This is a genomic window from Methylobacillus gramineus (assembly GCF_020532675.1).
In the GTDB taxonomy this organism is placed as follows: domain Bacteria; phylum Pseudomonadota; class Gammaproteobacteria; order Burkholderiales; family Methylophilaceae; genus Methylobacillus; species Methylobacillus gramineus.
Genome location: NZ_JAJAVE010000001.1, coordinates 1610780 through 1668450, shown reverse-complemented (window position 1 = coordinate 1668450; position 57671 = coordinate 1610780). Strand labels below are relative to the sequence as shown.

Below are 57671 nucleotides of genomic sequence, written 5' to 3'. Positions count from 1 at the left end.
GGCTGGTTGTTGCCACTCGTGAGTTTTATCCTGCTCCTATTCTTGTTGGCTTTGCCTTTCCAGGGCCTTGCGTTGCTCTGGAAGACAGGCTATGCCACCAGCCTGATGCTGAGCTTACTGGCCTGGACCGTATTTTTGTTCAATGCAGCCTGGCAGGATGCTTCAGGGGAGCAACGTTTTCCCAGATGGCTATTGCGTTTTATAGGCCTAAGTTTGCTGGTAATGCCAGTGTATATCGCATTGTGTGTGTATTCCCTGGGTTTGCGTGTTACCCAATATGGTTGGACCATTGATCGCGTCTGGGCCGCCCTGGTGATTGTCGTCATGGCGATTTATGCGCTGGGTTATGCCTGGGTGGTGTTGCGTCGGCAACCGATCTGGATGGCATCTGCCAGCCGGGTGAATATCGGTGCGGCCCTGATCACCGTGGCACTGGCGATCCTGACTTGTAGCCCGGTGCTGGATCCGGCCAGGATTGCCGTGAATAGTCAGGTGGCGCGTTTGTTGCAACAAAAGGTGGATATCAGCAGTTTTGATTTTGAGTATCTGCGCCTGGAAGCTGGGCGTTATGGTAACCAAGCATTGTTGAGTCTCAGTCGCGAGCAATCTCACCCACAAGCGGCCTTGCTCCGGAAAAAAGCGACCGATGCGAGTAAGGTGACCTACCGTACTTTTAAGCCAGGGAATGGTCCAGAACAGAGTGACGAATCAGTGCGGCAACAGCTCAAGATATATCCGCATGATGCCGAGCTTCCAGCGGCATTTCTTCAGGAGGTACGTGAGCAGTTGAATCGGCAGGCTTTGTACCTTAATTGCCAGAAAGACAAGCCTTGCCCAGTGCTTAAATTGGATCTGAATCACGATGGCATGGATGAACTGATTTTACTCAATGGCTATTCGAGCCTTATTTTTGAATTGAGCCAGGGGCGATGGAAGTCGAGTGGCAGGTTAAGCGGAGTGGATCTACATAAATTGAACACGCAGGAAACCCTGCAAGCATTGGATAGCCAGGACTTTGCCAGCAAGCCAGCGCGCTGGGGCGAATTGTGGATAGGTGATATGAAGTATGGGGTTCAGGGCGAATAGGGCTGTAGCAAGGTAATACCTGGCTACAGCTCCGGGAGCTAGAGGTCTATGGATGCGGACAAGACAAACGTTCTGGGGATTGCTGGAGACACAGCTCCCCAGGATGTGATGCCAGACCAGTAATCGCGATCAGCAAGATTCTGGATGGTGGCGCGTAAAGTGGTATTCCTTCCAGCAATGCTGGTTTGATAACGGCCACCAATATCGATTCTTGTCCATGATGGGATGCTCAGCGTATTGGCCTGATTAACATATTGCTTGCCTGTATAAATTAAGTCAGTGGAAAGCGTCAGGCCTGAAATCCCGCTAACATCCCATTCCAGCCCTAAGTTGGCTTGCTGTTTGCTGGTGCCGATAGGACGATTCCCTGCAACGTTGGATAAGGCAGAGCTGGTAATTTCACTATCCAGAAGCGTGATGCCGCCTATGGCACGTAATGCTGGCGAGATTGTGCCATAGCCATAAAGCTCCAACCCTCTGTTGCGTTGTTCACTATTGGAAGAAAACACGCCGTTACTCAAACCCCCGCTAGGTTTTTCAATCTGGAACAGGGCGGCCGTAGTCATGAAATGTCCGGTGTCATACTTGATACCCGCTTCATATTGCTTGCTCTTGTATGGGGCTAATACCTCGCCATAGTTCACCGCTGCAGGCGGGGCAATATCCCCTTTGCTGAGGCCCTCAATATAGTTGGCATAAAGAGACAGGTTCTTGACGGGCTGTATCACAATCCCTACTGCAGGCGTCGAAACACTACGGTCATAACGATTGTTGCTGCTGAGTCCTAGCGCATTGTAATTGGTGGTTTTGATCCGCTGGTGGCGCAGACCCAGTGAAAGCTGCAGCTTATCATCCAATATCGACATCGTATCGACGAGCGCAAAGCTAGTGTTTTGGTTGTCGTAAATACGCGGGATATTGCCTGGCCTGGAAATCTGCTGCTCGGCATAATCTGTAGTGTCATAGATGTTGGATGTGACTGTTGTTCCTGCACGCAGGGCACGATCCAGTCGGTCTCGATAGACGCTGGTCTGGAAAGTCACGGAGTGCGCGATAAAACCAGTCTGGAATTTGCTGCGTAAGCCGGCATCATAGGTGGTCCGAGCTACGTCAAATACTCCGTAGGTTGGGGTTACCTGGGTTGTACCACTTTCGTTCACCAATCGTGGTGCTGAGTCGTAAACCCGAGACACCTTGGCTGAGGATGTACCAGCGTTGGCAAATAACGAAAGATGCTGGTTGATATCGTATTCCGTGCGCAGCAAGACGGATTGCTCTTTGTTTTCTGACCACTCCCAGGGTTGGGTTACATTGCGCTTGCCGTCTGGTGCGCTGGGCATGCGGCTAATGCCTGATGGCATCAATGGGCGGCTAGGGGCATTGATATCTTCTTTCTGCAGGATGATGTCTAGCGTAGAACGGAAGCGCTCGCCCTCAAAATCCAGTGCCAGTGCGCCGGTGTGGCCTTCAGTGGATTGCTTGTCCACCGCGGTGTCGCCGTTGTAATAACTACCGTTGAAACGAACCCCAAGCTGGGCATCAGAGCCAAAGCGCCTGCCTATATCCAGGTGACCACCAGCCTGATTATTGCTGATCAGTGTTGTGGTCAAGTTCGTTACATCACGATTGGCTCTCTTGGGAGCAATATTAATAACACCGCCGACCGAGCCATTAGGGGAAATGCCAAACAATAAGGCGCCTGGCCCCTTGATGACTTCAATGCGTTCCACATACTCTGTCCGTACTCGGTAATTGGGTGCAATACCATAAATACCATCAAAAGCGATTTCGCCGGAGTTACCCTCCCAAATTGGGAAACCGCGGATATAGAGATTATCCACATTACCTCCAGGTAATACCGTGTAGCGTACTGAGGGATCACGATTGATTGATTCAGCGATGGTTCTGGCCTGCTGATTCTGTATGGATATCGCGGTGTAACTGGTGGTGCTGAAAGGTGCGCGCATATTAGATGTGTTGCCCAACACACCTAGCCTGACGCCTTTAGCGACCTGTTCGCCAGCATATGCCGAGGGTAATAGGTTGATGTTTTGGTCGCCTGCGCTGACTTTAATCTCAGGGAGTATTTCGGCTCTATGTTCTCGTGGGATGATGGTATAGCGCTGATTGTCTTGCCGTTTGACACTTAGGCCAGAACCTACCAGCAATTTCTCAAAACCAGATTCCACTGTATATCGGCCATTGAGGCCTGTGCTGGTTTTTCCGTCTGCCAACGATGCATCGGCAGAAAGCAGGATGCCTGATTCGGCAGCAAAGTGGCTGAGTGCCTGGCTCAAAGGGCCTGCCGGGATATGGTATTCGTGCAGTGGGGTGCTGGTTTCAGCAGCGTGGACCATGTTCATGCTGCTGAGTGTGCTGCCAAGTGAAAGTGCGAGTATGGCTGCACGCCATTGACGCGCCAGCGGCTTGATGGAAATCTGAGGTGTATGCATGAGGCTCCCTGATTCTGTATTTAGAAATGAATGGCTTTATCTCTAAACCGAAGCACTGTTAAAAAAGGGAACCCTGGCGCTGAAATTTTGCTGGATTAAGGTCGTGGTACCAGTTCAATCGTATTGGAGGTGGAGTGTTGCAGCTTAAGCGGCAGCGTGTTGGCAATCTCGTCCAGTACAAGCGGTACATTGCTGAAAGGATAAGCACCCATCAGTCTTAGGTGGGCTATTTCGGGCGCAACGCTGAGTTTGCCTGGAAAGTAATTTCCCAGCTCGGCAATAAAGTCATCAAGCCTGCGGTTATCTGCGATCAGAGTGCCACGGGTCCAGGCTTCTCGTGCAAGAGAGGCTGGCTGGGGATGCTCAATATGGCTGGCATCAAACCGTGCTTGCCACCCCGCAACAATGATGAAGGACTTGCCTTGTTTGGGGCTAATCGCAACCTGACCATCATAAACGGCGAGCAGGGTATGCTGCGCTTGCTGCTGCACGCTGAAGCGGGTGCCCAATGCGGTCAGACGTCCATGGGGAGTATCTACCACCAATGGGCGGGAGGGCTGGTCAGTATCTTTGCCTGACTGCAGCAAAATCTCACCGGCAATCAAGCGAATGCGGCGTAATGTCATGCCATATTCCACCTTGACCTGACTATGCGTGTTGAGCCATAGCTTGCCACCATCGGCCAGGGGGAGCATCCCAGTTTTTCCTAGCATGGTGCTATGTGTCTCGGCGCTTGCGGTCAGAGTGGTAGCCCAATCCTGCCAGGGGCTATAGCGTTTCAGTAACATGCCGCTAATCAAGGCGGTGCCTGCAAATCCCAGCAGTTTTAATGCCTGGCGGCGTGATGTGGGACGGTTCAAGGCATTGAGCGCGGCGGGCTTGATGGCAATGTCTGATAGCTGGTGGAATGGCGAGTTGATGGCCTCGACTTCTTGCCAGGCGGTCTGGTGCAATGGGCTGGCGTTAAACCAGGTCTGCCAGGCATGTCGATCATGCTCACGTACCTGGTCATCGCGCAATACAGCAAACCATTCTGCTGCCTGCTGCAAGGCCGTGAGTTCAGCGTTATGGCTCATGTCCGTGCTTCGTTGAGTTCACGCCTCAATAGCAGGCAATGCAGCATGGCCGTGGCCATGTATTTTTTCACCATGCGTTCCGAGACTCCAATGATATCTGCAATTTCCTGATAGGTCAGGCCGTCGATCTGGGCAAGCAGAAATGCCTGTTTGGCCTTGGGGTTCAGGCGGTTCAGCATGGCATCAACTTCGAGCAGGGTTTCGAGGATGATAGCTTGCAACTCTTGCGAAGCCGAAGATGGCTGGTCATGCAGGCTTAATGCATCCAGATAACGCTGCTCCAGCTCCTGGCGACGCCACTGATCAATCAGCAGCCCCTTGGCAATCCTGACCAGATAGGCACGCGGTGTTGTTAGATCCTTTAGCGCTTCATGCTTGAGCAACAGCCGCATAAATGCATCCTGGGTAATATCCGCAGCATTGTGTGGACACCCCAGTTTTTTGCTGAGCCAGCCTGACAGCCAGCCATGGTGCTCATGATAGAGCTGGCCGACCTGATTGGATTTTAGACTGTCTGAAATGGACATGGTGGAGTAGTTGGTTCTGATAATTATTCTCATTCTATCGCTTGGCAGAATGCACAGGCAATAATATTTATCGGCAGCTGGTGCGGGATTAATTTAGGATTGGCAGACAATAGGATCGTCGCCAACAGGGAGATAAAAATGAAATGGGATGGATTTCGGCGTTCTGGCAATGTTGAAGACAGGCGTGGCGGTGGAGGCGGGCGAAGTGTTGGGCTTGGTGCCGTGGTAATTGCATTACTGGCAGGCTGGATATTTGGCGTGAATCCGCTGACGATACTCGGCTTGCTGGATGGAGGCAGCAGCCCTTCTGTGCAACAAGGCACTGCACCGGCAGGGGGTGACAGGCAGGCCATGTTTGTTTCCACCGTGCTGGCCAGTACCGAGGATGTCTGGGGCAAGTTGTTCAGTGATGCAGGCAAGCGCTACCAGGAACCAAAGCTGGTGCTGTTTGGCGGGCGTATCAACACCACACAAACCGGCTGTGGAGTGGGGGAGAGTGCAATGGGGCCTTTCTATTGTTCTGCCGATCATACGGTGTATATCGATCTTGGATTTTATGAAACCCTGGAACGGCAACTGGGTGCTCCAGGGGAGTTTGCCCGGGCCTATGTGATTGCGCATGAAGTTGGCCATCATGTGCAGAATCTGCTGGGAGTATTGCCCAAAGTTGATCAATTGCGTGCACGTGCCACTGAGGTGGAAGCCAATCGACTGTCTGTGCTGCAGGAGTTACAGGCGGATTGCCTGGCGGGCGTCTGGGCACATCATGCCGATAGCCAGTACAACATGGTGGAAGCTGGAGATATTGAGTCTGCGCTCAATGCCGCTGCCCAGATTGGCGATGATAACCTGCAAAAACGCGGTCAAGGCTATGTAGTGCCGGAGAGTTTTACCCATGGCAGCAGTGAGCAACGCATGCAGTGGTTTAATACAGGTTATAAGGATGGAAAAGTGGAGGCTTGCGATACTTTCAGCAAGAGATAATTACAAAGGCAGTTCAATACTGTTATTTGTTAAATGATTCATAAAGTGCAGGCTTAATGAAAAAGCTGGGGGCATTCATGATCCTGGATTTCTTCCATGGAGGCATGAGGCAGCAGGCCGGATTGTTGACTGGCGAGCAGGATAAAACGGCCATCCTGCATGGTGGCTAACCCAAGGCCGAATTCTTCCATATGGCCTTGTGCTTGTGGCAAGCCCTGATTCAGCAGTTGAAAGGGATTGCGATCGGTCAGCTCGCTTTGGCTCATGGTCCTTGCCCAGTATGGATGCTGATTCATGCCATTGTTGATGCGTTGCCATTGCTCATTCAGCCCGGGTGTCAGGCTATCCAAATGCTTCCTGAATGCAGGCTTAAGGCAGGATATATGAATATGGAGCTGGTTTTGTGTGCGTGCGCGTCTAGCGTTAATGGTGAGGGAAAGGGCTTGGTCAGGGATCGCTTGTCCGTACAGCTGGTTCAGCCAGCTACGTTCCTGCCAGGCGTGGGCAACAAGATGGTGCCCCGTTGGGCCTAGCAGCATAGCTGACTCAATGCCGCTGATTTTCTCAGTGGGAATCAGCAAGTGTTGTAAAGGGCCGACTCTGTCCTTGAGGATGACATATTGATCAGCCAGATTGACCTTGGCACAAGGCGTGGGTGCGTGCTCGGTAAGCTGGTGCGGCACACATTGTTCATGGGTGATGCGCCATAATGCATCGGCGGTGTTAACACGATGTGCGGCTGCAAGTGGCGACGCCGAGGAATTACAGCCGATGAGCATGATTATGCTTAAGAGCAAGCTGGCATAGCGAATCAAGCAGGAACAAGCTGAAATAGTAGATTTCATGGTGGGCAGGCAGAGTTGGGGTGCCAGCAGAGTAGCCTGTGATTAATACGGCAGTATGATCATGGGCTTTGTCTTCGCGCTAACTTGCGCGGTACTCGGAAGCTTAATTCTCTAAAGAAAACTCGATGTTATCTATCAGCCTTGTTTTACCCTGTTTGGCGGCCCCCAGCACGACCAGCGCCGTGTCCTCAGCGCTGGCTGGTGCGAGGGTGGTCGCAGAGCGGATTGAAATGTAATCAACGATCCAGCCCAGTTGCGTCAAGTATTGGCTGGATTGTGTCTCGATCAATGCATAGTCCCGGTTGCCTTTTTTTACATTGTCGACCACCATCTGCAGGGTGCGGTACAGGCGCTGCGCTTCCAGCTTCTGTGCTGGAGTCAGGTAACCATTGCGCGAGCTGAGCGCGAGGCCACTATCTTCGCGCTGGGTATCCCCTGCGATAATGTTGATTGGCAGGTTGAACTGCCTGACCAGTTCACGAATGATGAATAGCTGCTGGAAGTCCTTGCTACCAAAGATGGCGCTATGCGGTTGCACGATGTTGAACAGTTTCATGACAACGGTAGCCACGCCTCTGAAATGGCCTGGCCGGTTTGCGCCACAGAGCTCATTGGCAATCGGTGGCGGTTCGATCAACATGGTTTGTGCCACGGGGTAAAGTGTTTGCTCAGTGGGCGTGAAGACAACGTCAGCGCCTGCTGCGATTAGTTGTTCGCAATCTTCCTTCAAGGTGCGCGGATAGCTGGTGAGGTCTTCATTGGCACCAAATTGCAGTGGATTCACAAAGATACTGACCACTACACACTGTCCGTGCTTCCGGGCTTGTTCTACCAGATGAATATGGCCTGCGTGCAGGTTGCCCATGGTGGGGACAAAGGCAATCGCTGCTTCTTGCGCCAGGCACTCACGCAATACATCGATTTTGGCAATAATTTCCAACTCAGATCTCACTCAAAACTATGTTCTGCTGCCGGAAAAGACTTGTTTTTTACGGCCGCCACATAAGCCGTTACGGCTTCCTGAATGCTGGAATTATCTTGCATGAAATTGCGCACGAAACGCGGTGATTTTCCTGCATAAATTCCCAGCATATCCTGTAACACCAAGACCTGTCCGTCACAGTCCACCCCCGCGCCAATCCCTATGGTCGGGATCGTGAGCGCTTCACTGATGGTGCGGGCGAGGCTACTCGGTACCATTTCCAGTACCAATAGCCCAGCACCAGCTTCCTCCAGTATCTTGGCATCTTCCAGCAGCTGTTTTGCAGCGGCTTCACTGCGACCTTGTACCCGGTAACCACCTAATTGGTGCACCGATTGGGGCGTCAGGCCCAAATGACCGCATACAGGAATGCCACGTTCAACCAGAAACTTCACGGTTGAGCGCATGATGGTGCCGCCTTCGACCTTGACCATGTGCGCGCCAGCGGTCATCAATACCGCGGCATTTTCAAATGCCTGCTCCGGCGTTTGCTGGTAGCTGCCGAAAGGCATGTCGGTCACGATCAAGACATTGCTGGTGCCATTGGCTACACAGCGTGTGTGATATTGCATATCCGTCATGGATACCGGCAAGGTACTACTGTGGCCTTGTATTGTCATGCCAAGGGAGTCGCCTACCAAGAGGACATCTACACCGGATTTTTCAGATAATGCGGCAAAACTTGCATCGTAGCTGGTGAGTACGGCGATTTTCTCGCGGTTCTGTTTCTTTTGCTGCAAGGAAAGCAGATTCATGCCCACTTACTCCATATTGGGGTTGAAGAATTCGCGCCTGCTGCGTATTTGCATCACTCTCTCAAGCAGCATATTCATTGCGGATTCTTGTTCCGTAATGTCGAGTTTTTCATTGTTGACGATGAGTACCGGCGCCCCGTCGTATTGGTGGAAGAAGTTGCTGTAAGCATCGGCAAGTCTGCCAAGGTATTCCTTGGGGATTTCCTGCTCATAGCTGGTGTGGCGCTGGTTCACACGCTCATGCAGTGTATCGACCGGGGTTTGCAGATAGATCACCAGGTCTGGTGTTGGCACCTGAACATGCAGATGTTTGTACATCTGGCGATAAAGCGCATATTCCTCATCGTTGAGATTCATCTGGGCAAATAACGGGTCTTTTTCAAGAAAGAAGTCAGCTATCGTATGTTGACTAAACATGTCGCGCTGGTTGAGGCTACGTATTTGTTCTACTCGCTGAAACAGGAAGAACATCTGGGTGGACAAGGCATAGCGTGGGGCATCCTGGTAAAACTTGGGCAGAAACGGATTGGCATCTGCATTTTCCAGTAGCAGGTTTACCGGAAACATATCACCCAGCTTGCGCGCAAGCGTACTCTTGCCACTGCCAATAGGGCCTTCAATGACGATGTAATGAAAACGGTCAAAAATACTCATCACGCTCTTCTAGTCCACTATTCTTTCAACGCCCTGGTCCATACAGTGCTGTGCCAGCTCAACCACCTTGCCATGACCGGGAATGTCTAGTTCTGCAGCAATTTCAGCCAGTGGCAACAGTACAAATCCACGTTCATGCATGCGTGGGTGAGGTACCGTCAGTTCTGGCGTCTGCAGCGATGCACCTTCATAAAATAGAAGGTCTAGGTCCAGCACCCGGGGTGCATTGGGAAACGGACGCTCACGACCATGTAGTGTTTCCAGTGCCAATATGGCATGCAGCAACTCCAGTGGGGCAAGACCGGTCTCTATCTCGGCAACCGCATTGATGAAGTCTGGCTGATTATCGTAGCCAACCGGTGCGGTGCGGTAAAGCGATGAGGCCTTGACCAAGGTGGTCTGTGGTAATGAGGACAGCTCGCTTAATGCACGCGTCACTTGAATGTCGGGCTGCTGCAGGTTGCTGCCGAGGGCGATATATGCACGTGCCACGGCTTAATCTCCAGCGTTGGCGCTTGGCTTGCTCGGGCTGCGACGACGTCTGCGTTTTTTCGGCGTGGTATCAGGCTGCAACATCGTAAGGCGTTGCTCGCCATCTGCCAGCGCAAAGGCTGTCCACCACTGCCCAAGCTCTTCAGGTAATTCGCCAGACTCGCAACGGAGCAGCAGAAAATCATAGGCAGCACGATAGCGCGGGTTTTCCAGCAGGCTGTATGGCCGCTTGCCAGAGCGCTGTTCAAAGCGTGGTTGCAATCCCCAGATTTCTTTCATCGTGATACTGAAACGCTTATGGATAGCCATTTTTTCTGACTGAATGTCAGACACTTCATCCATGGCCATATGCAATGCTGGAATCGGTCGCTGACCTTGCTTCTCAAATTTCTTCCAGGCGAGCAATACCTCGTGCCATAGCAAGGTGGCAAAGAGAAAGCCTGGAGAAACCGGCTTCTCTGCCAATACACGGTCATCGGTATTTTTCAGCGCAATCTTGACGAAGCGCTCACCCATGGGTTGTTCCAGCACAACATCCAGCAAAGGCAGCAAGCCATGATGCAGCCCATGCTGGCGTAAGGCACTGGCGCTTTCCAGCGCATGCCCGGACAGGAATAGTTTAAGCATCTCGTCAAACAGCCGAGAGGGCGGTACATCATGTAGCAGATCAGCCAATTGTGAAATGGGCTTTTCCGTGGCGGCATCTAACTTGAGCCCTAGTTTTGCTGAAAGCCTGACGCCTCGGAGCATGCGCACCGGGTCTTCACGGTAACGTGTGGCAGGGTCACCAATCATGCGCAGGATACCCGCCTGGATATCGGCTACGCCATTGTGGAAATCCAGCACTTCTTCGCTTGAGGGATCGTAGTAGAGGGCATTTGCCGTGAAGTCGCGACGGACAGCGTCTTCTTCCTGATTGCCAAAGACATTGTCACGCAAAATCCGACCGCTATCGGCCACCTTGGAATCACCTTCATCGCCCAGATGGCTTCCACGGAATGTGGAGACTTCAATCGTCTCATCACCAAACATCACGTGAACCAAACGAAAACGACGGCCAATAATGCGCGAACGGCGGAAGATGCGATTCACCTGTTCCGGCGTGGCATTGGTGGCGATATCAAAATCTTTGGGGCGTTTTTTCAGCAAAAGATCGCGCACTGCACCGCCGACGATAAATGCTTCAAAACCGGCTTTCTGCAACCCATCAGTGGTTTTGATCGCCGCATGACTAATCAATTTGCGATCAATACGATGTATTTTTGATGGAATGCGCTTGGCATTGCCAGTACCGGAGGCTCGTGCGTCTTTGACGACAGGGGGCGATGCGGGTTTTTTGGAGGACTGAAAAACGCGTTGCAGCAGTTTTTTGATCATTATCGGGTTTAGCCTGACGTTCTGGAGCGCTAAAGAGACCGATTATAACGTAAGCAAGTGAATCGACACACCGAGATCACTGTAATTACGTATGACTCATCACCTGGTTATTGATATTTTCTGCCTATCAATAAGCCTATCAACATGGTGATAGTGAAAATAAAAGGAGACATTCCACCACTAATCAAGGATGTCACTGCAGGGCCAGGACAATAGCCGCCCAGCCCCCAGCCTATACCGAAGATAACTGCGCCTATGGTCAATTTCCGGTCAATGGTGGTTTTTTTCGGTAACTGTATTTCATTTCCAAGCAGCGATTTGGATCGTTTTTTTGCCAGCTGGAATGCAGGAAATGCAACGAGAATAGCCCCTCCCATGACCAGTGCCAATGACGGGTCCCAGTGGCCGGACAGGTCAAGAAAGCCGATGACTTTTGCTGGATTGGTCATACCTGACAATATCAGGCCTACACCAAATAGCAGGCCGATCAGGAAAGTGCTCAGAAAATACATATGGGCTTACTCATGAAAATACATGGCGGAGCAGGAATACTGTGAGGAACCCTGAACCCATGAATAGAAGGGTGGCGATCAGTGAGCGTAATGATAAGCGAGAAAGCCCACAAACGCCGTGGCCGCTGGTGCAACCGTTACCTAGGCTGGTGCCGAATCCGACCAATAGTCCGGCAATAGCCAGTGTGGAGAGATCACCGACGTTAATGACGGATGGCAGGGTGGTGAAGCTGCCGTAAAGCAGGGGCGCCAGGATCAGGCCTGTAATAAAGGCAAGGCGCCAGCCTGTTTCTAGACTACGGAATTGCAGCAGGCCGCCAAGAATGCCGCTGATACCGGCAATCCTGCCATTCAGCAGAATAAGTGCAGCCGCTGATAGGCCGATGAGCAGCCCACCAGCCAGAGATGACCATGGGGTGAAGGCATTCCAGTCTATGCTCATGAGGCAGCGCTTTCCTGTTGAATATCAGACTTTATAACAGAGTTAATGCTTATTTAACATGGACTCCAATGTTATAGCGCCCAGGCGTAAGCAATGCCTAGTGAATCTTGATACATCTTGAGGTTAACATCGCCACCACCAAATGCAGGGTTGATGGAGTTATTCCCGTTTACCTTGTTTTCAAACGCATGCACATAACTCAGTGACAGTTCGCTCTTGTTCTCGAATTTCCAGGTTGCCCCCAGGGTGACGTGATCTTGAACAACAGCTGGTGCCAGGATATTGAACAGCGTTTCGCCGCGCGCAATAGGCTGTGTTGCATGGTTGTAGCCAGCACGTAATGTGAGTTGGTCATTCACTTGGTATAGCGTGCCAATTTTATATGCGGTGACATCGCGCCAACCAAAGCCGGCTCCGCGGTCTGAGCCAAGTTGCTGTTGTGCGAAGAAGTTGGCAATCGAGTTGCCTACAGAGTCGACATCGCTATAGCGAATGCGCTGCACATCCCCAGCTACCGTCCAGTTTGGGGTCAGCTTGATGGCGATGCCCAGGCCATAGCTGGCGGGAATGTCGAAGTCTCCCTGTTCAGCAAACAGGCCGCGATATTTGTCGAACTTGCTCATGGAGGTTTTTGTTTGATAACTGGCGCCCAATGTCACGTGATCACCAAACTGGCCAAGCCAGCCGATATGTGCGCCGATACCATAAGAGGAATCATGGCCTTTATTCGTCACATGCCCAGGTGCTTCGGAAAAGTTATTATCGAAGTTCTGCAGGCCTTTGGCCTCAAACCGTTGATAGGCAAGGTTAAGCCCCACACCTATAGACTGGGTCGGTGAGAGTTTCCATGCCAGCGCAGGTTTGATAAATACCTGGATTAGATCGATGCCCGCGCGCCTGTTGCCCAATAATGGAACCGCAGTTTTGTAATCAGTATTCATGCCGCCATTGCCGTATACAGCGACCCCCGCGTTCAGTGTTTCGCTGACCTGCTTGTTGTAGCCTATTTCCGGGATGATGAAGTTTTCTTTGTCATTGGCATCGTATTTGCCATTGATAGGCCCTGCGTTGTTTTCAATTTCAGCTTCCCGTTGGGGACGAAACCAGGTGGCCCCAATATCAAGGCGATCGCCTACCCAGGCCAATCCAGCCGGGTTGCTGGCAGAGACCAGTGCATCCTGTGGCAAGGCAATCCCTACGCCCCCCACACCTTGAGACTTCACCCCATAACCGTGGGCAAAGTAGCCGTCTGTCGCGGATGCAATGCTCGCGATGCCGATACTGATGACCGACAAAGCCAGTGTAGAAAGTGTGCTAGTTCTTAATCCCGTCATGATGATTCATCCTTGTAGGTGAGGGGCAATAAAAAAGGCCGTTACATGATTAATCTCATGTAACGGCCTCCTGTTGTCAGGTCGGCTGGGCGAACAGTGTAGTTAGCTTTGTGTAATTGCAGATTCCAGAAAAACTTGTACGTTGCGTGGCTTCAGGTACACGTGCGAGCCCTGATTGAGGGCAAGTTCGCGAAAGCGTTCACGGGTGATTTCCGCTTCTATCGTGTCGGTTTCATTGATCGGCTGCAGCTCCAGCCTGACCAGCGGACCAGCGGCATGGATATAGCTGACAATCGCTTGTAATGCAGGTTGGCCGTTTTGCTCTGTATAGACATCAATGTCGTGCGGTCTGACATAGGCCAGCGCATTGCTATTTTGCGTCGAGTGATGCGCATTTAGGGTCAATGAAATGTCGCCAATATGCGCCTGGCCTTCATTGACGCGGCTATGAAATTGGTTAACGTTGCCGAGGAATTTGTAGACAAACGGTGAGGCTGGATTATCGTAAACATCTTGTGGTGTGCCTATCTGCTCAATCTTGCCCTGGTTCATGACCACGATACGATCAGCTACTTCCAACGCTTCTTCCTGGTCATGTGTCACAAAGACGCTGGTAATGTGCAACTCATCATGCAGGCGGCGCAGCCAGCGGCGTAAATCCTTGCGTACCTTGGCATCAAGTGCGCCAAACGGCTCATCCAGCAGCAATACCTTGGGTTCTACAGCCAATGCGCGAGCTAGCGCAATACGCTGACGTTGGCCGCCTGAGAGTTGTGGTGGGTAACGGTCTGCCAACCAGTCTAGCTGAACCAGCTCCAGCAACTGGTGCACGCGTCTGTGTATTTCCGCTTCTGTCGGGCGCGTTTTCTTTGGGCGAACGCGCAGGCCGAAGGCTACATTTTCAAATACCGTCATATGGCGGAACAGCGCGTAATGCTGGAATACAAAACCTACCTGGCGTTCGCGTACATCGCGGTCTGTGGCTTCCTGCCCATGAAAGTGAATGCTGCCAGTGTCTGGTGATTCAAGACCGGCGATGATACGTAACAGGGTAGTCTTGCCGCATCCTGAGGGTCCAAGTAGGGCGACCAGTTCGCCACTCGGTACGTCCAGATTGACATTGTTCAGGGCGGTGAAACTGCCGAATTCTTTCTTGATATTGCGGATCTCGATACTCATGGGGCTATCCTTGTGCCAGGTATTCTTTAAGATGAATCTTGTTTATTCGTCTACGGGTTTTGCAGCGACAACGCTACGCGCGCTTTGCCATTCAATGTAGGACTTCAATGCCAAAGTAATCAGTGCCAGGAAAGCCAGTAACGAAGCCACAGCAAACGCAGCAGCGTAGTTGTATTCGTTGTAGAGGATTTCCACATGAAGCGGCATGGTGTTGGTCATGCCGCGGATATGCCCTGACACTACGGATACCGCACCGAATTCGCCCATGGCACGGGCATTGGTCAGGATCACGCCATAGAGCAAACCCCACTTGATATTGGGCAGTGTGATATGCCAGAGAATCTGCCAGCCAGAAGCGCCCAGCACCAGGCCAGCTTCTTCCTCATCCTTGCCTTGCGCTTGCATCAGCGGAATAAGTTCGCGCGCAATAAACGGGAAGGTGACAAAGATCGTGGCCAGCACAATGCCAGGAATGGCAAATATCACCTTGAGATCATTATCAATCAACCATTCGCCGAACCAGCCCTGTAGACCGAAAATCAGTACATAGATCAAACCGGCAATCACGGGAGACACTGCAAAAGGCAGATCAATTAGGGTGATCAGTATGCTTTTACCCTTGAACTCAAACTTGGCAATGGCCCAGGCTGCGGCTACACCGAATACCAGGTTGAGCGGTAAAGCAATGGCAGCCGCAATCAATGTCAGCTTGATCGCAGAAAGCGCATCAGGCTCTATCAATGCCGCAATATAGGTTTCAAAACCTTTGCGCAGCGCTTCTGTAAATACTGCAGCCAATGGGATAAACAGGAACAGGCTGAGGAACAGCAGCGAGACAATAATCAGGCTCCAGCGTATCCATGCAGGTTCCGAGGTGGCACGACTACGTGCTACCTTGGCATTGTAATGAGCGAGTTGGGAAACGGTTGTCGACATTTTTTCTATTCCTATCTCGATGCACTGTTACGGCGGCTACTCCACCATTGCAAGCCATTAATGGCAAACAAGAGCAGGAATGAAATTACCAGCATGACCACGGCAACAGCGGTTGCCCCGGCGTAATCGTACTGTTCCAGTTTGGTGATAATGATCAGCGGCGTGATTTCCGAGACCATGGGCATATTGCCCGCAATGAAGATGACTGAGCCATATTCACCGACCGCACGCGCAAATGCCAGGGCAAAGCCAGTGAGCAGGGCGGGCCAGAGTGCTGGAAGAATCACTCGGCTGAATGTTTGCCAACGGTTTGCACCAAGGCTGGCAGCGGCTTCTTCAGTTTCAGCTTCCAGGTCCTCAAGAACTGGTTGTACGGTGCGGACGACAAAAGGGAGTCCGATGAATGTCAGGGCGACGACGACACCCAGTGGCGTGAATGCGACCTTGATGCCATGTGGCTCTAGTAGACTGCCCAGCCAGCCATTGGTGGCATACACTGCTGTTAGCGCAATACCTGCGACTGCGGTAGGTAGTGCAAATGGCAAGTCAACCAGCGCATCCACCAGCTTTTTGCCAGGAAAGGTGTAGCGCGTCAGCACCCATGCAGTGAGCAAGCCAAAAATGGCATTGATCACGGCTGCAAATAACGAGGCGCCAAACGTCAGTTTATATGAGGCAATCACGCGTGGCGTGGTGACCGTATGCCAGAACTCGGCAAAGGTCAGTTCAGTGGTTTTGAAAAATGCAGCAGATAATGGAATCAGCACAATCAGGCTGAGGTAGAGCAGGGTGTAGCCCAAGGATAGATTGAATCCTGGTAATACGTTTTTCTGTTTATTTTTTGCCATGTTGTTCAATCAATCCAGTCTATGCAGCGAACGCGTTCAGCGGCTGCCAATGTAACAGACCGCCTGGCTTGTAAATAGAATATGTTTTTATAATGATATAGCCGTCTGTTATTTCAGGCCGCGGCTAATTAACTTACACCGTGAAAGTTAAGCCGCTGCACGTTTTTTCAGGTGCAGTGCGGGCTTGATGGCATCGGTAGGCTGCAATTCGCGTGCGGTGACGGGTTTCCCCAGGAAATAGCCTTGCAACAAGGTACTACCAGACTCGATGGCAATTTCCAGACCGGTTTGGGATTCTATGCCGGTAATGACTGGCTGCGCGCCAATGTCTCGTGCCAATTGAATCAGGCCCGGCAATATCTTGCGCAAACGAGGGTTGCGTTCTGCTTCCTTGATCAGGCTGGTGTCGAATTTGACGAACTCGGGTGACAGCTTCCACAAGCGTTCCAGATGGGAGTGCTTATTGCCAAAGTTGTCGATTGCGATCCCGTAACCACGCTCACGATAATTCTCTATGGCTTCAGCCAACTGATTTTCATGCTCCAGAACGCTTTCCTGAATCTCAATCACCACTCTGTCTGTCGGCACAGAGTTTGAATGCAATATGCGCTCAAACACTTTGCCGTGCGCATTGACGCTAATCAGCAGGTTAGGGTGCACATTGAGGAACAGCAGGCCATTTTCCGCATAGATCTGGCGGAAGTTGAGCACATGTAGAGTACGCGCAACACGGTCAAACTTCACCAGCTTGCCACCTTGTTCGGCAAAGCTGAATGCAAACTCAGGGCTGATCGCTTGTAAGCCGCCAAGAGATGGGCGTAAAAAAGCTTCGTGCCCATGCAAATCACCTGCTTCGCTATCATAAATAGGCTGGAAGGCGCTATTTAGCTGTATGCCGAGAAAGGTGCTATTAAACTCGCCGGATTGCTGCTCTTCCAGGCCGTATTCATCAAGATCCAGATAGAGCGATTCCCTTAACTGAATCTTCAACTGCTCTATATGGGCCGAGGATATTTTGGTTGCCTGTGCTGGCGTGCTTTGGTTTTCATGTGTTTTCGACATGTGCCTTCCTTACATTACTTGCTCGAGTAAATCTGATCAAATACACCGCCATCGGCAAAGTGTGTTTTCTGTGCTTTCTGCCAGCCACCAAATAACTCATCTACCGTAAACAGATCAATTGGTTTGAAATCGGCCTTGTGCTTGGTGATAACGGCGGCAGAGCGTGGACGCAAGTAATGCTGGGCGGCAATCTCCTGGCCTTCTTCCGAGTAATGGAACTCAAGGTAAGCCTGAGCGACCTGGCGCGTCTTGCGCTTGTCGACCACTTTGTCTACCAGGGAAATTGGATTCTCGGCCAGTATGCTGGCAGAAGGGTAGACCACGTCAAACTGGTCATTCCCTAGCTCTTTCTTGATCAGGAATACTTCGTTTTCAAAAGTGAGTAATACATCACCAATGCTGCGCTGGACAAAGGTAGTGGTGGCACCACGGCCGCCAGTATCCAGAACTGGTACGTTCTTGAATAAGCGGGTGACAAAATCACGTGCCTTGGCTTCGTCTCCGCCTTTTTTAATGACGGCACCCCATGCTGCCAAATAGCTGTAACGGCCATTGCCTGAAGTTTTGGGGTTGGGGACGACAACTTTAATGCCTGGTTTGATCAAGTCAGCCCAGTCTGTGATCTGCTTTGGATTACCCTTGCGAACCAAAAATACTGTTGTTGATGTGGTCGGTGAGCTGTCATTTGGCAGGCGTTTTTGCCAGTCGGCAGGAATCAGCTTGCCACGTTCTGCAAGAATGTCGATGTCATTGCTCTGGTTCATGGAAATAATGTCAGCTTGCAAACCATCCACAACGGAGCGTGCCTGCTTGCTTGAGCCGCCGTGGGACTGATTTACTACAACGGATTCACCGGTTTTTTGCTTCCAGTATTTGGCAAATGCAGGATTGAAATCTTTGTAAAACTCGCGGGTAACGTCATAGGAGACGTTAAGTAATGTGGTGTCTGCGTAAGCCAGTGATGTTGCGGTCAACAAGCCGATAGCCAATATTTTTTTTAACATGTAGGCCTCAATAATGATGGATGGAACGGAGCATGTGCGCACTATATGCAATCTAAAAAATAATGTAAAAGAATATAGTTGAATATGTATGGCTGTTTTTGTTATTTGTAAATAAATCTCTTATATATTTTTAACTTATATGTATATAATTAATGTGAATATATGATAGTCTTCCATTATTGATGAGTTTGCTGCACCATTCATAGAACGTAGCGATGCTATTAGCATAAGTAGTTAAGCGGTCTTGTAACTTCCACAAAAAGAGCAAGTGTCTGCATGATAATTACTAATTGTTTATTATTAGTGTTTAGCTGACCGGAACACCGGAAGCCAGTATGCCAACCAGGCTACTGGCTTTTTTCGTTTGTAGGTCTCAATTTTGGATGCAGGTATATGAGTCGAGATGTGAATAATGATGAATCCTTATTTCCTGATGATTTAGGGATTAGTCAGATAGTGAGTGACTTACGTGAAGTACGGCAGGCTTCCCTGGAGCATAGGAATCGCCTGAATCGTCCTCCCAAGCTGCCTGCACGAAAAGTGCTCGCTAGCGTGGTTGATGGCTTGGGTGCAGCCTTGTTTCCCAATCGTTTGGGGCTGCCGGATTTACGTGAAGAAGGCTTGGATTATTTTGTTGGACATACCCTGGATGTGGCGCTGCGTGAGCTAGTGGCGCAGGTGAGGTTGGAACTCAACTTTGTGGCAGAAGTAGCAGCGACTCCAGAAGTATCACGTGAGCGAGCAATTGTATTGGTACGTGATTTTGCCAGTCGCCTGCCAGCAGTTCGCGTGTTGCTGGATAGTGATATACGGGCCGCCTATGAGGGTGATCCTGCTGCCAGAAGTGTGGATGAGGTGCTGGTGTGCTATCCCGGGATTAATGCCATTATTCATTACCGCATTGCTCATGTGTTGCACCAGCTGGGCGTGCCATTGATTGCCCGTATGATTACTGAGATTGCTCACTCAGCCACTGGGATTGATATACACCCTGGGGCACAAATTAGCGAAGGTTTCTTTATTGATCATGGGACGGGTGTGGTGATCGGAGAAACCAGCATTATTGGGCGCCATGTGCGTCTCTACCAGGCAGTAACGTTAGGCGCCAAGCGTTTTCCGGTGGATGCGGATGGTGCTCTGGTCAAGGGGAATGAGCGTCATCCCATTGTTGAGGATGATGTGGTGATCTATGCAGGAGCGACTATTCTGGGACGTATCACGATTGGTCGTGGTTCGGTCATTGGCGGTAATGTCTGGCTGACTTACAGCGTGCCCCCTAATAGCAATATTACTCAGGCACAGATGAAGGATGCGGTGTCATCAAGCCGTCAATCCGATGCTTCAACTTAAGAGTATGAATACATTTTAACCGGCGGTTGTTATATGCCGCATCTTTAGAAACTGGTATTTAAAAGGAGAGATTCATGTCAGATATTCATCAGGGCCATACCGCATTGGGTGATGTTGCAGCCCGTACGTTAGCCAATGCGACCAAAACGGTGCCAATGCTGGGTGCTATCACCCCGCGTTGGTTGGTACACCTGCTACAGTGGGTGCCGGTAGAAGCAGGTATTTACCGTGTTAACAAGGTGAAAGACAACCACAATGTGCAGGTGGATTGTTCCAATAAGGATGAACGCGAGTTGCCAGCCACGTTCGTGGATTACGAAGAGTGGGGCCGTGAGTATGTGCTCAATGCCGTGAACACTGTGGTGGATGTACATACGCGTATTTCTGACCTGTATAGCAGCCCGCATAACCAGATTCGTGAGCAACTGCGCCTGACTATTGAAACAGTGAAAGAGCGCCAAGAAAGCGAACTGATCAATAACAAGGAATACGGCCTGTTGCACAATGTGGCTGATGGTCAAAAGGTCAAGTCACGTACCGGCTCACCAACACCAGATGATTTTGATGAACTGATTTCACGTGTGTGGAAAGAGCCAGCTTTCTTCCTGGCCCACCCACAGGCGATTGCGGCATTTGGCCGTGAGTGCACACGTCGCGGCGTACCACCACCAACTGTGAGCCTGTTCGGCTCACAATTCATTACCTGGCGCGGTATCCCTCTGATTCCATGCGACAAGCTGCGTGTGACTAAAGGCAAGACCAACATCATCTTGCTACGTACTGGTGAGAGCCGTCAGGGCGTGGTCGGTCTGTATCAACCTAACTTGCCAGGCCAGCAAACCATGGGCCTGTCTGTACGCTTCATGGGTATCAATCACAAAGCGATTGCTTCCTATCTGGTTTCACTTTATTGCTCGCTGGCGGTATTGACCGAAGATGCGATTGCCGTGCTGGAGAATGTAGACGTAGGCAACTACTATGACTACAAGTAACTTCAACGATTTGTCTTCGTTCGAGCCCGAGGCCATACTGGCATCAGTGCCGGGTGAGCATCCCCGTATGGGGGCAGCTCTGGCTGTGGGGCGAGAGGCTCAGGCAGGCGGACATCTGGATATCGATGAACTGACCCGCATTGCCAACGAGATTTACTCTGAAGGCTTCCCACAAGCACAGGGCATTCCATCGACTGCTTCATTGACCGACTCAGCCGCGCCGTATGCGGCTGGAAGCCCGACCATAGGTGCGCCGGTGCCAGCCGCTCCATCCGCCGTATCGGCTGTTCCTGCGGGCTTGCCTGCAGTGACTAACATCGTGCCCGGTGCGGAAACGATACCCGTTAGTGCGCCTAGTTTTGGCGTGTCGCCATCCCATCTGCCACCTGAATTCACCCAGGAGCGCTTAGATGCAGTAGGGCCGACTCCTGGGGCATCCTCGTTGCCGCTAGATGGCAGCATACTGGGCGCACTGGATATTAGCAGCTTGCTGGGGGGGATTGATATTCCTTACCAGTTGGACTTGCAAAGCCTTTTGGTCTCGCCAGTGAATAGTTCTGCTAGTGGTGCGGGTAAGTCAGCGCCTGAAAACAAGGCGACACCTTATTACTTCCTGGGTGATCGTTCTGGGGTGCCACAAGTATCCAGTTCAGCGCATCCGCCGTTTGACGCCAATCTGGTGCGCAAGGATTTTCCTATTCTGCGTGAGTTGGTCAATGGCAGGCCACTGATCTGGCTGGACAATGCGGCCACTACGCAAAAGCCGCAGGTGGTGATAGACCGTCTGTCCTATTTCTATCAGCACGAAAACTCCAATATCCATCGTGCTGCGCATGAGCTGGCAGCACGCGCGACTGATGCTTATGAAGGGGCTCGTGAAACTGTTCGTCGTTTCATCAATGCGCCTTCGGTAGATAACATCGTGTTTGTGCGTGGTACCACGGAAGCGATCAACCTGGTTGCCAAAACCTGGGGCAAGAAGCATTTGGGTGAGGGCGACGAAGTTATTGTGACCAATCTTGAGCATCACGCCAATATTGTGCCCTGGCAGCAGTTATGCCAGGAAACCGGTGCCAAGCTCAAGGTGGTGCCGGTAGATGACAGCGGACAGGTATTGCTGGATGAATATCAGAAGCTGTTGACATCGCGTACCAAGCTGGTCTCCTTCACTCAGGTATCCAATGCTCTGGGCACAGTAACGCCTGCGCAGCAGATGATACAGATGGCCCATAGTGTCGGTGCCAAGGTATTGTTGGATGGTGCGCAGTCTGTGTCACATATGCGTACGGATGTTCAAGCGCTGGATTGTGACTTCTTTGTGTTTTCTGGTCACAAGGTGTTTGGCCCAACCGGTATAGGCGCGTTGTATGGCAAGCCGGAAGTGCTGAATGATATGCCTGCATGGCAAGGTGGCGGCAATATGATCCAGGACGTGACGTTTGAAAAGACGGTCTACCATGGAGCGCCAGCCAAGTTTGAAGCCGGTACCGGCAATATTGCCGATGCCGTGGGCATGGGTGCTGCGCTGGAGTATGTTGAGCGCTTGGGTATAGACAATATTGCCCGTTACGAGCATGAGCTCCTGGTCTATGCAACAGCCGCGCTGAACAAGGTGCCCGGGTTGCGTTTGATTGGCACAGCGAAGGAAAAGGCCAGCGTATTGTCGTTTAACCTGCATGGTTACAAGAGCGAAGAAGTGGGTGCTGCCCTGAATCAGGAAGGCATCGCCGTACGTTCTGGTCATCATTGCGCACAGCCTATCCTGCGCCGCTTCGGTGTGGAAACTACAGTCCGGCCATCACTGGCGTTCTATAACACGTATGCAGAAATTGATGTGTTGCAGAATGCCTTGTTCAAGCTGGCGTCTGCTAAAGGTGTAAATGGTTTGTAGTTGATGCATGGGTAGTCTCAATAAAAAAGGCCGGGATTCCCGGCCTTTTTTATTATTACGTATACAAGCAGCGAACTGCATAACCCTTTGCTAGACTTTGGCGAGGGATACCTCTGTTGCCTTAATCAGGGCCAGCACTTCCGTACCAACTTGCAGGTTGAGCTCTGTGATGGAACGTGTGGTAATCACAGAGGTGACAATACCCACAGGCGTTTCAACATCAACCTCTGATACGACCGGGCCAACGACTATTTCCTTGATTCTGCCGCGGAATTGGTTACGGACGTTAATTGCGTGTATTGCCATGGTGAATCTCCTTTTGCGTACGATCAATATGCCGGATGCTTACTTCAGTTCGGCATGTGAGGCTTTTGAGTGTTCTTAATGTAGTGAAAATCCAGATTGATCTTCTCTACATTCGGCCTCCACAACGTAATCCGGATCCAGTCTTTTGAGCCTGGTACGCAATGCTGCCGGGCCATTGGGGGTGTAAACAATTTTGACGCCCCGTTTGGCCGCATTCTGCTTGATCTTGTGAGTAAACGTATGGCTGATCCAGTCTGTGATCAATATGATCAGATCGGTATCTTGAGGGATGATTTTCTTGCCATCGCCCACCTTGCGGCCAGACCAGTGATTGATATGCGTAATACCGAAATTGGACAGCTCCTGTTTGATGCCGTCAATCTGGTCGCCACCTACAATTAATGCAGTACTCATAGTGTGAGTCTCCTTTACTTGTCGGCGGCGCCAGATTTTGCCCGGCGCTGCCCCGTTAATTGGAAGATAAAACCTTATTGCTGATAAATCTGGTCAAAAGTCCCACCGTCAGAGAAGTGGGTTTTTTGGGCTTTTTGCCATCCACCAAAAGCACCATCGATAGTGACCAAAGATAGTTTTGGGAAACTCTTTTCATACTTCTTGGCCACTGATTCAAGGCGTGGACGATAGTAGTTCTTTGCCGCAATTTCCTGGCCTTCTTCGCTATACAAATGTTCCAGATAAGCTTCTGCAACCTTGCGAGTACCTCGTTTGTCTATCACTTTGTCGACGACGGATACTGAGGGTTCGGCCAGAATCGAAAGCGAAGGAGCGACAATCTCGAACTTGTCTGGACCAAGTTCTTTCTGCGCCAGGAATGCTTCGTTTTCCCAGGCCAGCAATACATCACCGATGCCGCGTTCCACGAAGGTGGTGGTAGATCCACGTGCACCAGAATCAAGCACTGGAACGTTTTTCAGGATTTTTCCAAGGAATTCACGAGTCTTGGTTTCATCGTTATTAAACTTTTTTTGACCATAAGCCCAGGCTGCCAGGTAATTCCAGCGGGCGCCACCAGAGGTTTTTGGGTTAGGCGTAATCACGCTCACGCCAGACCTGGCCAGGTCATCCCAGTCCTTAATTTGCTTGGGGTTGCCCTTGCGCACCAGAAACACAATCGTGGAGGTATAAGGCGAGCTATTGTCTGGTAAACGCTTGATCCAGTCTTTATTGATCAGTTTGCCTTTCTCATGTAGTGCATCTACATCGTAAGCCAGTGCCAGGGTGACAACATCTGCCTGCAAGCCATCAATGACGGATCGTGCCTGTTTGCCTGAGCCGCCGTGTGAGGCTTTGATGGTGACTTTATCGCCAGTTTTGCCTTGCCAATATTTGGCGAATGCGGTGTTGTACTCTTGATAAAGTTCACGCGTAGGGTCGTAAGAAACATTCAATAGGGTGATGTCAGCCGCAGCTGCCGCGATAGGGCTTGCCAGTACTGCAATGGCGATCAAGCCTGAAAGACCAGGGAAAAACGATTTCATGCAAATTCCTTTTGTATGGTGTGTGCTGATGAGTGCTACTGCTTATGCGGCAACCGTATTGTTGGCTGCTTTTTGTTTTTGAATATCATTGTTGAAGCGTACTTTTTCCCTGCGCTCAATTTGTGTCACTCGACCATCGTGTACTGTGATCTCGATGGAGCCAAATCGCAGGAGATCAATTGAGCGGATGATTTCTTGCAGCACTTCGTTGCTTGCTCGGGATTGAATTTCTTGCGACATGTTCAGACCTTTGGGAGTTAATCGAATGCGATGCTGCTACTCTAGCAACAACTTTAAATAGTTAAAAATAATTTGTTTTTATATTTTTATATCATAAGTGAATATTGAGGGCTGGGTCAGGCAAAAAAATACCGGGATTCAATGAAGAGTCCCGGTTAAATTAAGAGATATACAAAATGATTAGAGAAGTTTAGAAGGCGCTAACGGTTAATTCTACATAGAAGAAGTTAGAGGTATCCTTACGTCCAGCTTCAATTCTTTGGGATGTGGCCTTGGTGAAGTCACCGCCCTTAAAGTATGCATAGCCGACGTTGGCTGAGACCTTGTCAATAACAGGGAATCTTACGCGGATATCCCACTCCTCACCCAAGTCACGACCGCTGTTGCCAGTTGCATCAGTCAGATTGTTACCCGCATTCCAGCGGTCAGTTGCGCTGTCAAGCTTGTACCAGCTGTAGCCAGTGTCGATATTCACGCCGGTAAATGGGCTGAACTCGGCGCGTATCTTGGTGGAGTTGACGTTTTCCATCTGGATGTAGTCGTTGCTTGACCAAGGGCGGGCAAAGCCGAATAAACGATCAAAGCGTTCCTGAGTGCCGACACTGGATGCCTTGTTTCCACTAGCTACGCCATAATTAGCGCTGAAACGTGGTTTCCAGGCATGGTCGGCTGTATAGCCGACTTCGGCTATATAGGAGTATGCACGATGATCACGCTTGGCTGTAGGGGTTCTGTCTTCTTCACCCCATTGGCGATAATAGCTGGCGTCATAATCAAAACCCGTCTTGCCAATTACCCCATAACCACGTAAGCCTGCAGTGTGGATTTCACGATCTATGCGCTGGGCAGCGGTGGCGGGAGTACCATTGGATGTGTACTTGACCTCATCGCCATCTTGCTTCAGGTAGAAGTAAGAGGGGGACAAAGTGACGATATCAGACCATTTGCGCCAATCAAATACAGCACCATAAAACCATTGCGCTTTATCGCGCTGATTAAGTTGTTCGGTAAAGCGTACGATCGGTTGCAATGCAAATAGATCCAGCTCCCAGTCATTTTTATGCTGGCCAAACGTAGCGCGCACACCCTGGAAAGTATTGGTGGTATTACGCCATTCGTTTCGTGCAATCAGGCGGCGGTCTAGCTGTTCAAAAGCCATGCGACCAGCTTTTATGCTGACAGGACGATCATTATCGAGATCATCCTTGCCGAGCGCATCCTTGAAGAAGAGTTCTGCGTAAGCCTGAATTGGTTCAGCTAAATCCACATCACGATTGTCACGGGTAAAATTGCTGTGATTGCGGCGTGCATCCTCTGCTTCCAGTGTGAAGCGTAAAGGGTCGAACTTGTTGCGCACTGCGACATAAATCCGTGAACGCAACAGGAAAGGCTCGTCTGTAACATTTGTACCACGGCGGAAATCGTTCTCACGGTTTTCGTAGCGAAAGCGGTAATCCGCACCTACGTCCAGCCAGTCAATGTCTGTATAGTCCTTGAGCCAGGTCTTGTTAATGGGTTTGGTGAATTTGGGTGGTTCCGATTCACGCGTAGTGCCATAAGCGCGCGGCGCAACCCAGTAACCGACTTCTGCTTTCTTTGCTTTGGCGGCTTCGGCCGCCAATTCAGCCTTGCGCGCTTTGATGCGTTCCTGCTGATCTGCTTCTTCTGCGCTGAGTGTCGTCGTGACTTCTTCGGCGGCGTAAATCAGACCACTGGAAAGTGCGATGCCGCTGGCAATTAATAACTCAATAATGCCTGATTTTTTGAACAAGATAATTCTCCCTGATGATTGTGCCGCTTCCGGATGACCGGTGAGTGCCGCCTTATTCTGACTAAATGGTATAGATATCCGCTGACGCTGAGCAGTAGGTATTCAACACGGGTTGTATACGCCTGCCACAGCGCATTGTATGCACAGATCCAGCATATACAACGGATGAGAAATGGGATTCTGTAATGGGGAGCGACTGGCGGTTTTATAATGATTCAGAGCTTGCATGCTAGTCACGGACTACATCCCATAAAAGAATGACAGCACTGTAACAATGAATTTTAATAATGAAAAATATTTATTCTTTATATCTATATTATGTGTTCGTATATAAACATGTCACTGTTTGTTTTCGTTCACCGCTGGTGCTTCCAAAGCACATCATTGCTTCCAGCGCTCTTGTTCAGGCTGCGTGACATAACAAATAGCAGGTCGGATAAGCGGTTGATATAAGGAATGGCAACTGGACCTATGTTCTGCTGTCGACTCAGCGCAATCAAGATACGTTCTGCCCGTCTGCATACCGTACGGCCCAGGTGACAATAAGCTGCGGCGGTTGTGCCTCCGGGGAGAATAAATTCTTTCAGAGGGGGTAGCTCCGCATTTAATGTGTCCAGTAATTGTTCCAGTGCATCGGTTCTATGAGACGGCAATAATGTATGCCCCGGAATGGAGAGTTCTCCGCCAAGGTCGAATAAGTCGTGCTGGATCAGAGTGAGCATATGGCTGATATTGGCAGGTAATGCATCGGTCAACAGAATTCCCAATATTGCATTCAACTCATCAACGGTTCCCATTGCCTCGACGCGCAGGCTATCTTTATCTATGCGACTACCATCACCTAAGCCTGTGGTGCCGTCATCCCCAGTTCTTGTGTATATTTTGCTCAGTCGGTTGCCCATGCTGCTTCTCCTTATAAGGTGGATATATTGTATCGGAAGCTGATGCTGAGCATGGCATGCCGAGAGTGCATGGGCTAAACTTGCTAGGACTTTCAACACTTCAGGTAATGCATTTCGTGAGCGCCACAAATTCAGCCATAGGTATTTTTGATTCCGGCGTGGGAGGCATTTCCGTATTGCGGCATATTCGCAGCGCCCTGCCTCACGAACACCTGGCGTATTACGCTGATTCGCATTTTGCGCCCTATGGTACCAAGTCGCCGGAGATGATTGCTGAGCGGAGTTTTTATCTTGCGGATTTCCTTATCAGACAGGCAGGGGTAAAAGCCCTGGTGGTGGCTTGCAATACAGCAACTGCCGCCGCAGTAGGGTTGCTGCGTCAACACTATTCACTACCCGTGATTGGGATGGAGCCTGCGGTAAAACCCGCTGTACTGGCCACTAAAACTGGGGTGGTGGGTGTGCTTGCAACGAGTGGTACTTTGAAGAGTGCGCAATTTGCAGCGTTGCTGGAAAGTTACGGCCAGGATATTCAAATCGTGACCCAGGCTGGACATGGTCTGGTCGAGTGTGTGGAGCGCGGTGAACTGGATAATGAATCTGTGCGGCATTTGCTTAGGCAATATCTTGAGCCCCTGCTAGCACAGGGCGTAGATACGCTGGTTCTGGGCTGTACGCATTATCCTTTTCTGTCCGGAGCCATCCGGGAGATTGTCGGTAATGACGTGACCCTGATTGAGACAGGGGCTGCCGTGGCTAAACAGTTGGGAAAGCGACTGCACGAGCATCAATTGTTGAATGCAGGCTCTGATAATGGTCAGGTGAGTTTTTTCAGTAATCAGGCTGATGCGGTAAGCGCCAGGGGTGTGATTGCAGCGTTATGGAATGAGCCGCAAGAGAATTGGACGTTCACTGTGCAAGAGGTCGCTGCAGAGCCTTAATGGGTTTGCAAGCCGACTGGATAATAAAAAAGCGGAGCTAGCTCCGCTTTTTTATTCATTACGCTGAGAGAGCCTAGTGCGAATGTACGACTTCACCAGTTTTCAAAGCGTACTTGGTGCCGCAATAAGGACAACTGATGTGACCGGTTTCACTAATATCCAGAAAGACACGCGGGTGAGAACTCCACAATGCCACTTCCTTGGTGGGGCAGTGCAGTGGCAGGTCTTGTGCAGTAACTTCTATTTCTCTGGTGTCTGACATGATGTTCAGTCTTCCTGAAATGAGTGAATTAAACTAGGGTCAGCCAGTCTTGATGCTTGGCGGACTTGCCTTTGACAATATCAAAGTACAGAGTCTGCAGCTGTTCTGTAATCGGGCCGCGCTTACCATTGCCAATCGCACGATTGTCTAGTTCACGAATCGGTGTAACCTCAGCTGCGGTGCCAGTAAAGAAGGCCTCGTCAGCAGAGTAGACTTCATCGCGCGTGATTCGTTTTTCAATGACTTTCAGGCCGATCTCATCTGCCAGTTGCACAATGGTGTCACGAGTGATGCCTTCAAGGGCGCTGGTGAGGTCAGGGGTATAAAGCTTGCCATTGCGTACAATAAATATGTTCTCCCCTGAGCCTTCAGCGACAAAGCCGTCAACGTCCAGCAGCAGGGCTTCATCGTAGCCATCCTGAGCAGCTTCTTGATGCGCGAGAATGGAGTTCATGTAGTTGCCGTTGGCTTTGGCCTTACACATGGTGATGTTCACATGATGGCGTGAAAATGATGAGGTTTTAACGCGGATACCATTCTGGATGGCAGCATCGCCCATGTAAGCACCCCAAGTCCAGGCGGCCACAATGACGTGAGTGGAGAGGGTTTTTGCGGAAATGCCCATGGCTTCTGCGCCATAGAATGCCATCGGGCGCATGTAGGCAGATTCCAGATTATTCTCACGAACTGCAGCCTTTTGCGCTTCTATCAGCGTTGCTTTATCAAAAGGCATTTTCATGCCCAGAATATGCGCAGAGCGGAACAGGCGGTCAGTATGTTCCTTGAGGCGGAAAATGGCTGGACCTTTGTCTGTCTTGTAAGCGCGTACGCCTTCAAATACTCCCATGCCGTAATGCAGTGTGTGGGTTAATACGTGGGTGGTTGCCTCGCGCCAAGGTACCATTTTCCCGTCATACCAAATCAGGCCATCGCGGTCAGCCATCGACATCTTGTTTCTCCATACCTATGCAAGCTAAAAGACTAATTGTAAACGGAAGGCCTTGTGCTTGGATAGCTGGCGCTGCCAAATATACCGAGGGAATATTAATAAAGTGTTGGCTATGGAAGATTTACCTGTGTTGTAGAAGATGGCGAGGCTTATAACTTTGTAAAATAATGGGTTTTAGTAAGGGTGCTAATAGTTGAGTGCCGTAGTGGGATATTAACCACTTTTAAAATATGGGTAATGGGGGTAGAATTAAACCCATAAGTTTTTTATGGTTAATAGGTAAAGTGAGCGTATGATGCAAATCAGAAATACTATGTTATTGGTAAGTGCTTTGATGGTGCCTGGGTTGGCATTTGCTGAAGCTGGGGATTGGGTAGTGCGAGCACGCGCTGTGAATGTGAGCCCGAATGAAGACAGCAAGTTGGGTGACTATACCAATAGTTTATTGGGGGCAGGGGCGGGTGCCAAGCTTGAGGTGAGTGATAAGGTCATTCCTGAGCTCGATATTTCCTACTATGTGACTAAAAATATTGCCCTGGAGCTGGTGTTGGCACTTGGTACGCGACATAACGTCGGCATCAAGGGCGCTAATGGCGTGGCGAATGAGGATTTGGGATCGGTGAATCTGCTGCCTCCTACACTGACTGCGCAGTGGCATTTCAGGCCTGACCAGACTTTTGATCCATATGTGGGGGCAGGCGTGAATTACACCCGCTTCATGGATAATGGCCTGCATTCTGACCAGCTGAATCAGGATATCCGGGTTGAGCGTAATAGTTGGGGGCCTGCATTGCAGGCCGGGTTTGACTACAACCTGCCAGATGGTTGGTTGATCAATGCCGATATCAAGTATCTTTGGATCGATACTGACGTCAGACTGAAGAATGGTACCAAGATAGATAGTCTTGATATCAATCCGTGGGTGGTGGGGTTTGGTTTTGGCAAGCGTTTTTAAGGGAGTGGATTTCCAGACTTGATTCCCGGATTGATTGGCTGGATTGTCCTCGTGGCTGATAATGGCGGTTTGGACAATTCTGTCAAAAGAGGTTTAAGCATGCGCGCATCGATTTTTATCCTGCTCTCCTTGTTGTTAATAGGGTGTGGGCAGGGCAAGCAGGAAATGCAATTGTATGGGGCTGATGTCACAGGGACTGAGATCTCAGGGGCATTTGAGTTAAGAGACCATACTGGCAAGGTGCGGCATCTGGAGGATTTTCAGGGCAAGTTGGTGGCTGTATTTTTTGGCTACACGCATTGTCCTGATGTATGTCCAACCACCATGTTGGCGCTTGCGGATGCCATGAAGTTGCTGGGCAAGCAGGCAGAGCAGGTGCAGGTGCTATTTGTGACAGTGGATCCTGAACGGGATACGCAGCAGGTGCTGGCACAGTATGTACCTTCGTTTTACCCGGGATTTATTGGCCTTTATGGCACCGAGGCACAACTTAAAAGTACAGCCAGTCATTATCGGGTGATGTATGCGAAACAGGCCGTAGAGGGTGGTGGAGCCTATACGGTAGATCATAGTGCAGGTGTCTATCTGTTTGACCGTAATGGGAAAATCAGAGCGTATCTGAAGCATGATCAGTCGCCGGAACAGCTGGCGCATGATATTACCCAATTTTTTTAGGGTTTTTCTTGTCCAAGCGATTGGATACGGAATATAATTTTGGGATTTTTCCAGTATAGCTTTTGTGTGAGGAGATAGTAATGGCAACGGCAAGCGTGACGACTGCTGGTGTTGGTACTAGTGAGCAATATAATTACGATATTGTCCGCAAGTTTGCCATCATGACGTTGGTCTGGGGTGCGATTGGTATGTTCGTAGGCGTGTATATCGCTTCTGAACTGGCATTTCCATTCCTGAATTTTGATAGTGCGTACATTACTTTTGGTCGTTTGCGCCCGGTACACACCAGTGGTGTGATATTCGGTTTTGGCGGCAGTGCGTTGTTTGCTACCTCATATTACGTTGTGCAGCGCACCTGTCAGGCGCGTTTGTTCGGCGGTGAGCGACTTGCTAACTTCACGTTCTGGGGCTGGCAAACGGCGGTAGCGCTATCTGCACTGGGCTATATGTTTGGTTATACCCAGGCACGTGAGTATGCCGAGATGGTATGGCCGATAGACTTGCTTATTCTGGTGGTATGGGTCGCTTACCTGGGTATCTTCGTTGGTACCCTGATGAAGCGTAAACAGCCTCACATTTATGTAGCCAACTGGTTTTACCTGGCATTCATTTTGGCAACGGCTCTATTGCATATCTTTAACAACCTGCAAGTGCCCGTGAAGCTGTTCTCGCTAGAATCCTATAGCCTGTTCTCCGGCACCCAGGATGCGATGACGCAGTGGTGGTATGGGCATAATGCCGTAGGTTTCTTCCTGACAGCAGCATTCCTGGGCATGATGTATTACTTTGTGCCCAAGCAGGCAGGTCGTCCGGTATATTCCTACCGTCTTTCCATCCTGCATTTCTGGGCCATTATTTTCCTGTACATGTGGGCTGGTGCGCATCACCTGCACTGGACTGCATTGCCTGACTGGACCGGTACACTGGCGGCCACATTCTCCATCATGCTGTTGCTGCCTTCCTGGGGCGGTATGATCAACGGTATCATGACGCTGTCAGGCGCCTGGGACAAGTTGCGTACAGATCCAGTGATCCGCTTCCTTATTGTGGCGCTTTCCTTCTATGGTATGTCTACCTTTGAAGGCCCGATGATGTCACTGAAGGATGTGAATGCACTTTCCCATTACACAGACTGGACTGTGGGCCATGTGCACTCAGGCGCTCTGGGCTGGGTGGCCATGATTACCTTTGGCAGTATGTATCACATGGTGCCGCGTATCTGGAATACTGAGATGTATAGCCTGCGCCTGATCAATGTGCACTTCTGGTTGGCGACAACCGGTGTATTGCTGTACATCGTGGCGATGTGGATTTCCGGCATTATGCAAGGGTTGATGTGGCGTGCTTTCGATGACTTCGGTAACTTGCAGTACTCTTTCGTTGAGTCTGTTGCTGCAGCGCATCCGTTCTATGTCATGCGTGCGTTGGGTGGGGCATTCTTCCTGACTGGCATGATCATCATGTGCTACAACATGTATAAGACTATCCGTCAGGGCAGCACAGAAGCTCATGCTGGCCTGAACGTGGCAACAGCCTGATAGGCGCTTGATTGTAAAGAGACAAGGTACTGGAGTTATTCATGAAGCATGACAAAATTGAGCGTAACCTCGGCATATTGCTGATATTCACAATGCTGGCCATCAGTGCTGGGGGTATGGTTGAAATCATCCCGCTGTTCTTCATCAAGGAAACAATTGAGAAGGTGGATGGCGTGCGTCCTTACACCCCTCTTGAGCAGCGTGGTCGTGATATCTATACCCGTGAAGGCTGCTATCTGTGCCATTCACAAATGATACGTCCGTTCCGCGACGAAGCATTGCGTTATGGGCATTACTCACTGGCGGCTGAATCCAAGTATGACCATCCGTTCCAGTGGGGCTCAAAGCGTACAGGTCCTGATTTGGCACGTGTGGGCGGCAAGTATTCCAATGACTGGCACACCCAGCATTTGATCGCGCCACGTTCACTGGTGCCTCAGTCTGTCATGCCTAATTATCCCTGGCTGGCTAAAAACGACCTGGACTACTCGGATATAACATTGCGCCTGAAGGCATTGCGTGTTGCTGGTGTGCCTTACTCCAACAGTCAGGCAGAGTACGAGCGTAACGTGAAGGATTTTGGTGAGGATGTTGCGAAAACGCTGCATATTCCTGATGCAGAGAAAAACCTGGTAGCTCAGGCCAAGTTGGGTAACTACGATACCGATCCAAGCAATATTACCGAGCTGGATGCGTTGGTTGCCTATTTGCAGGTGCTGGGCACTATGGTTGATTTCAAGAAATATGATGACGATTATTTCGTCAAATTCCGTTAAGAGGCAATGCGATGGAATGGCTGCTCTGGTTTACGCGATTTGAAAATACCAAGCCTTTGTCGTTGGCGATTTTTTTCATCGTTTTCTGCGGCATTCTGTTCTATGTCTTCGGAAGCAAGAAGCGTGGCGAGAGACTTGAAAGTCATAAAAACATCCCGCTGCAAGACGACGAAATTTAGTTAGGAAGAAGCACATGAGTCAGGATAAGACTACGACTACAGCAACACCAAAGACCACGGGGCATAACTGGGATGGGATTGAGGAATATACCAATCCGCTTCCTACCTGGTGGATATGGGGCTTTTACATTACGTTTATCTTTACTGTGGTGTATTGGTTGTTCTATCCGGCATGGCCAATTGGTGACAAGTTCACCAAGGGCATTCCCGGCTTGCACACCATTACCTATAAAGCGACGACGGTGGATGGCAAAGAGGTAGAGAAAACCACCCACTGGAATATGCGTTCCAAGTTCATGCATGAAATGAACGAGATGGAAGGGGTGCAAAAGCAGTGGTTTGATAAAGTGGCTGCGATGTCGTTCGAGGATGTGTCCAAGGATGCCGAGTTGATGCAGTTTGTTAACTCTGCGGGTAAAACCCTGTTCTCTGACAACTGCGCACCTTGTCACCAAGCTGGCGGTCAGGGCAAGATCGGTTTTTCCCCTAACCTGACTGACGATCACTGGCAGTTTGGTGGTACCCATGATGAAATCCAGCAAACCATTGTGCATGGGCGTAAAGGCTTTATGCCTGCTTTCAAGGAAGTGCTGAACGAGCAGCAGATTACGCAACTGGCAAATTATGTACTGAGCCTGTCGGGTGAGCCGCACGATAATGCCTTTGCAACCGCTGGTGCACAATTGTTCAAGAGCGAAGATGCTGGATGCTATTACTGCCATGGCGCTGATGCCAAGGGCAATACGCAGATGGGTTCCGCGAATCTGACAGATAAAATCTGGTTGTGGGCCGATGTGCCTGCTAAGTCTACTCAGGAAAGCAAGCTCGCTGAGGTAAAGAGGGTGATCACTGGCGGTCTTGATCGTGGTGTGATGCCTGCCTGGGGTGGTCGTCTCAAGCCAGAACAAATCAAGTTGTTGACTGTCTATGTACACGACAGTCTGGGCGGTGGTAAGTAATACGAGTATGGTGATCGATAAAGGCTCACGTTGTCGCGTGGGCCTTTATTACTTTGGCCGTAACCGCTACATTCAACAAGGGTGGTGATTCGAGATTTATGGAAGCAACCAGTCCAGTAAGCCCTGTAAAGAAGCCATCCCCGCTACTCAATCGGCAAATCCCGATTGTTACCCGCTCGGTTAAAGGCAAGTTCCGCACGTTCAAGACGGCTGTCATGGTGATTGCCTACTCGGTGTATTTCCTCTTGCCATGGATGCAGTGGGAGCGCAGCAATGCTGCCAGCCAAGCCTTGTTGTTTGACCTTGAGTCACGTCGCTTCTTTATATTCAACCTGGTGGTGTACCCCCAGGATATCTTCTGGCTGGCCATGCTGCTGTTTATTGCCGCCGCTCTGCTGTTCTTCACTACTGGGCTGATAGGCCGTGCCTGGTGTGGCTATTTCTGCTTCCAGACTTTATGGACTGACCTGTTCATCATGATTGAACGCATGGTGCAGGGTGAACGTCCGGCGCGTTTACGTTTGATCAAGCAGCCATGGAATGCAGAAAAAATCCTGAAAATGGGCGTGTCACATAGTTTGATGATATTGATCTCGTTTTGGACTGGGGTCACTTTCGCCGCTTATTTCACTTATGCACCGGATTTTGTTTACCACCTGTTTACCGGGCAGGCGGCAGAGGCTGGCTATATCACGGTGGTGGTATTGACCATTACGACCTATGTAGCGGCCGGTTTGTCCCGTGAACACATTTGTACCCTGGCGTGTCCTTATGCGCGATTCCAGGGCGTCATGTATGAAGAAGATACGCTGGCGGTTGCTTATGATGTTCGTCGGGGAGAGGGTACTGCGGGCCGCATTGCGCCAGGCAAAGGCTTGCGTATACGTGAGGAGCGCCAGGCGCAGGGGCATGGCGACTGTATAGACTGCGGATTCTGTGTGCAAGTATGCCCAACGGGCATTGATATTCGTGACGGACTGCAATATCAATGCATTTCCTGTGGCTTGTGTATTGATGCCTGTAATAATGTCATGGATTCGGTTGGCTCTCCACGCGGATTGATTCGTTATGATTCCGAACAGAACATCGCCAGCCCTGTGCCGCATCGGCCCAGGCTGGAATGGAGGCGCCCCAAGGTGCTGGGGTATGCTGCTTCGCTGGTGGTGGCTTCTACTATCCTGTTCTACAACATTGGTACACGCAGTGACACTGAGGCGAATGTGCAGCAAGTGCGTCAACCGCTGTTTGTCATGTTGTCAGATGGTAGTGTACGTAATCGCTATCAGATCAACATCATCAATAAAACCGAACATGAGCAGCGTTATTACCTGAAGGTGCAGGGTATTCCGGCCAATGCATTGGATATGGGGAATATTCCTGAGATTCGGGTACGGGCAGGCAAGACGCTGAGCCTGAATGCCAAGGTGGACTTGAGCAGTGAGCAGGCCAAAGCCACCAAGCACTTTTCATTTATTGTGATTCCTACGATTGCAGAGGCTGAGCCTGTTGTAGTTAAAACCAATTTCCATAGCCATTAATGACATGTTGAGCTTTATTCCTATCTTAAGTATTGCAGAAACCTTATTTGGTGGCCTGCTGTTTGCCATTGCCCTGTTCTTTATCATTCGTCGCCTGGGCTTATCCAATTTCTGGGCAGCGGTGTTGAGCGGGGCTCTACCCTTTGTTTCTTATATTGTCTATTGCACTCAGCATTGGGCTGGCGGCGATGTGATGGCGATCCATTTCGCAGTGTATCTTGCCAATGCCGGGCTGCTGGGCGTGTTCGGCGGTATGCAGCAAAAACAGCAATCCATGCATTGGGCTCCCAAGCTGATTATTGCCTTTTTCATTTGTTTAGTGATTTCCAATGCGGCATTGTTGTCAATTGCGGGTCGCGGCCTGCCACAGGGGTTGACCTCGCTATTCCTGCCACATCCTGAAAACCAGCGTGTCCATACCGGGTTTCCCGGTGTCATGCCACATGATCGTAATAAGAGCTATCAGCCGCATTTACAGCAACTGGAGCAGCAGCAGGAGCTGGGCTGGAAGCTAAGCCTGCGCGGGCTGGATGTATTGCAGCCTGACCATGAGCAGTCAATTACGGCGCATCTACAAGAGAGTGATGGTCATGCAATCACGGGTGCCGCCGTGCAGTTGAATTTCTGGCGCATGGCCAATAGCCGCGATGACAAAGTTTACGAAGCCGTTGAGCAAGACCCTGGTGAATATGTTAGTCAGGTAACGTTGCCAGACTCAGGCCGTTGGGTTGTTGAAGTCCTGGTGAAGCAAGGTGATCAACGCTACCGTAAGCAACAGTCGCTGTTTATAGGCGACGAATAAGGCCGCAATGACGGCCGCTGATTCACCTTCCTGCTACCACTGTGGCTTGCCAGTTCCGGCGGCAAGCCATTTCCGTGTCAGCATCCTGGGCCATCCTCGCAGCATGTGTTGCCACGGATGCCAGGCGGTGGCGGAAGCCATTGTCGCCAATGGCCTGGAGGATTATTACCAGCACCGGACGGAGTTGCCCAACACCGCAGAGGAGTTGGTGCCGGATGAGTTGCGTCAGCTCGTCCTATATGACCATCCAGACATCCAGAAGAGTTTTGTCAGCAATGAACACGGCAATTTACGTGAAGCATCGCTGATCCTGGAAGGGATTACCTGCGCGGCCTGCATCTGGCTCAATGAACGCCATTTGCAGCAACTTGCCGGTGTGCAGGCCGTCACTATCAACTACGCATCGCACCGGGCCCGTATCAGCTGGGATGATGCCCACATCAAGCTGAGTCAGATATTGGCCGAAATACGCAAGCTTGGTTATCACGCTCATCCTTTTAGCGCGCAACAGCAGGAGGCTGTGCGTGAACAGCAACGCCGTTTGGACTTCCGTCGTCTGGCGATTGCCGGGCTATCGGCGGCCCAGGTCATGATGATCGCTGTTGCATTTTATGCGGGTCCCGCACAGGGTCTGGAGCCTGCAACGGAACAATTGCTTCGCTGGTTCAGCCTGGTGATGACCTTGCCTGCCATGACCTATTCCGCCTGGCCTTTTTATCAGGCTGCTTGGCGGGGCATCGTCAATATGCGCATAGGGATGGATGTACCGATTACGCTCGGTCTGCTTACCGGGTTTATTGGCAGTGTCTGGGTAACGCTGCAAGGACATGGCATAGTCTATTTTGATACCCTGACCATGCTCATCTTCTTCCTGCTTTCTACCCGCTATCTTGAACGGAATGCACGTGAAAAATCAGTGGAGGCTGCCGAAAACCTGCACAAGTTGATTCCCTTGATGGCCACCCGTCTTGATGCTGATCTGCAAGGCCAGTTGGTGACGTTGCAGGAAATCAATATGGGAGACCAGTTGCTGGTCAAACCCGGTGAAACGATAGCCGCTGATGGGGTGGTCGTGGACGGTGAAAGCAGCGCGGACGAGGCATTGTTGACGGGCGAAAGTCGCCCTGTAGCGAAAGGCATAGGAAGCTATGTCTATGCGGGTAGTATTAATTACGAAAGTCCTCTCATTATCAAAGTGTCGGGACTGGGGGAGCAGACAGTGATTGCCGGTATTGCCCGCCTGCTTGACCGCGCGCAGGCAGAAAAGCCAAGGCTGGCAAGGGTAGCAGACCATGTGGCGGTTTACTTTACCTCCATCTTGTTGCTTGCTGTGCTGGTGATCGGGATTGCTTGGTGGATGATTGCACCCGAGCGTTGTTTTGAAATTGTGCTGGCTGTGCTGGTCGTGAGTTGCCCGTGTGCCTTATCGCTGGCAGCGCCCGCGGCATTCGCGGCAGCAGGGTCTCATTTAGTCAGGCGTGGTGTGCTGATGACACGTGGCCATGCACTGGAAAGCCTGGCGCAGGTCACCCGGGTGGTGTTTGATAAAACAGGCACCCTGACCGTGGGCCATCCCGTGATCATGCAAACCATAGTGCATGCTGAATGGTCTGTTGAACAAGCCCTGCTGGTGGCAGCCAGCCTGGAACAGGCGTCGGAGCATCCTTTGGCACGGAGTTTTAGTGCCGCACTGTCAGGTCAAGCCTTATTGCCGGTCACCGCTGTGGTGAATACGCCAGGTAAAGGCATGAGTGGCGAGATTAATCATGTACGGTATTGGGTTGGGAATGCCAGCCTGAATCAGGCAGTGGCTATGCAGTATTCATTGCCTGAATCCCTTCCTGCTGGCGCAACAGTTGTGTGGTTGAGTGATATGCACCATATTCTTGCTGCCTTTATATTGACTGATGCAGCCCGGCCCGGAGTGCCGGAGTTGGTGCAGAAGTTGGCCGCACGCAATATTCAGGTGGCGATTCTCAGCGGTGATACAGCATCCGCAGTGCAGCATTTTGCTGAGCTGGCCGGCATTCATGACTGGCAGGCCGGATTATCTCCCGATGGAAAGTTACAGGCCTTGCGTGAGCTACAGCAGCGAGGTGATGTAATTGTCATGGTGGGTGATGGCATCAATGATGCTCCGGTGCTGGCAGGTGCGCAGGTATCGATTGCCATGGGCAATGGTACGCAAATGGCGCGCGCTTCTGGAGATATCGTACTCTTGAATGAAAACCTGCTGGAAATAGATCATGCTATTCATACCAGCCGGTTCACCGTGAGTGTGGTGAGGCAAAATTTTGCCTGGGCTCTGGTTTATAACGTGGTGGCCCTGCCTTTCGCTGCGACTGGACTGATTGCGCCCTGGATGGCAGCCATTGGCATGTCCATCAGCTCCCTTATTGTAGTTGTCAATGCCCTGCGTCTACGCTGATCCCCCATTTTCCCGCTATTTTTCCACTTATTCACAGCTGGATAAAGAATGATTCTTGTTGGTGTTATTATTTATAAAATCATTTAAAATCAATAATTTAACGTTAAATTATTGTATGCATTTCCTGGGTTTTTCGGTATGATCCATTCAATCGAAAAATAACACGTGGAGGCGCTATGAAAGGCGACAAAAAAATCATTGAAACCTTGAATGAATTGCTGGCTGGTGAGTTGACAGCGGTTGACCAGTACTTGATTCACGGTGAGATGTATGCGGATTTTGGCCTGAATCAGCTGGCACAGAAAAGCCTGCATGAGTCTGAACATGAGCGCCAACATGCTCGCGCTATTATTCAGCGCATCTTGTTCCTGGAAGGTAAGCCTAACCTGGAAAAGCGCAATCCCCTGACGGTTGGCAAGACGGTTCCCGAGATGCTGAAAGCTGACCTGGCGCTTGAGTATCAAGTGGTGGGAGATCTGAAAGCGGCCATGACGCAGTGCGAGAAAGCGAGTGATTACGTCACGCGCGATATGTTACTGGTGCAGCTGGATGATACCGAAATGGATCATGCTTACTGGATTGAGCAACAAGTGCGCCTGATCAGCATGATAGGACTGGAAAATTACCTGCAGAGTCAGATGAAATCTGACGTAGCGGTTTGAGAGGAGAAGCAAAATGAAGGGTGATAAACAAGTCATTGAAATACTGAACAAGGTGCTCAAGAATGAGCTTACTTCGATCAATCAGTATTTCCTGCACGCGCGTATGTTCCGCAACTGGGGTCTGGAAAAACTGAATGACTACCAGTACAAGCAGTCGATCCGCGTCATGAAAGAGGCGGATGAGTTGATAGAGCGTATCTTGTTCCTGGATGGCTTACCTAACCTGCAAAACCTAGGCAAGCTGTTGATTGGTGAAAACGTGGTCGAATGCCTGCAGGGTGACCTCAAGTATGAAAAAGATATTCATCGTCCTTTGTTGGTGGAGGCGATTGCCCTCTGCGAGCAATTGCAGGATTATGTAACCCGCGATTTGTTTGAAGAGCTGCTGGAAAAAAGTGAAGGTGCAATTGACTGGCTGGAAACACAGCATGGCTTGATTGCCGATGTGACTTTGCCGAATTACCTGCAGGCACATATGGAAGCTGCAGACTAAGACGCTGAATCCATGTAATGCCGTCTTACAAGTAAGAAAACCGCAGCAAGTCTGCGGTTTTTTATTATGGGCTTGTTCCTTAAACGCATCGGACCAACCGGTCGACTAACTTCTGTTGTGCCAATTTCCTGCATTTGTTAACTGCTCACTTTTCATGTCGACCATACAGGGGGCGTCATGGAATACAGCCCATTTCATCTTGCTCGTGCTGAGCAAGTTCAATCCCGGGTAATGATCTTGATTGTGAAATGGCTAAATGGGGTAATAAAAAAGGAGCCCGTAGGCTCCTAGGAAGTCATGATCAGCAGCACCCATAAGGCGGTTCACATTTCACATGCCTGCTTCTGGCAGGTAATTCGGTGTTATTGAGTATCCATTATTTATGGACGTTCGTTATTCACAATCTTATTTATTCAATTATCTAACGAACTTAGAAGTCTACAGTGGCTGACAACATCACAGTACGCGGTAGGCCCTGAATCAACCAGTTGCCATCGACGGTCGAAGACCAGTAATCACGGCCAAATAAGTTCTCGATATTGGCGCGTAACACGAGAGGACGGTTCCATGAGGTCGTCTTGTAGCGGGCACCTACATCAAGCCGGCTCCAGCCTGCAGTACGCATCTGATTGGCGGTATCCAAATATTGGCGCCCTGTGGCAACTATACGGCCGGACAAGGTTAATCCCTGCATTAGGAGTGGATCCCATTCCAGTCCTAGATTGGCTTGTTTTCTTGGTACACCCGGTGCATGGTTGCCATCTGCTACTCCATTCTCTGTATGTGTTAGCTTGGCTTCGGTCCAGGCTGCGCCGCCCAGTATTCGGACACCAGACGAGAGTTCACCAAATACGTTCAACTCCAGGCCACGATTGCGCTGCTCACCTGCCATCCTATATACGCTGCTGAGTCCATTAGAGACGCGAATACCACTGGGCTGCTCAATCTGGAACACGCTCGCACTCATGGCTAAGCGACCCAGATCGAGCTTTATCCCGGTTTCAGCCTGCTTGCTCTTGATGGGCGGGAACAGGGTATCTTGGTTTATGGTCCCCGCAGAAGCGGTTGGACCTTGGCTCAATCCCTCAATATAACTAGCGTATAGAGATAATTTTTCCAGGGGCCTCACTACCAGGGCAACACTAGGTGTGACAGCACTTTCGTCGTAGTGCTGCAGACGTGCTCCGCTGACCAAATCATAGCCATTGGTCTTGACCTGTTGATGGCGTACACCAAGAATCAGCGACAGGCGGTTATCAAGCATGGATAGCGTGTCAGACAATGCGATGGTTGGCAGTTCCATGGTGTTGGTCTTCGGTGCGCTGGAAGAGAAGCCGGCCAGGGATGGCTTGTTGATGCTTGCTGAGTTGTAAATATTGGTGAGTTGGGTCAGGAAGCCATAGCCGTAGCCATATTCATTCCCGAAGCTGTAGCCATTTTCCTGCCATAGTTTGGATAGCTGGAAATCGAGCTGATGCTTGACTGGGCCTGTGCTGAATTGACCACGAATACCGGCCTGTGCGCTTTTGCGGTCATTGTATCCAGGAAAGTAATAGTACTGGGCCAACGCGTCTCCTGCATTGTTAAATACAAATAGATCCGAGGCCAGCCACTGGTACTTATTCCAGTTCGCGCCCACTGCGCCATACACAGTCCAGTCATCAGCAATGTCATATTCTGCCTTGAAGAGTACGTATTGCCCCTTGTTTTTGGCGTACTCCCAATCTTGGGAAATCTGCTTTTCCGCTTGTGGTGCCTTGAGTGTGCTGATGTTAAACAGAGAAAATCCTCCAGCCCCGGTGGGGGCTTGGGTGGAGGTGTTCTGGTATCCCAGGTCCAGGGAGGTGCGCAGATTTTCACCGCGATAATCTAACCCCAGTGTTGCCACTGAGAACTCACGCGACTGACCATCCACGGCGGTATCCCCATCCCGGTATATGCCGTTGAAACGTACCCCCCATTGCTTCAAGTCGCCGAAACGGCGACTGAGGTCGACATGGGCACCATAGTGTCGGTCAGACTGATAAGAGAAACTCAGGCGGTTTAAATCTTCCTCGCTGGCGCGTTTGGGTACGACATTGATAGTGCCGCCCACGCCCCCACGCTGCCCCATGCCGCTCAGCATGGCACTAGGCCCTTTCATAATCTCAACCCGCTCCAGGGCTTCAACCGGGAACGTATTGATCATGGCAATCCCAGCCACCCCATCGAAAAGGACGTCCGAACTGTAGGTGCGGAAGCCTCTGATCATAAAGCCATCACCTTGTCCGGCAGCGCTTGTTAGACCGTTGGTGGTTACCCGCACCGCTGGGTCATTGGCCACTACGTCCACTAGGCTAGTGGCTTGTTGATCGCGTATTGTCTGCGCTGTATAGGAGGTGATATTGAAGGGAGTGTCCATGAAATCGCGATTGCCTAGCATACCGATCCGGGCACCACTGGCCACTTGACCTCCAGCGTAAGCTGCAGGGAGCTCAGTAACGGACTCACGCGTCCTGTTCGCTTTCACCTCGACAGCAGGCAAGGTTTCTTCCTTGGCTGCTGCCTGGCCGACTGTTTGCGTACGCTTCAGCATATAGCTGCCATTGGCTTGTCCTATGGCCTGCAGCTGGGTACCTCGTAAGATTCTATCCAGACCGGCGCGCAGGTCAAAATGACCATGCAGTCCCTCACTGGTTTTGCCGGTGGTGAGCTCGGCATCAATGACCAGTAATATGCCGGTTTCCCGGGCAAACACATTCAATACCTGATCCAAAGGTCCCGCAGCGATAGCGAAGGGCTGCCCAGCTTGGCTAACTTGGGCTGTATCAGCACAGGCGATAGGCACCAAGGCCATGCTGCTCAGGCCAGATAGCAGAAGCAGGCTTGTGAGTTTACGGGTGGGGAATGCGGGAAAGCCTGACTCGGTAGGTCTGGCTTGTTTCAACAGTTGTTTCAACATGATCAATCTTTCATTGAGAATAGTCTTCAATAGCTATCCCGAATGAAAAAATAAAAGTGCTAATTCTCATGCCATATTTTTTACCCTTCAAGGGTAAATTTGATCACAGGGTGCGCACAGATACCCAGTATCTGGAAAAGTAGTCAATTCGAAGGGGTAAGGCATACAGCAGAGATTCAAGTATGCGGTCGGTATCTGCGAGGGGATAGACACCGGACACGATCAGTTTGCCAACGGCATTGCTATAGCGGATCACCCCGGGACGGTAGCGAGCCAGCTCATCCAGAAAAGCATCCAGTTGCATACGCTCTGCCACCAATTTGCCTTCAAGCCATGCGACCTCGTTACCGTTGGGTAGTGCAGCTTGTATATCATAGGCCGAGAATCGTGCCAGCCAGCCGCTTTCCAGCGTGACAGCATTGCCCGCATACAATGTCTGGAGGTGCACAGTGCCATCCTGCACGGACACTTGGGTTTCATCTGGTTTTAAGCGTACGTTGAAACGGGTACCCAAGGCTTGGGCCATTCCATGCACGGTCTCTACCTTCAGAGGACGGGCAATATCTGGTGCGCTAGCAAGGTGGATTTCACCACGGTGCAGGATCAGCCTGCGCTCTTGAGCGTTGAAGTCTATATCAACAGCGCTAGAAGTATTCAGCGTCAATTGACTGCCATCCGGCAGCAACAGCCGCCGTTGCTCGCCAGTATGGGTACTATAGTCTGCAGATAAGTCTTGCCAGGTATCGCTGTGACGGACGAGTGGTAAGCTCCCACCAACGATGGCAGTTATGCCGAGGAGCTGCAACAGTTGACGACGCTTCTCGGCCTTAGGTTTATCTTTGAGCCAACCTGCAGCTTGGGCGGGAATCTCTTGAAGTGCTTGCTGTATGGATTGAAGCTCTGCCCAAGCCTGTTGCTGCTCCTGGCCGGTAGCAAGCCATGCCTCGAAGCCAGCCTGCTCGGCTGGCGTCACCTCGCCGGACCACAGCATGACTTGCCATTCCAGGGCCTGCTGCCTCAACTGCGCTTGCTCTGCCCCATTACTCATTGCTGCACCATGCAAGCCTGCACTGCCTTGAGCATATAGACACGTACCGAAGCTACTGATACACCTAGTTTTTGTGCAATTTCGCTATAAGTCAGGCCATCGAATCTTGATAATAGGAAGGTTTCGCGTACCTTGCGCGGTAATTCGGCAAGTATCTGGTCAAGCTGTACTAAGCTCTGTAAGACTATGGCCTGGTGTTCGGGGGATGGTAACTGTGATTCAGGTAATTGAAAGAGCCACTCCTGATAGGTGCGCTCTAGGTGACGTCTTCGATAGAGGTCAATGACCAGACCCTTGGCGATCTGGGCGAGATAAGCGCGTGACTGCTCGGGCGAGGGGGCTTTTCCTGCTACGATCAGGCGTACAAAGGTATCTTGTGCCAAGTCGGCTGCAGTGTCATGGCAGCCTAGCTTCTTGCGTAGCCAAGCATTAAGCCATCCATGATGCAGGGTATACAACTGCTGTGTCAGGCTGGTAATGAGGATGTTCTTAGCAGGCACAATATTTAGAGTAGGGAGGAGTTTAATGTATAAGCATTCTCATTATCAGGCAGGGGCTTGTGATTGGCAATCCATACTCGCTTGTCAGATTTTTGGCTGAGACGCTGCTTATACCTAGTGATCTTTGGCCATGAATCATCTAGAGTGCCAAATAGCTACCAGTAGCTCGCCTTGCGCAGACGTTTAATGTCTTGGACAGATTGTGATCATAAAATCTTGTGGATTAAGCGTATGCGAGTCTTGAAGCAGGTTGGTCTGCCAGTAAAGGTGGTAACTCCCGAGTAATTTGCAATTTAATTGTTGAGTGAAACTCTTAGGATGCATACTGCGCACTATGAAAGACATGATGACCGATGAATAATTTAGTGCCTGTAATCTCAACAATCAGCAACGTAATAAAGTTATTACAGATTGAGGGATACTAATGCAATTCACACTTAAGCAATGGATGACCCTCACTTCATTACTCTATTCGGGTGTTTCAACCGTTCATGCTGCAGATTACATCACTTCTATTAATGGAAACATTACCACCGATATTGATTTCAGTGGATCAGATAGGCTGACCGTCGACACGGTTATGGGCATCAACGGCGGCCTTCAACGTTTCACAGACAACAGTATTCTCAATGTAAGTACCACTGGTGGTATTACGGGAGGCAATCAGTCTTTCTATCATTCCAGCGCCCTCGTTATTGATGCGCAAGACGCAATTACAGGAGGGACTCAGACCTTTCATGGCAGCAGTAAGCTTGAAGTTGCAACACTAGGTTCTATTAATTCTGAAACCGTTGAGATCAATCTTGATGGATTGTTAAGTACTTTTGATTTGGCCGGTAATGATGTTCTGATTGGCGGTTTAACGGGACTCGGCAATGTGGTTACCTCTTCAGGAGCTGCCACGCTCACAGTGAATACGAACCAACGAGGTGATTCAGTTTTCTATGGTGCAATTTTAAGTGGAAATGGGATACTGAACCTAGTTAAAGACGGGATTGGCACATGGAATTTTAGTGGCGTTGGGATCGGTATCCTGGGCACTACTACCGTGAATGGAGGAACACTGGCAGTGAATGGTGATCTTTCCAATTCACAAGTGACTGTCAATAATGGTGGAATATTAAGCGGCATTGGTGATGTTGGTGAAACGATGGTGACATCGGGCGGCATACTAGCACCTAGTAACCCTAGTGGCAGCTTGACCGTAAAAGGCAATCTCAGTTTTGATAGTGGTTCTATTTTCCAAGTTGAAGTGGATAGTCAGGGCAATTCAGACCATGTGAGTGTTTCGGGCCAAGGAGGCGTCATTATCATCAATGGAGCTAGCCTGAATGTAATCGCCTCATCCGGCAGCTATGCTGCTAACACCAACTACACCATTCTTAGTGCACCCAGCGGCATCAATGGCACTTTTAGTAATTTGAATAGCAATCTGGCCTTCCTCACCCCGTCATTAAATAATAATGGTAACGACCTGACCCTGAGCATGACCAGAAATAACGTGAGTTTTGCCGATGTAGCTGTCACCTTTAACCAACGCTCGGCCTCATTAGGACTCATGAGCTTAAGAAGCGGTTTACTGGTGAACACAATAACTACGTTTGATGCTTCAACTGCGCGAATTGCTTACACCCAGCTCGCTGGTGAGATACATGCTTCTTCACAAGCTGCCTTGATTGATGATACTGACTTTCTCCGCTCCGCGGTCATTCAACGACTCTATCAACCCGATGGCAATGAAGTCTGGTTCAAGAGCAGTTCAATCCACGGGTATGTTGACCGTAACAGTAACAACGATGCTACCTCCCGTCATATGCATGGAGGTCTAATCGGTATAGACCGTATCATAGGGAATAGTGGTCAAGTGCGAGCAGGCTTGATTGGTGGCTATGGCGATACCAACTTCAATACGCAGCGTAGTAGTGCCGATATTAATTCTGTGTATTTAGGGGGATATGCTGGACTCAGCTTTGACAAGCTACAGCTGAAAGTCGGTACATCCTATGGCTACCATCACCTGGATACCAAACGCACTCTAGTATTTGGTCGTTTCACAGGTCGTGAATCTGCAAATTACAATGCCCAAGCCCTGCAGGCCTTTGCTGATGCTGCATACCGAATCCAAGCTGGTGCTAGCAGCATTGAACCCTTCTTCAACTTGGCACAGATTTACATCCAGAGAGAAGGCTTTAGTGAATATGGGGATGAAGCAGCATTAAAACTGAAACGGAAAGAATCTAACGTCACATTGAGCACAATAGGTGTACGTATGGATCACCTACTAATGACCAGCTATACCCTCCCAATCAGACTTAGCGGCTCAATTGGTCTACGTCACGGGGAAGGTGATCTCACACAAAAGAGTAAGGCCAGACTCAACGGTGGTAGCAGCTTTGATGTCCAAGGTAATCCCATTGATAGAGATTCTCTGGTCTATGATATTGGGATTAATAGCCAGCTTACTTCAGCCCTTAGTGCCGGAATTAACTATCGTGGACAACAAAGCGATCACACTAATACCCATGCGGCTAACCTATATCTGAGTTTGGTATTCTAGGAACATTACTCTCTGCAACAGACCTTTGAATTAAGGGTAAAGTGATAAGACGGATGAGTTTAATCTCGTTAATTATTCACGAGTGATTACTCGTCACCGTTGCCATTAATAATGATTTGAACTTGGCTAATCTTGTTTACAGTTATATTCAATATCAATTGTAAGCTGCCCCCCAGATATTGCGTTTGTTTATCCCTGTCAGCAAATCGGGGATTTATATAGTATTGATCAATAATTGCAGATAATCTGCGAACAGCTTAAGGTAGCGCTGATCAATATGAAGTCGTAGGAGCAATTCTATCTAGGCTCAACGATGGCGGTGTTCTTGGCCATCTTCATCAAGGTAGAAGGTTCCCACCAGGCTGTTCATGTGCATCGCGTGCTCCTTCAGGCGTTCCGCGGCGGCGGCAGTTTCTTCCACCATTGCAGAGTTTTCCTGCGTCAGGCCATCAAGTTGGCTCACCACTACGTTCACTTGTGCGATCCCGCGGCTCTGTTCAGCCGCAGACGAGCTGATGTGGTTGATAATGCTGACCACGTGATCAACGCTATGGACAATTTCATTCATTGTCACACCTGCCTGTTGTGCCAGTTTGTCCCCGGTAGCCACATTAGCCACAGAGGTCTCAATCAGTGATTTGATTTCCTTTGCAGCCGCAGCGCTGTTATGCGCCAAAGTACGCACTTCATTGGCAACCACGGCGAAGCCTTTTCCTTCGGCACCCGCGCGTGCGGCCTCGACGGCAGCGTTGATCGCTAATATATTGGTTTGGAAGGCAATGGCTTCGATGCTGCTGAGTATCTGCGAGATTTGCTGTGAACTGGAATCGATTACCTTCATGGTGTCGATCACGCTGGCAACCACGTTGGCCCCTTTTTTCGCGACGTCGGAGGCTGACGCCGATAACTCTGCAGCCTCTCGAGCTGCATCAGCATTGCCCTTGACCGCAACGGTCAACTGCTCCATCGATGCAGCAGTTTGTTCCAGGCTGGCGGCTTGTTCTTCAGTCCGGCTGCTGAGGTGTACATTAGCTGTGGAGATTTCTGCAGAGCCGGTGGAGATCAGGCTGGATGCGTCGCGTACCTCGCCTACTAGCTTTGCTAGCGCTTGCTGCATAGTGGTTAGTGAATTCATGACGCTTCCCGCTGGAATTTGTTGAGTGACGACCACCTTTCTTAGATCACCACCTGCCACTTGTTGCGCTATTGCTCCAAGTAAAACCGGCTCACTACCGAGTGAGAGGTTCAGCTTGCGTGTAATCCAGAAACCCGCGCCAGCGGCGGAGAGGAAGGCCAGAATGCAGATCCCGATTAGACTATTGCGCTGAAAATTGAATGCAACCTCGCCAGCAGCCTTGCGAGTTACAGCTTGCTCCTGTGCATAATTTGAATATTCGGCGGTAGCTTTGGTCAACTCTGCCAGTAGCGGCTGGCATTCGTTATTAAGCTTCTCGACGGCGGCTTCTCGCTGACCATCGAGAGCAAGCTGGACGATCGATAGCGCCACGGGGCCATAGCTTTCCTCAAGTCGCTGCATCTTGCCAATCATCTGGGTCGCGGTTGCAGTAATTTCATTGGAGTGTGTTGCGCTGCGCTGTAGTTGTTCCAAAAGCGAGCCGACCTGTAGATGGAATTGTTTTACACGCTCGCTTTCGGCCACGACTTCCTCGTTGCTGCGTAACAGCAACATATTGCGTGCGCCAATAGCCCTGCTGTTGACGGCATCCTGTAATTTAGCGACCAGGACCGCATTAGCGTTAGTTTCGGAGAGATATGTGTTGAAACGGCCGTTGGCCTTTTGTAACGAAGTGAGCGACATTGCTGATACTACAAGTACTATGCCGGCTAACGCGGTGAAAGCAATCGCCAACTTACCATTGATGCTAGTTCCGATTTCCATATTGATTCCTGGTTCCAAAGAGAGTGATGGGTCAGATGCTGCCGACTGGTTGTTCAGGACAGAACACGACGCGATCTTTTCCGCTGACTTTCGCGCGGTAGAGCGCATCGTCTGCCTTGCGCATGCTGATAAAAATGGATTTACCCTGTAAAAAACTCGCTCCAATACTGACGGTTACATGCCGCCCTGAGATGGGTGCTCCACGTACTGCTTGCAGAAGACGTTCTGCCAATCCTTCGGCATCTTCGCGCTTGCCGCGAACGACGATCGAGAACTCCTCCCCGCCTATCCTGCCGTAAGGTAGGCCTGCAGCTACCGTACTGATGATGCTGCCGATTCCCTTGAGGACCTCGTCACCAATGTCATGTCCAGATTCGTCATTTATCCGCTTGAAGTTATCAACATCCAAAATCAATAAATACCCATCCAGATGGCTGGCTTTCAGGGCGAGATCAACAGCTTCAATGAACCAACGGCGATTGGGTATGCCGGTCAGGTGATCCTTGTACGCCATATCAATAAGGCGCAATGTACAAAGCTCATTGACGCGGCGTAGACGTGACAAAACAGCATTGAGGAGCAGGCCAATGACTATCGCTGTTGACGTCAGCAACTGAGGCCACAATCCGTCGTTTTGTGGAGCCCCTGCTACACCAAAATCAATGTCCAGCACAAACCAGACCACTGCTATCAGAAGCGAATAGATTCCGGGGCTACTTACGATTACCGCAATGGATACAGCGATCAACGCACCAACTGGCAAAGTCCAGATAGCAGTGCGCTCGGCCGCTACCAGAATCAGCCGAAAGCCGATGCAGGCAAAGAGCACCGTGATAAAGCCTCCGATGTTCAAGGTCGCCATATTTCGACTGAGATGGCTAATGAAAATACCCGCTAGTATCCCAACGACGCAACCTGACACTTCAAGGAGAATGTCCTTGGTAAGCCTCGGGCCAACCGCATATGCTGCAATTAAGCCAATTAGCGCAATGCTCTGCAGTGACAAGCTGGGTATCTTCAACTCAGCGATGAATTGCTTTTTATTGCGTTGCTGCGCCAAATTTAGATCAAGGACGCCAGAAATTTCATGGATCCTGCGTGCGATGATCATCTGGGTCACCTTTTGTGTGTTTTGGCTGATGAAGCAGAGGTACCGGTATAAACTTTATATCTTTTAGCGGGGCTCACATTACCTTTGCTTCAGAAGAGTAGCCATCACACCATAGTTCTATTGATCAATATTTTTGCTTTCGCTAGGATCGCTTCGCCTTGCAATAATTGTGAAGGCGACCGTGGGGTCGTACTAGAATAAGAAATGTCAAAATACCGCCGTTTTAGCTTGCTGTTTGTATTGTCGATCGTCGCGTTGATACCCACTATGAGCGTCGCCGCCGACCTCATCTATGAAGTCAACGACCACCAGCAGTCAGAAGTGATACTGCGTTACGCTTATCTGGAAGATGTTTCTAGAAACAACACGGTGGAGGATGTACAGAAAGTAAAGGACTGGAAAAATAGCAGTGGCAATTCCCCACACTTTGGCTTTACCCAGTCTGCTTGGTGGCTGAAGTTCGAACTGCGCAATGCGGGGGGGCAGCCAAAAAGTATCGTGCTTGATCTTAAAACCCCTCTTCAGGATTATGTCGACTGGTATGTTGTCGACGCGAGCACGGGGCAGTTGAAGTCGAAGGTGCTTAGTGGCGACAGGCGAGAGTTCGACTTCAGGTATCAGGGAAACTACACACTTTCTTTGCCATTGACCCTGCATGCAGGAGAGCATCTGCGAATTTATATGCGCATGAGCTCGCATGATGGGTTACTGGAATCTACACCGCTGTCGCTACTATCGGCCGATGATTTCGTTATAGAAAAATCGCGACAAAAGTTCTATTTGGGTGCGTATTTCGGTTGCCTGCTAGCTTTTGGTTTCTGTGGATTGTTTATTTTCATATTGACCCGGGAAAAAATTTACCTGCTGTTCGCGATATTTCTCCTGCTGACCGTATGCACTAATCTAGTGTATTACGGCATCAGTGCTGAAATGATGCTCAGCAAGTATCCTGACTTGAACAACATGATGTTGCTAGTTTTTCATTCAGCAGCGGCAGGTGTTTTCTTTCTTTTTTCCAGGAGATTCCTTCAACTGGACAAGCATATTCCGGTAGTCGTCATCAAAGCTTTTAACGTAGCGATATATCTGCTCTTAACGATCGCGCCTTTAGTTTTTATCGTTGATTATGCAACTGCATACTGGTTCATTTCATATCTCATTCTAATGAACATAGCGTTGTTGTCTTTTTTTGCCGTGCGGATGGCATTGCGAAAACACATTGATGCCATATTTTTTTGCCTCGCATTTATCCCGCTGGGCCTAGCTTTGAGCCTGAAGCTGTTGAGCCTAGGTAATATCTTCACCATGCAGTTTCTCTTACAGCAAAATTTTTATCTGGCTCAGACCTCTCTTTTTACTGTGGTTGCGCTCGGTTTTTCCATTGAGCATTCAATGAAGATACTGCGTACGGCAATGCGTGACGCGCATTCTAGACAGATCGCATCAGCGATGGCGCTCAAGGACAGTGAGCTGAAGATATTTCATCTGGCGCGGGTGACGATGACAGGAGAAATGACAGGTGCGGTCGCGCACGAATTGAGCCAGCCTCTGAGTTCTATCCTGCTTAATAGCCAAGCGGCAGAAATGAGAATCAAGCATCGTCCTTTTGATCAGGCCGCCTATCTTGCGATAATGGCGGACATTGTTGGGCAGGCCAAGATGGCAACGGCAGTGATCGAGCGGGTGAGGCGAATGCTGGCACCTGGACGACATGCTCCGGCCAAGGTTGAGGTCTCCCAGATATTTTCTGCGGCACAAACCCTGCTGCGCTACGAGCTTAGCCTGAAAGACATTTTGCTACTGCAAGAGTGCGCGCCTGGATTACAGATTCGTGGTGACGCTATCCAATTGCAGCAGGTTATTGTCAACTTGGTCATGAATTCAATCGATGCGGTAAATGGCCTTGCAGGAGCCAGGCGAGTGATCACGTTGTCTGCTCGAAGAAGCAGCGCTACCCATGCATTACTATCGGTGACGGATAGTGGTTGCGGGTTTACGTCAAACTGCCAGCAGGAGATTTTTTCTGCGTTTTTTACCACCAAGAAGAATGGCCTGGGCTTGGGACTAAATATCTGTAAGCAGATCGTCACCGCTCATGGGGGTGAGATATTGGCCCGGCCCCGGTTACCATTCGGCTCAACCGTGGAATTTACCGTACCACTCTATGAACATGTCTGATGTTTCTTGCATTTTCATCGTTGATGACGATGAGTTCATCCTGCGTTCGGTAGAACGCCTATTTTTCTCCACACAGTATGAAGTGGAGACATATTCTTCGGCCCGGCTTTTTTTGGAGAACGCCCGCATCGAGCGTCCTGGGTGCGTAATTCTTGACATCTCGATGCCCGAGATGCAAGGGCTGGAGCTGCAAGCGCAGCTGCTATGCCGCCGTTCGTTGCTTCCGATTATTTTTCTCACCGGCAATGGGGACGTCGCCAACTGCGTCCGGGCCATGAAACAGGGAGCATGTGATTTTCTGACCAAACCGGTGGATGCGCACATTCTTTTATGTGCGGTAGAGCAGGCATTGCAGTTGAACCGCAAGCGACTGAAAGAGCACGATCTAGTCCAGTCTATTCAAGCACGCTTGACCTTGCTCACCCCTCGGGAGCGACAGGTATTAGAACAGGTGGTGGCGGGGCGGCTCAACAAGCAGATTGCGGCAGAATTTGGCACTGTCGAACATACTATCAAACTGCACCGGGCAAGCATTATGCGCAAGATGCAGGCTCAGTCCATACAGAGTCTCGTGACTACAATCAATACACTGCGTCTGTTGGGGGGTGAGTCGGGCGAAGTTGGGACGACAATCTGAATCATAAGCCTTGGTGGGTAATAACTTAAATGTTTGATTAGTAAAATATGAAAATCAATAACATAATGGCTATTGGCAGAAGACCTAAGATACAGAAGTTGAAATCAATGACCTCGCGAATGGCCAGAAAGATGGATTTAATCAACCTAAACATAACTGACTTTTCTGGAAAGAGTAAGCGAGACCAAGATTGTTAAAACAAGTACAACACAGGTTTTAAATGTTGTTTTCCATGTCATAAAATTCCCCTCAATATTGCTAGTGTTCTTTGTTATTGATTTTTATACAGCATCAAGGAAGCGCGTGATACATGCTTCAAAAGGCAATACCTGAGTAAGAAACTGATTAAAAGCAGTTAACTAAATGTCCATCGCACTAAAAGCGCACCCTCATATAAGCAAACTTAGAAAATAACTAATTAACAGCCATATTAAATGTAATCAATCTCATTTTTATTTGCAATAAATATTAATAATCCATTCTCTTTTTATAGTTCAGTCATGATTAACAAATTGCTTGTGAAGAGCTCAGTATTATTAAGAGGTGAATAACATACACATCAAATGCAAATGCTTCTTGACAAGCACTTGAGTGAAAAACGATAATAGTTATCGTTTGTTTTGTAACTCAATTGATTTCTTAACTTGCAAAGAAAGCATCTGGTCGGTTGATATGTACGTCTGTGTTTGTCGCGCGGTAACGGATCGTCAAATATTTCAAGCAGCGCGCGCCGGGGCAAGTAGCCTCAAGGATTTAAGGCGAGAGCTTGGTGTTGCCTCGGAATGTGGGCAATGTGCCAGCTGTGCTAAACAGTGTTTGCGTGAAGTCCATCAGGGTGACGCTTCGGCAGCTATGCCTATCAGCTTCGCCTGAGCCAATACCAATATCCTCAAGTTTTGGAATGACCGTGCACACGGTCATTCTCTGTCTATACGCTCTCCTACCTAGAGTAAGTGATCCAACATATCTGGTCCGAACACTTCCCTGTGGATGCGATCAGCGGATACACCCGCTGCTATCAAACTCTTGCGTTGGGCCTGCATAAAGCCCAGCGGGCCACACATGTATATATCTGCATTTTGCAAATATGCGGGCCATAAAGCGCCTGCATCCATATAACCTTCATATATCCCGCCAAGCCCCGGTAATGTGCCCTCCATGCTTTCATAGAACAGGGCAGTTTCCAGTTTTGGCATATACAGGCGTGCTTGCTGGAGTTCCTGGCCGTGTGTCTGCCAGGCAGGACTACGAGTTGCATGTGCGAACAATACTGGGCGTTGTGGGGATGTATCCCTTAACGTATTCAGCATGGATAGCATAGGTGTGATGCCGACTCCAGCGGAAAGTAGTATTACGGGGCCTGAGCCTTGAATGTTGTGAAGCTGGAACTCACCAAAAGCGGGGGTGACATGCAGAGTGTCACCAGCCTCAACTTCATCATGCAGCCAATGCGATACTTGTCCATCTGGTTTGCCATTTTCCTGTTCACGCTTGACCGATATTCTCCACCATGGGGCTTCAGTGGAGTCGGATAAGCTGTATTGCCTTAACTGTCGGCCACGCCCTTGATTAAACTGCATTTCCACGCTGATGTATTGCCCGGGCTTGAATGGGCCAGGCTGCTTGCCATCTGCTTGTAAATAAAAGGAGATAACTTGATCGGTTTCCTGCACCTTGCGTGCTACCTTGAGTGCCATTAATTGCCCAGGCTGTGTTGCTGTGGCTTGGTAAAGGGATTTTTCTTCTGCGATCAACAGGTTGGCCAATAGCCAATAAGCCTCGCCCCAGGCAGCGATCAATTCATCGCTTGCGGCATCTCCCAATACTTGTTTGATGGCGCCCAACAAGTGTTCACCGACAATTGGATAATGCTCGGGTTTGAGCCCCACGGCCGCATGTTTGTGCACAATACGCGTTACCACAGGCGCCAGTGCCGCAGGGTTGTCAATGTTGGCGGCATAGGCAAATACTGCCGCCGCCAGGGATTGTTGTTGTAATCCATTGGCTTGATTGCCCATATTGAACAGATTTTTCAACTCAGGATGGGCTGTCAGCATGTTCTGATAAAACACGCGGGTGATGTCGACACCGTGCTCACGCAGAACGGGCACACTGGCATCAATGTAGGGGCGGGCAGTAGCGGATAGCATAATATCTCCTTTGTTGTATATAAGATGAAACAATTAATCCAAGCAATGTGGCAATGCATGGCTGGTGATTAAAAATAGGGGTGTAGGCATTGTTGTCATCAGCTGTCCATTCAGTGCAAGCCGGCAAGATGGGTATGTTGCAAGTGCACAATCACATTGGCAGTGCGATTCTGGATGACATCGCTCAGGGTATAAGAGTCCATATAATGGTAAAACGCGTTCAGGCCTTGATCCAACGCGCCTTTAAGTCCACATTGCCCGCTAAGTGGGCAGGGTGGTTCCTGGCAGTTAACGAGTGACTCACTGCCTTCCAGTATGCGGATGACATGCCCCAGTTTGAGTGACATGGAGTCAGTGCCCAGTCGCAAACCACCATTGGGGCCGCGTGTGGTTTGTATCCATCCGGTCTTGTTCAGAAATGTCACCACCTTGATCAGGTGATTGCGAGGGATATTGAATTGCGTCGCGATCTCGCTGATTGTGATCGGTTTGCTGCGATCATGTTGCGAAACATACATGAGGACGCGTAGTCCCAGATCAGTGAATTTGGTCAGTTGCATAAGGTCATCATACTATTGTTGCATTTAAATAGAAACATTAGGCTGGCTAATATTGATAGAAAAATAGTCAACCCATGCGGTAAAGCTGTGAGGAGCAAGCTTTCAATGCAATTTCGGCTTGGCGGTAATCCGGGTAGATCTTGGCAACCGTGGCCCAGAAACGGGCTGAATGGTTCATTTCACGCAAATGGGCCAGCTCATGCGCAGTGACATAATTAATGATAGACGGGTTGGCCTGTATCAGACGCCAGTTGAGGCGTATCTCTCGTCTGGAGTTACAGCTGCCCCAGCGTGTTTTGGCGTTGGACAGAAATAGGGGTGGCAGTGGCTCACCAAGCTTGGCAGCCAGTATTTGCACGCGTTTGGCAAAGTCTGCCAAGGCTTCTTTCTGGTACCAGTGCAATACCTTGCGGGCAATCGCTGTTTCATCATGGATATTGGTCACTGCAACGGTCAGTACGCCATATTCGTATTGAGGGCGGCTATTGCGGGAGGAGGCGATCACTTCAAGCGTCAATGGCTGGCCCAGCAGCATTAACTGCGCGCCATCGTGCCATTGCAGGGCGGGCGTGACATCTTGTTGTCGTGACTGCAGCTTGCTGGTAATCCAGCGTGCCTTGCTTATCAACAACTGTTCCAGCTGACTTTGCGCAAGACGCTGCGGGGCGTGCACTACCAATCCACTGGCGGTAATTTTCATGCCTATGGTTCTGCGTGCTCTGCGCTCCAACTGGTAAGGAATGCGTTCACCGTTAGGCATCGCCAGAGTGTGGCTACTACTCATCTGCTGTCTAGAAGCAGCATTTCCTGCTCTATCCAGTTTTCCACCAGCTGATTCAACTGATCGGGCTTGAGCCCTGCAGCATCTATGGGATTGCCTATGCTCAGGGTAATGGTGCCAGGGCGCTTGAGAAAGGAATTCTTTGGCCAGTACTCACCTGCATTGTGCGCGACTGGCACAACAGTACTCTTGGTATGGGTGGCTAACCAGGCGCCGCCAATATGGTACTTGCCACGCGTGCCGGGGGCCAGACGCGTGCCTTCCGGGAAAATGACGACAAAGAAACGTTGTTTGAGGCGCTCCTTGCCCTGACTCACCAGTTGCTTGAGTGCTTCACGGCCTGCCGCACGGTTGATGGCAATCGGCGAAGTCAATGCCAGGCCCCAGCCAAAGAATGGAATCCAGAGCAATTCACGTTTGAGCACCCAGACTTGGGGCGGGAATATCTGTTGTAGGGCTAGGGTTTCCCAGGCAGATTGGTGCTTGCACAGGATGATGCTGGGGGTAATTGGAATGTTTTCTCGGCCTATCACCCGGTAACTCAGGCCGCAGGTAATACGCAGCCACCATAGCATGCTGCGGGCCCAGCCACTGATAATGATATAGCGGGTGCGGCGCGGCAGCGGGAACGTCAGCAGGATGGAGGTAGTAA

Annotated in this window: 55 protein-coding genes (2 of these 55 running past the window's edge); 21 read left to right on the top strand and 34 right to left on the bottom strand. The window is 50.2% G+C overall.

The genetic code is table 11. The features are described from left to right. Window positions 1–1086: the 3' portion of a DUF4153 domain-containing protein gene (locus tag LG201_RS07785; protein ID WP_226771590.1), read on the top strand. The gene continues 657 nt to the left of window position 1, outside the view; the window shows 1086 of its 1743 coding nt (coding positions 658–1743); the start codon falls outside the window, past its left edge; it ends in the stop codon at window positions 1084–1086. A gap of 38 nt (window positions 1087–1124) precedes the next feature. Here LG201_RS07785 and LG201_RS07780 read toward each other — a convergent pair whose 3' ends face one another. The 3 genes from LG201_RS07780 to LG201_RS07770 all read right to left on the bottom strand — a co-directional run bounded on the left by LG201_RS07780 (window position 1125) and on the right by LG201_RS07770 (window position 5175). After that, window positions 1125–3539: a TonB-dependent receptor gene (locus tag LG201_RS07780; RefSeq protein ID WP_226771589.1), complete on the bottom strand. Its 2415-nt coding sequence runs from the start codon at window positions 3537–3539 to the stop codon at window positions 1125–1127. Window positions 3540–3634: 95 nt separating this feature from the next. Further along, on the bottom strand, window positions 3635–4615 hold the full coding sequence (locus LG201_RS07775; RefSeq protein ID WP_226771588.1) for a FecR domain-containing protein: 981 nt from the start codon (window positions 4613–4615) through the stop codon (window positions 3635–3637). Continuing rightward, the gene (locus LG201_RS07770; protein WP_226771587.1) at window positions 4612–5175 is read right to left on the bottom strand and encodes a sigma-70 family RNA polymerase sigma factor; all 564 of its coding nucleotides are present in this window, start codon (window positions 5173–5175) and stop codon (window positions 4612–4614) included. The genes LG201_RS07775 and LG201_RS07770 overlap by 4 nt, the downstream gene beginning before the upstream one ends. A 105-nt stretch (window positions 5176–5280) precedes the next feature. Between LG201_RS07770 and ypfJ the strand changes: the two genes are divergently transcribed. Then, entirely contained in the window at window positions 5281–6126 is an 846-nt protein-coding gene (gene ypfJ / locus LG201_RS07765; protein WP_226771586.1) for a KPN_02809 family neutral zinc metallopeptidase, read from the top strand. A 53-nt stretch (window positions 6127–6179) separates the two neighbouring features. Here ypfJ and LG201_RS07760 read toward each other — a convergent pair whose 3' ends face one another. The 14 genes from LG201_RS07760 to LG201_RS07695 all read right to left on the bottom strand — a co-directional run bounded on the left by LG201_RS07760 (window position 6180) and on the right by LG201_RS07695 (window position 18548). Further along, window positions 6180–6971 carry a CDP-diacylglycerol diphosphatase gene (locus LG201_RS07760; RefSeq protein ID WP_226771585.1) on the bottom strand — a complete coding sequence of 264 codons (792 nt, stop codon included), beginning with the start codon at window positions 6969–6971 and terminating at the stop codon, window positions 6180–6182. 103 nt (window positions 6972–7074) lie between these two features. Then, entirely contained in the window at window positions 7075–7911 is an 837-nt protein-coding gene (panC, locus tag LG201_RS07755; RefSeq protein ID WP_226771945.1) for a pantoate--beta-alanine ligase, read from the bottom strand. Window positions 7912–7919: 8 nt separating this feature from the next. After that, on the bottom strand, window positions 7920–8708 hold the full coding sequence (panB, locus tag LG201_RS07750; protein ID WP_226771584.1) for a 3-methyl-2-oxobutanoate hydroxymethyltransferase: 789 nt from the start codon (window positions 8706–8708) through the stop codon (window positions 7920–7922). Window positions 8709–8714: 6 nt separating this feature from the next. Continuing rightward, complete coding sequence (locus LG201_RS07745; RefSeq protein ID WP_226771583.1) at window positions 8715–9362, bottom strand: deoxynucleoside kinase; 648 nt, start codon at window positions 9360–9362, stop codon at window positions 8715–8717. A gap of 9 nt (window positions 9363–9371) precedes the next feature. Beyond that, window positions 9372–9854 carry a 2-amino-4-hydroxy-6-hydroxymethyldihydropteridine diphosphokinase gene (folK, locus tag LG201_RS07740; protein WP_226771582.1) on the bottom strand — a complete coding sequence of 161 codons (483 nt, stop codon included), beginning with the start codon at window positions 9852–9854 and terminating at the stop codon, window positions 9372–9374. A 3-nt stretch (window positions 9855–9857) separates the two neighbouring features. Continuing rightward, on the bottom strand, window positions 9858–11231 hold the full coding sequence (gene pcnB / locus LG201_RS07735; protein ID WP_226771581.1) for a polynucleotide adenylyltransferase PcnB: 1374 nt from the start codon (window positions 11229–11231) through the stop codon (window positions 9858–9860). A gap of 107 nt (window positions 11232–11338) precedes the next feature. Then, complete coding sequence (locus LG201_RS07730; protein ID WP_226771580.1) at window positions 11339–11743, bottom strand: YeeE/YedE family protein; 405 nt, start codon at window positions 11741–11743, stop codon at window positions 11339–11341. A 10-nt stretch (window positions 11744–11753) separates the two neighbouring features. Beyond that, window positions 11754–12185 carry a YeeE/YedE family protein gene (locus LG201_RS07725; RefSeq protein ID WP_226771579.1) on the bottom strand — a complete coding sequence of 144 codons (432 nt, stop codon included), beginning with the start codon at window positions 12183–12185 and terminating at the stop codon, window positions 11754–11756. Window positions 12186–12256: 71 nt separating this feature from the next. After that, the gene (locus LG201_RS07720) at window positions 12257–13519 is read right to left on the bottom strand and encodes an OmpP1/FadL family transporter (protein ID WP_226771578.1); all 1263 of its coding nucleotides are present in this window, start codon (window positions 13517–13519) and stop codon (window positions 12257–12259) included. Window positions 13520–13621: 102 nt separating this feature from the next. Beyond that, complete coding sequence (locus LG201_RS07715) at window positions 13622–14698, bottom strand: sulfate/molybdate ABC transporter ATP-binding protein (RefSeq protein WP_226771577.1); 1077 nt, start codon at window positions 14696–14698, stop codon at window positions 13622–13624. Between the two features lie 42 nt (window positions 14699–14740). Then, a complete protein-coding gene (gene cysW, locus LG201_RS07710; protein ID WP_226771576.1) occupies window positions 14741–15634 on the bottom strand; it encodes a sulfate ABC transporter permease subunit CysW in 894 nt (297 codons plus the stop codon). 11 nt (window positions 15635–15645) lie between these two features. Beyond that, window positions 15646–16482, bottom strand: a complete 837-nt coding sequence (gene cysT, locus LG201_RS07705; protein WP_226771575.1) for a sulfate ABC transporter permease subunit CysT — start codon at window positions 16480–16482, stop codon at window positions 15646–15648. 147 nt (window positions 16483–16629) lie between these two features. After that, window positions 16630–17544 carry an EAL domain-containing protein gene (locus tag LG201_RS07700; protein ID WP_226771574.1) on the bottom strand — a complete coding sequence of 305 codons (915 nt, stop codon included), beginning with the start codon at window positions 17542–17544 and terminating at the stop codon, window positions 16630–16632. Window positions 17545–17558: 14 nt separating this feature from the next. Then, complete coding sequence (locus tag LG201_RS07695; protein ID WP_226771573.1) at window positions 17559–18548, bottom strand: sulfate ABC transporter substrate-binding protein; 990 nt, start codon at window positions 18546–18548, stop codon at window positions 17559–17561. A 393-nt stretch (window positions 18549–18941) separates the two neighbouring features. On the opposite strand from LG201_RS07695, the gene epsC reads away from it, so the two are divergent. The 3 genes from epsC (at window position 18942) to LG201_RS07680 (ending at window position 22781) form a co-directional block, all read left to right on the top strand. After that, window positions 18942–19898, top strand: coding sequence for a serine O-acetyltransferase EpsC (epsC, locus tag LG201_RS07690; protein WP_226771572.1), 957 nt, complete (start codon window positions 18942–18944; stop codon window positions 19896–19898). Between the two features lie 74 nt (window positions 19899–19972). Beyond that, window positions 19973–20890: a family 2A encapsulin nanocompartment shell protein gene (locus LG201_RS07685; protein WP_226771571.1), complete on the top strand. Its 918-nt coding sequence runs from the start codon at window positions 19973–19975 to the stop codon at window positions 20888–20890. Next, a complete protein-coding gene (locus LG201_RS07680; RefSeq protein ID WP_226771570.1) occupies window positions 20877–22781 on the top strand; it encodes a family 2A encapsulin nanocompartment cargo protein cysteine desulfurase in 1905 nt (634 codons plus the stop codon). The genes LG201_RS07685 and LG201_RS07680 overlap by 14 nt, the downstream gene beginning before the upstream one ends. A 90-nt stretch (window positions 22782–22871) precedes the next feature. On the opposite strand, the gene LG201_RS07675 is transcribed toward LG201_RS07680, so the two are convergent. From LG201_RS07675 to LG201_RS07650, 6 genes are all read right to left on the bottom strand, one after another. Beyond that, window positions 22872–23087 carry a TOBE domain-containing protein gene (locus LG201_RS07675; protein WP_226771569.1) on the bottom strand — a complete coding sequence of 72 codons (216 nt, stop codon included), beginning with the start codon at window positions 23085–23087 and terminating at the stop codon, window positions 22872–22874. A gap of 75 nt (window positions 23088–23162) precedes the next feature. Next, window positions 23163–23501, bottom strand: a complete 339-nt coding sequence (locus tag LG201_RS07670; RefSeq protein ID WP_226771568.1) for a DUF2325 domain-containing protein — start codon at window positions 23499–23501, stop codon at window positions 23163–23165. Window positions 23502–23575: 74 nt separating this feature from the next. Further along, window positions 23576–24586 (bottom strand): sulfate ABC transporter substrate-binding protein, encoded by a 1011-nt coding sequence (locus LG201_RS07665; RefSeq protein WP_226771567.1) that lies wholly within the window; start codon window positions 24584–24586, stop codon window positions 23576–23578. A 42-nt stretch (window positions 24587–24628) separates the two neighbouring features. Further along, a complete protein-coding gene (locus LG201_RS07660) occupies window positions 24629–24826 on the bottom strand; it encodes a YezD family protein (RefSeq protein WP_226771566.1) in 198 nt (65 codons plus the stop codon). A gap of 190 nt (window positions 24827–25016) precedes the next feature. Beyond that, window positions 25017–26597 (bottom strand): alginate export family protein, encoded by a 1581-nt coding sequence (locus LG201_RS07655; protein ID WP_226771565.1) that lies wholly within the window; start codon window positions 26595–26597, stop codon window positions 25017–25019. Between the two features lie 356 nt (window positions 26598–26953). Further along, entirely contained in the window at window positions 26954–27499 is a 546-nt protein-coding gene (locus LG201_RS07650; RefSeq protein ID WP_226771564.1) for a cob(I)yrinic acid a,c-diamide adenosyltransferase, read from the bottom strand. Between the two features lie 107 nt (window positions 27500–27606). Between LG201_RS07650 and murI the strand changes: the two genes are divergently transcribed. After that, on the top strand, window positions 27607–28440 hold the full coding sequence (gene murI, locus LG201_RS07645) for a glutamate racemase (RefSeq protein WP_226771563.1): 834 nt from the start codon (window positions 27607–27609) through the stop codon (window positions 28438–28440). A gap of 73 nt (window positions 28441–28513) precedes the next feature. On the opposite strand, the gene LG201_RS07640 is transcribed toward murI, so the two are convergent. Beyond that, the gene (locus LG201_RS07640) at window positions 28514–28702 is read right to left on the bottom strand and encodes a zinc-finger domain-containing protein (protein WP_226771562.1); all 189 of its coding nucleotides are present in this window, start codon (window positions 28700–28702) and stop codon (window positions 28514–28516) included. A gap of 28 nt (window positions 28703–28730) precedes the next feature. After that, entirely contained in the window at window positions 28731–29651 is a 921-nt protein-coding gene (locus LG201_RS07635) for a branched-chain amino acid transaminase (RefSeq protein ID WP_226771561.1), read from the bottom strand. A 295-nt stretch (window positions 29652–29946) separates the two neighbouring features. Here LG201_RS07635 and LG201_RS07630 point away from each other — a divergent pair, with 295 nt between their 5' ends. The 11 genes from LG201_RS07630 (at window position 29947) to bfr (LG201_RS07580) (ending at window position 40656) form a co-directional block, all read left to right on the top strand. Further along, window positions 29947–30606, top strand: coding sequence for an OmpW/AlkL family protein (locus LG201_RS07630; RefSeq protein ID WP_404809727.1), 660 nt, complete (start codon window positions 29947–29949; stop codon window positions 30604–30606). Window positions 30607–30705: 99 nt separating this feature from the next. Next, on the top strand, window positions 30706–31281 hold the full coding sequence (locus LG201_RS07625; protein ID WP_226771559.1) for an SCO family protein: 576 nt from the start codon (window positions 30706–30708) through the stop codon (window positions 31279–31281). Window positions 31282–31361: 80 nt separating this feature from the next. Further along, entirely contained in the window at window positions 31362–32819 is a 1458-nt protein-coding gene (ccoN, locus tag LG201_RS07620) for a cytochrome-c oxidase, cbb3-type subunit I (protein WP_226771558.1), read from the top strand. A 41-nt stretch (window positions 32820–32860) separates the two neighbouring features. Next, a complete protein-coding gene (ccoO, locus tag LG201_RS07615; protein ID WP_226771557.1) occupies window positions 32861–33595 on the top strand; it encodes a cytochrome-c oxidase, cbb3-type subunit II in 735 nt (244 codons plus the stop codon). Window positions 33596–33606: 11 nt separating this feature from the next. Then, entirely contained in the window at window positions 33607–33774 is a 168-nt protein-coding gene (locus LG201_RS07610; RefSeq protein WP_226755863.1) for a cbb3-type cytochrome c oxidase subunit 3, read from the top strand. A 14-nt stretch (window positions 33775–33788) separates the two neighbouring features. After that, window positions 33789–34733 (top strand): cytochrome-c oxidase, cbb3-type subunit III, encoded by a 945-nt coding sequence (gene ccoP, locus LG201_RS07605; RefSeq protein ID WP_226771556.1) that lies wholly within the window; start codon window positions 33789–33791, stop codon window positions 34731–34733. Window positions 34734–34831: 98 nt separating this feature from the next. Continuing rightward, complete coding sequence (ccoG, locus tag LG201_RS07600) at window positions 34832–36271, top strand: cytochrome c oxidase accessory protein CcoG (protein ID WP_226771555.1); 1440 nt, start codon at window positions 34832–34834, stop codon at window positions 36269–36271. A 4-nt stretch (window positions 36272–36275) separates the two neighbouring features. Continuing rightward, the gene (locus LG201_RS07595; RefSeq protein ID WP_226771554.1) at window positions 36276–37073 is read left to right on the top strand and encodes a FixH family protein; all 798 of its coding nucleotides are present in this window, start codon (window positions 36276–36278) and stop codon (window positions 37071–37073) included. A gap of 7 nt (window positions 37074–37080) precedes the next feature. Continuing rightward, window positions 37081–39501 carry a heavy metal translocating P-type ATPase gene (locus LG201_RS07590; RefSeq protein WP_226771553.1) on the top strand — a complete coding sequence of 807 codons (2421 nt, stop codon included), beginning with the start codon at window positions 37081–37083 and terminating at the stop codon, window positions 39499–39501. A gap of 176 nt (window positions 39502–39677) precedes the next feature. After that, window positions 39678–40163 carry a bacterioferritin gene (bfr, locus tag LG201_RS07585; protein WP_226771552.1) on the top strand — a complete coding sequence of 162 codons (486 nt, stop codon included), beginning with the start codon at window positions 39678–39680 and terminating at the stop codon, window positions 40161–40163. A gap of 13 nt (window positions 40164–40176) precedes the next feature. Beyond that, window positions 40177–40656 (top strand): bacterioferritin, encoded by a 480-nt coding sequence (gene bfr / locus LG201_RS07580; RefSeq protein ID WP_226771551.1) that lies wholly within the window; start codon window positions 40177–40179, stop codon window positions 40654–40656. Between the two features lie 430 nt (window positions 40657–41086). On the opposite strand, the gene LG201_RS07575 is transcribed toward bfr (LG201_RS07580), so the two are convergent. The 3 genes from LG201_RS07575 to LG201_RS07565 form a co-directional block, all read right to left on the bottom strand. After that, window positions 41087–43597 carry a TonB-dependent receptor gene (locus LG201_RS07575; RefSeq protein ID WP_226771550.1) on the bottom strand — a complete coding sequence of 837 codons (2511 nt, stop codon included), beginning with the start codon at window positions 43595–43597 and terminating at the stop codon, window positions 41087–41089. 103 nt (window positions 43598–43700) lie between these two features. Further along, window positions 43701–44645, bottom strand: coding sequence for a FecR domain-containing protein (locus LG201_RS07570; protein WP_226771549.1), 945 nt, complete (start codon window positions 44643–44645; stop codon window positions 43701–43703). Further along, window positions 44642–45145, bottom strand: a complete 504-nt coding sequence (locus LG201_RS07565) for a sigma-70 family RNA polymerase sigma factor (RefSeq protein ID WP_226771548.1) — start codon at window positions 45143–45145, stop codon at window positions 44642–44644. The genes LG201_RS07570 and LG201_RS07565 overlap by 4 nt, the downstream gene beginning before the upstream one ends. A gap of 424 nt (window positions 45146–45569) precedes the next feature. On the opposite strand from LG201_RS07565, the gene LG201_RS07560 reads away from it, so the two are divergent. Beyond that, complete coding sequence (locus LG201_RS07560; protein ID WP_226771547.1) at window positions 45570–47702, top strand: autotransporter outer membrane beta-barrel domain-containing protein; 2133 nt, start codon at window positions 45570–45572, stop codon at window positions 47700–47702. Between the two features lie 307 nt (window positions 47703–48009). On the opposite strand, the gene LG201_RS07555 is transcribed toward LG201_RS07560, so the two are convergent. Beyond that, the gene (locus tag LG201_RS07555; protein ID WP_226771546.1) at window positions 48010–49602 is read right to left on the bottom strand and encodes a methyl-accepting chemotaxis protein; all 1593 of its coding nucleotides are present in this window, start codon (window positions 49600–49602) and stop codon (window positions 48010–48012) included. A 31-nt stretch (window positions 49603–49633) separates the two neighbouring features. Continuing rightward, window positions 49634–50713, bottom strand: a complete 1080-nt coding sequence (locus LG201_RS07550; RefSeq protein ID WP_226771545.1) for a GGDEF domain-containing protein — start codon at window positions 50711–50713, stop codon at window positions 49634–49636. A gap of 204 nt (window positions 50714–50917) precedes the next feature. Here LG201_RS07550 and LG201_RS07545 point away from each other — a divergent pair, with 204 nt between their 5' ends. From LG201_RS07545 to LG201_RS07535, 3 genes are all read left to right on the top strand, one after another. Continuing rightward, window positions 50918–52891 carry a sensor histidine kinase gene (locus LG201_RS07545; RefSeq protein ID WP_226771544.1) on the top strand — a complete coding sequence of 658 codons (1974 nt, stop codon included), beginning with the start codon at window positions 50918–50920 and terminating at the stop codon, window positions 52889–52891. Further along, the gene (locus LG201_RS07540; protein ID WP_319006042.1) at window positions 52809–53528 is read left to right on the top strand and encodes a response regulator transcription factor; all 720 of its coding nucleotides are present in this window, start codon (window positions 52809–52811) and stop codon (window positions 53526–53528) included. The genes LG201_RS07545 and LG201_RS07540 overlap by 83 nt, the downstream gene beginning before the upstream one ends. Window positions 53529–54200: 672 nt before the next feature. Then, the gene (locus LG201_RS07535) at window positions 54201–54401 is read left to right on the top strand and encodes a (2Fe-2S)-binding protein (protein WP_226771944.1); all 201 of its coding nucleotides are present in this window, start codon (window positions 54201–54203) and stop codon (window positions 54399–54401) included. 71 nt (window positions 54402–54472) lie between these two features. On the opposite strand, the gene hmpA is transcribed toward LG201_RS07535, so the two are convergent. From hmpA to LG201_RS07515, 4 genes are all read right to left on the bottom strand, one after another. Further along, window positions 54473–55678 carry an NO-inducible flavohemoprotein gene (gene hmpA, locus LG201_RS07530; RefSeq protein WP_226771542.1) on the bottom strand — a complete coding sequence of 402 codons (1206 nt, stop codon included), beginning with the start codon at window positions 55676–55678 and terminating at the stop codon, window positions 54473–54475. 110 nt (window positions 55679–55788) lie between these two features. Further along, window positions 55789–56238, bottom strand: coding sequence for an RrF2 family transcriptional regulator (locus LG201_RS07525; RefSeq protein WP_226771541.1), 450 nt, complete (start codon window positions 56236–56238; stop codon window positions 55789–55791). A gap of 67 nt (window positions 56239–56305) precedes the next feature. Next, on the bottom strand, window positions 56306–57022 hold the full coding sequence (locus tag LG201_RS07520; RefSeq protein WP_226771540.1) for a M48 family metallopeptidase: 717 nt from the start codon (window positions 57020–57022) through the stop codon (window positions 56306–56308). Then, window positions 57019–57671: the 3' portion of a lysophospholipid acyltransferase family protein gene (locus LG201_RS07515; protein ID WP_226771539.1), read on the bottom strand. Its footprint extends 58 nt past the window's final position; only the last 653 of its 711 coding nucleotides appear in the window; the start codon falls outside the window, past its right edge; it ends in the stop codon at window positions 57019–57021. The genes LG201_RS07520 and LG201_RS07515 overlap by 4 nt, the downstream gene beginning before the upstream one ends.

Bases quoted from the DNA above. Each gene is read 5' to 3' on its own strand.
- LG201_RS07780 (WP_226771589.1), bottom strand. From the start codon at position 3,539: ATGCATACACCTCAGATTTCCATCAAGCCGCTGGCGCGTCAATGGCGT.
- LG201_RS07775 (WP_226771588.1), bottom strand. From the start codon at position 4,615: ATGAGCCATAACGCTGAACTCACGGCCTTGCAGCAGGCAGCAGAATGG.
- LG201_RS07770 (WP_226771587.1), bottom strand. From the start codon at position 5,175: ATGAGAATAATTATCAGAACCAACTACTCCACCATGTCCATTTCAGAC.
- ypfJ (WP_226771586.1), top strand. From the start codon at position 5,281: ATGAAATGGGATGGATTTCGGCGTTCTGGCAATGTTGAAGACAGGCGT.
- LG201_RS07760 (WP_226771585.1), bottom strand. From the start codon at position 6,971: ATGAAATCTACTATTTCAGCTTGTTCCTGCTTGATTCGCTATGCCAGC.
- panB (WP_226771584.1), bottom strand. From the start codon at position 8,708: ATGAATCTGCTTTCCTTGCAGCAAAAGAAACAGAACCGCGAGAAAATC.
- LG201_RS07745 (WP_226771583.1), bottom strand. From the start codon at position 9,362: ATGAGTATTTTTGACCGTTTTCATTACATCGTCATTGAAGGCCCTATT.
- pcnB (WP_226771581.1), bottom strand. From the start codon at position 11,231: ATGATCAAAAAACTGCTGCAACGCGTTTTTCAGTCCTCCAAAAAACCC.
- LG201_RS07730 (WP_226771580.1), bottom strand. From the start codon at position 11,743: ATGTATTTTCTGAGCACTTTCCTGATCGGCCTGCTATTTGGTGTAGGC.
- LG201_RS07725 (WP_226771579.1), bottom strand. From the start codon at position 12,185: ATGAGCATAGACTGGAATGCCTTCACCCCATGGTCATCTCTGGCTGGT.
- LG201_RS07720 (WP_226771578.1), bottom strand. From the start codon at position 13,519: ATGACGGGATTAAGAACTAGCACACTTTCTACACTGGCTTTGTCGGTC.
- LG201_RS07715 (WP_226771577.1), bottom strand. From the start codon at position 14,698: ATGAGTATCGAGATCCGCAATATCAAGAAAGAATTCGGCAGTTTCACC.
- cysW (WP_226771576.1), bottom strand. From the start codon at position 15,634: ATGTCGACAACCGTTTCCCAACTCGCTCATTACAATGCCAAGGTAGCA.
- cysT (WP_226771575.1), bottom strand. From the start codon at position 16,482: ATGGCAAAAAATAAACAGAAAAACGTATTACCAGGATTCAATCTATCC.
- LG201_RS07700 (WP_226771574.1), bottom strand. From the start codon at position 17,544: ATGTCGAAAACACATGAAAACCAAAGCACGCCAGCACAGGCAACCAAA.
- LG201_RS07695 (WP_226771573.1), bottom strand. From the start codon at position 18,548: ATGTTAAAAAAAATATTGGCTATCGGCTTGTTGACCGCAACATCACTG.
- epsC (WP_226771572.1), top strand. From the start codon at position 18,942: ATGAGTCGAGATGTGAATAATGATGAATCCTTATTTCCTGATGATTTA.
- LG201_RS07685 (WP_226771571.1), top strand. From the start codon at position 19,973: ATGTCAGATATTCATCAGGGCCATACCGCATTGGGTGATGTTGCAGCC.
- LG201_RS07680 (WP_226771570.1), top strand. From the start codon at position 20,877: ATGACTACAAGTAACTTCAACGATTTGTCTTCGTTCGAGCCCGAGGCC.
- LG201_RS07675 (WP_226771569.1), bottom strand. From the start codon at position 23,087: ATGGCAATACACGCAATTAACGTCCGTAACCAATTCCGCGGCAGAATC.
- LG201_RS07670 (WP_226771568.1), bottom strand. From the start codon at position 23,501: ATGAGTACTGCATTAATTGTAGGTGGCGACCAGATTGACGGCATCAAA.
- LG201_RS07665 (WP_226771567.1), bottom strand. From the start codon at position 24,586: ATGAAATCGTTTTTCCCTGGTCTTTCAGGCTTGATCGCCATTGCAGTA.
- LG201_RS07660 (WP_226771566.1), bottom strand. From the start codon at position 24,826: ATGTCGCAAGAAATTCAATCCCGAGCAAGCAACGAAGTGCTGCAAGAA.
- LG201_RS07650 (WP_226771564.1), bottom strand. From the start codon at position 27,499: ATGGGCAACCGACTGAGCAAAATATACACAAGAACTGGGGATGACGGC.
- murI (WP_226771563.1), top strand. From the start codon at position 27,607: ATGCATTTCGTGAGCGCCACAAATTCAGCCATAGGTATTTTTGATTCC.
- LG201_RS07640 (WP_226771562.1), bottom strand. From the start codon at position 28,702: ATGTCAGACACCAGAGAAATAGAAGTTACTGCACAAGACCTGCCACTG.
- LG201_RS07635 (WP_226771561.1), bottom strand. From the start codon at position 29,651: ATGTCGATGGCTGACCGCGATGGCCTGATTTGGTATGACGGGAAAATG.
- LG201_RS07630 (WP_404809727.1), top strand. From the start codon at position 29,947: ATGCAAATCAGAAATACTATGTTATTGGTAAGTGCTTTGATGGTGCCT.
- LG201_RS07625 (WP_226771559.1), top strand. From the start codon at position 30,706: ATGCGCGCATCGATTTTTATCCTGCTCTCCTTGTTGTTAATAGGGTGT.
- ccoN (WP_226771558.1), top strand. From the start codon at position 31,362: ATGGCAACGGCAAGCGTGACGACTGCTGGTGTTGGTACTAGTGAGCAA.
- ccoO (WP_226771557.1), top strand. From the start codon at position 32,861: ATGAAGCATGACAAAATTGAGCGTAACCTCGGCATATTGCTGATATTC.
- LG201_RS07610 (WP_226755863.1), top strand. From the start codon at position 33,607: ATGGAATGGCTGCTCTGGTTTACGCGATTTGAAAATACCAAGCCTTTG.
- ccoP (WP_226771556.1), top strand. From the start codon at position 33,789: ATGAGTCAGGATAAGACTACGACTACAGCAACACCAAAGACCACGGGG.
- ccoG (WP_226771555.1), top strand. From the start codon at position 34,832: ATGGAAGCAACCAGTCCAGTAAGCCCTGTAAAGAAGCCATCCCCGCTA.
- LG201_RS07595 (WP_226771554.1), top strand. From the start codon at position 36,276: ATGTTGAGCTTTATTCCTATCTTAAGTATTGCAGAAACCTTATTTGGT.
- LG201_RS07590 (WP_226771553.1), top strand. From the start codon at position 37,081: ATGACGGCCGCTGATTCACCTTCCTGCTACCACTGTGGCTTGCCAGTT.
- bfr (WP_226771552.1), top strand. From the start codon at position 39,678: ATGAAAGGCGACAAAAAAATCATTGAAACCTTGAATGAATTGCTGGCT.
- bfr (WP_226771551.1), top strand. From the start codon at position 40,177: ATGAAGGGTGATAAACAAGTCATTGAAATACTGAACAAGGTGCTCAAG.
- LG201_RS07575 (WP_226771550.1), bottom strand. From the start codon at position 43,597: ATGTTGAAACAACTGTTGAAACAAGCCAGACCTACCGAGTCAGGCTTT.
- LG201_RS07570 (WP_226771549.1), bottom strand. From the start codon at position 44,645: ATGAGTAATGGGGCAGAGCAAGCGCAGTTGAGGCAGCAGGCCCTGGAA.
- LG201_RS07560 (WP_226771547.1), top strand. From the start codon at position 45,570: ATGCAATTCACACTTAAGCAATGGATGACCCTCACTTCATTACTCTAT.
- LG201_RS07555 (WP_226771546.1), bottom strand. From the start codon at position 49,602: ATGGAAATCGGAACTAGCATCAATGGTAAGTTGGCGATTGCTTTCACC.
- LG201_RS07550 (WP_226771545.1), bottom strand. From the start codon at position 50,713: ATGATCATCGCACGCAGGATCCATGAAATTTCTGGCGTCCTTGATCTA.
- LG201_RS07545 (WP_226771544.1), top strand. From the start codon at position 50,918: ATGTCAAAATACCGCCGTTTTAGCTTGCTGTTTGTATTGTCGATCGTC.
- LG201_RS07540 (WP_319006042.1), top strand. From the start codon at position 52,809: ATGGGGGTGAGATATTGGCCCGGCCCCGGTTACCATTCGGCTCAACCG.
- LG201_RS07535 (WP_226771944.1), top strand. From the start codon at position 54,201: ATGTACGTCTGTGTTTGTCGCGCGGTAACGGATCGTCAAATATTTCAA.
- hmpA (WP_226771542.1), bottom strand. From the start codon at position 55,678: ATGCTATCCGCTACTGCCCGCCCCTACATTGATGCCAGTGTGCCCGTT.
- LG201_RS07525 (WP_226771541.1), bottom strand. From the start codon at position 56,238: ATGCAACTGACCAAATTCACTGATCTGGGACTACGCGTCCTCATGTAT.
- LG201_RS07520 (WP_226771540.1), bottom strand. From the start codon at position 57,022: ATGAGTAGTAGCCACACTCTGGCGATGCCTAACGGTGAACGCATTCCT.